The organism is Streptomyces sp. NPDC007856 (genome assembly GCF_042868225.1).
Classification (GTDB): domain Bacteria; phylum Actinomycetota; class Actinomycetes; order Streptomycetales; family Streptomycetaceae; genus Streptomyces.
The window spans coordinates 165,770-220,082 of the sequence record NZ_JBIAEC010000015.1 but is presented as its reverse complement, the minus strand read 5'-3'; the positions used below and the strand labels follow the sequence as shown (position 1 = coordinate 220,082).

Annotated in this window: 57 protein-coding genes and 2 pseudogenes (2 of these 59 cut by a window edge); 38 read left to right on the top strand and 21 right to left on the bottom strand. The window is 71.5% G+C overall.

What is annotated here, in order from left to right; all coding sequences use genetic code 11:
* On the top strand, positions 1–16 hold the 3' portion of the coding sequence (locus ACFYOH_RS32220; protein WP_388632909.1) for a hypothetical protein. The gene continues 317 nt to the left of window position 1, outside the view; only the last 16 of its 333 coding nucleotides appear in the window; its start codon lies off the left edge, out of view; its stop codon occupies positions 14–16.
* A 129-nt stretch (positions 17–145) separates the two neighbouring features.
* Positions 146–1,486, top strand: a complete 1,341-nt coding sequence (locus ACFYOH_RS32215) for an esterase-like activity of phytase family protein (protein WP_388632906.1) — start codon at positions 146–148, stop codon at positions 1,484–1,486.
* A gap of 80 nt (positions 1,487–1,566) precedes the next feature.
* Here ACFYOH_RS32215 and xylA read toward each other — a convergent pair whose 3' ends face one another.
* Positions 1,567–2,733, bottom strand: coding sequence for a xylose isomerase (gene xylA / locus ACFYOH_RS32210; RefSeq protein WP_388632903.1), 1,167 nt, complete (start codon positions 2,731–2,733; stop codon positions 1,567–1,569).
* A 153-nt stretch (positions 2,734–2,886) separates the two neighbouring features.
* Between xylA and xylB the strand changes: the two genes are divergently transcribed.
* The 8 genes from xylB (at position 2,887) to ACFYOH_RS32170 (ending at position 13,984) form a co-directional block, all read left to right on the top strand.
* Complete coding sequence (gene xylB / locus ACFYOH_RS32205; protein WP_388632900.1) at positions 2,887–4,341, top strand: xylulokinase; 1,455 nt, start codon at positions 2,887–2,889, stop codon at positions 4,339–4,341.
* Positions 4,342–4,375: 34 nt separating this feature from the next.
* The gene (locus tag ACFYOH_RS32200) at positions 4,376–5,584 is read left to right on the top strand and encodes an ROK family protein (protein ID WP_388632898.1); all 1,209 of its coding nucleotides are present in this window, start codon (positions 4,376–4,378) and stop codon (positions 5,582–5,584) included.
* A 271-nt stretch (positions 5,585–5,855) separates the two neighbouring features.
* Positions 5,856–7,340 carry an APC family permease gene (locus tag ACFYOH_RS32195; RefSeq protein ID WP_388632895.1) on the top strand — a complete coding sequence of 495 codons (1,485 nt, stop codon included), beginning with the start codon at positions 5,856–5,858 and terminating at the stop codon, positions 7,338–7,340.
* An 89-nt stretch (positions 7,341–7,429) separates the two neighbouring features.
* The gene (locus ACFYOH_RS32190; protein WP_388632892.1) at positions 7,430–8,443 is read left to right on the top strand and encodes an acetamidase/formamidase family protein; all 1,014 of its coding nucleotides are present in this window, start codon (positions 7,430–7,432) and stop codon (positions 8,441–8,443) included.
* 107 nt (positions 8,444–8,550) lie between these two features.
* The gene (locus ACFYOH_RS32185) at positions 8,551–9,195 is read left to right on the top strand and encodes an N-acetylmuramoyl-L-alanine amidase (protein ID WP_388632990.1); all 645 of its coding nucleotides are present in this window, start codon (positions 8,551–8,553) and stop codon (positions 9,193–9,195) included.
* 57 nt (positions 9,196–9,252) lie between these two features.
* Positions 9,253–10,560 (top strand): GAF domain-containing protein, encoded by a 1,308-nt coding sequence (locus ACFYOH_RS32180; RefSeq protein ID WP_388632889.1) that lies wholly within the window; start codon positions 9,253–9,255, stop codon positions 10,558–10,560.
* A gap of 57 nt (positions 10,561–10,617) precedes the next feature.
* Positions 10,618–12,141 carry an aldehyde dehydrogenase gene (gene adh, locus ACFYOH_RS32175; protein WP_388632886.1) on the top strand — a complete coding sequence of 508 codons (1,524 nt, stop codon included), beginning with the start codon at positions 10,618–10,620 and terminating at the stop codon, positions 12,139–12,141.
* 643 nt (positions 12,142–12,784) lie between these two features.
* Positions 12,785–13,984: a cysteine desulfurase-like protein gene (locus tag ACFYOH_RS32170; protein WP_388632883.1), complete on the top strand. Its 1,200-nt coding sequence runs from the start codon at positions 12,785–12,787 to the stop codon at positions 13,982–13,984.
* Between the two features lie 92 nt (positions 13,985–14,076).
* Here the strand turns inward: ACFYOH_RS32170 and ACFYOH_RS32165 are convergent, their stop codons facing one another.
* The 5 genes from ACFYOH_RS32165 to ACFYOH_RS32145 all read right to left on the bottom strand — a co-directional run bounded on the left by ACFYOH_RS32165 (position 14,077) and on the right by ACFYOH_RS32145 (position 18,435).
* On the bottom strand, positions 14,077–14,256 hold the full coding sequence (locus tag ACFYOH_RS32165) for a hypothetical protein (RefSeq protein ID WP_388632880.1): 180 nt from the start codon (positions 14,254–14,256) through the stop codon (positions 14,077–14,079).
* 311 nt (positions 14,257–14,567) lie between these two features.
* Positions 14,568–15,848, bottom strand: a complete 1,281-nt coding sequence (locus ACFYOH_RS32160) for an MDR family MFS transporter (protein WP_388632877.1) — start codon at positions 15,846–15,848, stop codon at positions 14,568–14,570.
* The gene (locus ACFYOH_RS32155) at positions 15,845–16,975 is read right to left on the bottom strand and encodes a PLP-dependent cysteine synthase family protein (protein ID WP_388632874.1); all 1,131 of its coding nucleotides are present in this window, start codon (positions 16,973–16,975) and stop codon (positions 15,845–15,847) included. Before ACFYOH_RS32155 ends, ACFYOH_RS32160 begins: the two co-directional genes overlap by 4 nt.
* 124 nt (positions 16,976–17,099) lie before the next feature.
* Positions 17,100–17,561 (bottom strand): hypothetical protein, encoded by a 462-nt coding sequence (locus ACFYOH_RS32150; protein WP_388632870.1) that lies wholly within the window; start codon positions 17,559–17,561, stop codon positions 17,100–17,102.
* A gap of 124 nt (positions 17,562–17,685) precedes the next feature.
* On the bottom strand, positions 17,686–18,435 hold the full coding sequence (locus ACFYOH_RS32145; protein ID WP_388632867.1) for a polysaccharide deacetylase family protein: 750 nt from the start codon (positions 18,433–18,435) through the stop codon (positions 17,686–17,688).
* 222 nt (positions 18,436–18,657) lie between these two features.
* Between ACFYOH_RS32145 and ACFYOH_RS32140 the strand changes: the two genes are divergently transcribed.
* Together ACFYOH_RS32140 and ACFYOH_RS32135 are read left to right on the top strand one after the other, a co-directional pair.
* Positions 18,658–19,275 (top strand): class I SAM-dependent methyltransferase, encoded by a 618-nt coding sequence (locus tag ACFYOH_RS32140; protein WP_388632864.1) that lies wholly within the window; start codon positions 18,658–18,660, stop codon positions 19,273–19,275.
* A gap of 30 nt (positions 19,276–19,305) precedes the next feature.
* Positions 19,306–19,998, top strand: coding sequence for a DUF2218 domain-containing protein (locus tag ACFYOH_RS32135; protein ID WP_388632860.1), 693 nt, complete (start codon positions 19,306–19,308; stop codon positions 19,996–19,998).
* 111 nt (positions 19,999–20,109) lie between these two features.
* On the opposite strand, the gene ACFYOH_RS32130 is transcribed toward ACFYOH_RS32135, so the two are convergent.
* Positions 20,110–20,679, bottom strand: coding sequence for a TetR/AcrR family transcriptional regulator (locus ACFYOH_RS32130; protein WP_388632857.1), 570 nt, complete (start codon positions 20,677–20,679; stop codon positions 20,110–20,112).
* Between the two features lie 181 nt (positions 20,680–20,860).
* On the opposite strand from ACFYOH_RS32130, the gene ACFYOH_RS32125 reads away from it, so the two are divergent.
* Entirely contained in the window at positions 20,861–21,496 is a 636-nt protein-coding gene (locus tag ACFYOH_RS32125; RefSeq protein WP_388632987.1) for a DedA family protein, read from the top strand.
* 19 nt (positions 21,497–21,515) lie between these two features.
* On the opposite strand, the gene ACFYOH_RS32120 is transcribed toward ACFYOH_RS32125, so the two are convergent.
* Positions 21,516–21,755, bottom strand: coding sequence for a hypothetical protein (locus tag ACFYOH_RS32120; RefSeq protein ID WP_388633002.1), 240 nt, complete (start codon positions 21,753–21,755; stop codon positions 21,516–21,518).
* On the opposite strand from ACFYOH_RS32120, the pseudogene ACFYOH_RS32115 reads away from it, so the two are divergent.
* Positions 21,718–22,814, top strand: a pseudogene (locus ACFYOH_RS32115) (cytosine permease); the annotation flags it as partial. The gene ACFYOH_RS32120 and the pseudogene ACFYOH_RS32115 overlap by 38 nt on opposite strands.
* 16 nt (positions 22,815–22,830) lie before the next feature.
* Here the strand turns inward: ACFYOH_RS32115 and ACFYOH_RS32110 are convergent.
* Complete coding sequence (locus ACFYOH_RS32110; protein WP_388632854.1) at positions 22,831–23,085, bottom strand: DUF2625 family protein; 255 nt, start codon at positions 23,083–23,085, stop codon at positions 22,831–22,833.
* A gap of 81 nt (positions 23,086–23,166) precedes the next feature.
* Between ACFYOH_RS32110 and ACFYOH_RS32105 the strand changes: the two genes are divergently transcribed.
* The 3 genes from ACFYOH_RS32105 to ACFYOH_RS32095 all read left to right on the top strand — a co-directional run bounded on the left by ACFYOH_RS32105 (position 23,167) and on the right by ACFYOH_RS32095 (position 25,305).
* Complete coding sequence (locus ACFYOH_RS32105) at positions 23,167–23,514, top strand: VOC family protein (RefSeq protein ID WP_388632851.1); 348 nt, start codon at positions 23,167–23,169, stop codon at positions 23,512–23,514.
* A gap of 105 nt (positions 23,515–23,619) precedes the next feature.
* A complete protein-coding gene (locus ACFYOH_RS32100) occupies positions 23,620–23,979 on the top strand; it encodes a DUF779 domain-containing protein (protein ID WP_388632847.1) in 360 nt (119 codons plus the stop codon).
* Between the two features lie 93 nt (positions 23,980–24,072).
* On the top strand, positions 24,073–25,305 hold the full coding sequence (locus ACFYOH_RS32095) for a phosphodiester glycosidase family protein (RefSeq protein WP_388632845.1): 1,233 nt from the start codon (positions 24,073–24,075) through the stop codon (positions 25,303–25,305).
* Between the two features lie 2 nt (positions 25,306–25,307).
* Here ACFYOH_RS32095 and ACFYOH_RS32090 read toward each other — a convergent pair whose 3' ends face one another.
* The 6 genes from ACFYOH_RS32090 to ACFYOH_RS32065 form a co-directional block, all read right to left on the bottom strand.
* Positions 25,308–25,496 (bottom strand): hypothetical protein, encoded by a 189-nt coding sequence (locus ACFYOH_RS32090; RefSeq protein WP_388632984.1) that lies wholly within the window; start codon positions 25,494–25,496, stop codon positions 25,308–25,310.
* 109 nt (positions 25,497–25,605) lie between these two features.
* Entirely contained in the window at positions 25,606–26,469 is an 864-nt protein-coding gene (locus ACFYOH_RS32085) for a phosphatidylinositol-specific phospholipase C/glycerophosphodiester phosphodiesterase family protein (RefSeq protein WP_388632842.1), read from the bottom strand.
* A gap of 161 nt (positions 26,470–26,630) precedes the next feature.
* The gene (locus ACFYOH_RS32080) at positions 26,631–27,713 is read right to left on the bottom strand and encodes an acyl-CoA dehydrogenase family protein (RefSeq protein WP_388632839.1); all 1,083 of its coding nucleotides are present in this window, start codon (positions 27,711–27,713) and stop codon (positions 26,631–26,633) included.
* The gene (locus ACFYOH_RS32075) at positions 27,710–28,891 is read right to left on the bottom strand and encodes an acyl-CoA dehydrogenase family protein (RefSeq protein WP_388632837.1); all 1,182 of its coding nucleotides are present in this window, start codon (positions 28,889–28,891) and stop codon (positions 27,710–27,712) included. Before ACFYOH_RS32075 ends, ACFYOH_RS32080 begins: the two co-directional genes overlap by 4 nt.
* On the bottom strand, positions 28,888–29,853 hold the full coding sequence (locus tag ACFYOH_RS32070) for an NADPH:quinone oxidoreductase family protein (protein WP_388632834.1): 966 nt from the start codon (positions 29,851–29,853) through the stop codon (positions 28,888–28,890). Before ACFYOH_RS32070 ends, ACFYOH_RS32075 begins: the two co-directional genes overlap by 4 nt.
* 86 nt (positions 29,854–29,939) lie before the next feature.
* A complete protein-coding gene (locus ACFYOH_RS32065; RefSeq protein WP_388632832.1) occupies positions 29,940–30,512 on the bottom strand; it encodes a helix-turn-helix domain-containing protein in 573 nt (190 codons plus the stop codon).
* Between the two features lie 65 nt (positions 30,513–30,577).
* On the opposite strand from ACFYOH_RS32065, the gene ACFYOH_RS32060 reads away from it, so the two are divergent.
* The 5 genes from ACFYOH_RS32060 (at position 30,578) to ACFYOH_RS32040 (ending at position 35,277) form a co-directional block, all read left to right on the top strand.
* The gene (locus ACFYOH_RS32060) at positions 30,578–31,519 is read left to right on the top strand and encodes an NAD(P)/FAD-dependent oxidoreductase (RefSeq protein WP_388632829.1); all 942 of its coding nucleotides are present in this window, start codon (positions 30,578–30,580) and stop codon (positions 31,517–31,519) included.
* Between the two features lie 29 nt (positions 31,520–31,548).
* A complete protein-coding gene (locus ACFYOH_RS32055) occupies positions 31,549–33,087 on the top strand; it encodes an ATP-dependent DNA ligase (protein WP_388632827.1) in 1,539 nt (512 codons plus the stop codon).
* Complete coding sequence (locus ACFYOH_RS32050) at positions 33,084–33,557, top strand: NUDIX domain-containing protein (protein ID WP_388632824.1); 474 nt, start codon at positions 33,084–33,086, stop codon at positions 33,555–33,557. The genes ACFYOH_RS32055 and ACFYOH_RS32050 overlap by 4 nt, the downstream gene beginning before the upstream one ends.
* A gap of 74 nt (positions 33,558–33,631) precedes the next feature.
* Positions 33,632–35,017: an NADP-dependent succinic semialdehyde dehydrogenase gene (locus ACFYOH_RS32045; protein ID WP_388632822.1), complete on the top strand. Its 1,386-nt coding sequence runs from the start codon at positions 33,632–33,634 to the stop codon at positions 35,015–35,017.
* Between the two features lie 26 nt (positions 35,018–35,043).
* Positions 35,044–35,277, top strand: coding sequence for a DUF6213 family protein (locus ACFYOH_RS32040; protein WP_388632819.1), 234 nt, complete (start codon positions 35,044–35,046; stop codon positions 35,275–35,277).
* 20 nt (positions 35,278–35,297) lie between these two features.
* Here ACFYOH_RS32040 and ACFYOH_RS32035 read toward each other — a convergent pair whose 3' ends face one another.
* A complete protein-coding gene (locus ACFYOH_RS32035) occupies positions 35,298–35,729 on the bottom strand; it encodes a hypothetical protein (protein ID WP_388632817.1) in 432 nt (143 codons plus the stop codon).
* A gap of 184 nt (positions 35,730–35,913) precedes the next feature.
* Here ACFYOH_RS32035 and ACFYOH_RS32030 point away from each other — a divergent pair, with 184 nt between their 5' ends.
* The 3 genes from ACFYOH_RS32030 to ACFYOH_RS32020 are packed head-to-tail and all read left to right on the top strand — an operon-like array spanning position 35,914 to position 38,730.
* On the top strand, positions 35,914–36,960 hold the full coding sequence (locus ACFYOH_RS32030) for a type III polyketide synthase (protein WP_388632814.1): 1,047 nt from the start codon (positions 35,914–35,916) through the stop codon (positions 36,958–36,960).
* A 26-nt stretch (positions 36,961–36,986) separates the two neighbouring features.
* Positions 36,987–38,201 carry a cytochrome P450 gene (locus ACFYOH_RS32025; RefSeq protein WP_388632811.1) on the top strand — a complete coding sequence of 405 codons (1,215 nt, stop codon included), beginning with the start codon at positions 36,987–36,989 and terminating at the stop codon, positions 38,199–38,201.
* Between the two features lie 7 nt (positions 38,202–38,208).
* Positions 38,209–38,730 (top strand): cupin domain-containing protein, encoded by a 522-nt coding sequence (locus ACFYOH_RS32020; RefSeq protein WP_388632809.1) that lies wholly within the window; start codon positions 38,209–38,211, stop codon positions 38,728–38,730.
* On the opposite strand, the gene ACFYOH_RS32015 is transcribed toward ACFYOH_RS32020, so the two are convergent.
* A complete protein-coding gene (locus ACFYOH_RS32015) occupies positions 38,727–39,953 on the bottom strand; it encodes an acyl-CoA dehydrogenase family protein (protein ID WP_388632806.1) in 1,227 nt (408 codons plus the stop codon). The genes ACFYOH_RS32020 and ACFYOH_RS32015 overlap by 4 nt on opposite strands.
* Positions 39,954–40,123: 170 nt before the next feature.
* Between ACFYOH_RS32015 and ACFYOH_RS32010 the strand changes: the two genes are divergently transcribed.
* Positions 40,124–40,768 (top strand): TetR family transcriptional regulator, encoded by a 645-nt coding sequence (locus ACFYOH_RS32010; RefSeq protein ID WP_388632804.1) that lies wholly within the window; start codon positions 40,124–40,126, stop codon positions 40,766–40,768.
* A gap of 32 nt (positions 40,769–40,800) precedes the next feature.
* Here ACFYOH_RS32010 and def read toward each other — a convergent pair whose 3' ends face one another.
* Positions 40,801–41,376 carry a peptide deformylase gene (gene def, locus ACFYOH_RS32005; protein ID WP_388632801.1) on the bottom strand — a complete coding sequence of 192 codons (576 nt, stop codon included), beginning with the start codon at positions 41,374–41,376 and terminating at the stop codon, positions 40,801–40,803.
* A 151-nt stretch (positions 41,377–41,527) separates the two neighbouring features.
* On the opposite strand from def, the gene ACFYOH_RS32000 reads away from it, so the two are divergent.
* The 10 genes and pseudogenes from ACFYOH_RS32000 to ACFYOH_RS31955 form a co-directional block, all read left to right on the top strand.
* Positions 41,528–42,766, top strand: a complete 1,239-nt coding sequence (locus ACFYOH_RS32000; RefSeq protein WP_388632798.1) for a MurT ligase domain-containing protein — start codon at positions 41,528–41,530, stop codon at positions 42,764–42,766.
* Between the two features lie 21 nt (positions 42,767–42,787).
* A complete protein-coding gene (locus ACFYOH_RS31995) occupies positions 42,788–43,516 on the top strand; it encodes a type 1 glutamine amidotransferase (protein ID WP_388632795.1) in 729 nt (242 codons plus the stop codon).
* A gap of 212 nt (positions 43,517–43,728) precedes the next feature.
* Positions 43,729–44,754, top strand: coding sequence for a 6-phosphofructokinase (locus ACFYOH_RS31990; protein ID WP_388632793.1), 1,026 nt, complete (start codon positions 43,729–43,731; stop codon positions 44,752–44,754).
* A 102-nt stretch (positions 44,755–44,856) separates the two neighbouring features.
* Entirely contained in the window at positions 44,857–45,807 is a 951-nt protein-coding gene (locus tag ACFYOH_RS31985; RefSeq protein ID WP_388632790.1) for a cytochrome c oxidase assembly protein, read from the top strand.
* 89 nt (positions 45,808–45,896) lie between these two features.
* Positions 45,897–46,064, top strand: a complete 168-nt coding sequence (locus ACFYOH_RS31980) for a hypothetical protein (protein ID WP_351607810.1) — start codon at positions 45,897–45,899, stop codon at positions 46,062–46,064.
* A gap of 37 nt (positions 46,065–46,101) precedes the next feature.
* Positions 46,102–46,587 (top strand): Lrp/AsnC family transcriptional regulator, encoded by a 486-nt coding sequence (locus tag ACFYOH_RS31975; RefSeq protein WP_351811575.1) that lies wholly within the window; start codon positions 46,102–46,104, stop codon positions 46,585–46,587.
* Positions 46,588–46,741: 154 nt separating this feature from the next.
* On the top strand, positions 46,742–47,551 hold the full coding sequence (gene ddaH, locus ACFYOH_RS31970) for a dimethylargininase (RefSeq protein WP_388632786.1): 810 nt from the start codon (positions 46,742–46,744) through the stop codon (positions 47,549–47,551).
* Complete coding sequence (gene rocD / locus ACFYOH_RS31965) at positions 47,551–48,771, top strand: ornithine--oxo-acid transaminase (protein ID WP_388632784.1); 1,221 nt, start codon at positions 47,551–47,553, stop codon at positions 48,769–48,771. Before ddaH ends, rocD begins: the two co-directional genes overlap by 1 nt.
* A 109-nt stretch (positions 48,772–48,880) precedes the next feature.
* Entirely contained in the window at positions 48,881–51,361 is a 2,481-nt protein-coding gene (locus ACFYOH_RS31960; protein ID WP_388632781.1) for a SpoIIE family protein phosphatase, read from the top strand.
* 118 nt (positions 51,362–51,479) lie between these two features.
* A pseudogene (locus ACFYOH_RS31955) lies at positions 51,480–51,767 on the top strand (protein phosphatase); the annotation flags it as partial.
* Here the strand turns inward: ACFYOH_RS31955 and ACFYOH_RS31950 are convergent.
* Both ACFYOH_RS31950 and ACFYOH_RS31945 read right to left on the bottom strand, forming a co-directional pair.
* Positions 51,740–52,006, bottom strand: coding sequence for a hypothetical protein (locus ACFYOH_RS31950; protein WP_388632999.1), 267 nt, complete (start codon positions 52,004–52,006; stop codon positions 51,740–51,742). The pseudogene ACFYOH_RS31955 and the gene ACFYOH_RS31950 sit on opposite strands and share 28 nt — an antisense overlap.
* Complete coding sequence (locus ACFYOH_RS31945; protein ID WP_388632779.1) at positions 52,003–52,785, bottom strand: methyltransferase domain-containing protein; 783 nt, start codon at positions 52,783–52,785, stop codon at positions 52,003–52,005. Before ACFYOH_RS31945 ends, ACFYOH_RS31950 begins: the two co-directional genes overlap by 4 nt.
* 28 nt (positions 52,786–52,813) lie before the next feature.
* Between ACFYOH_RS31945 and ACFYOH_RS31940 the strand changes: the two genes are divergently transcribed.
* Both ACFYOH_RS31940 and ACFYOH_RS31935 read left to right on the top strand, forming a co-directional pair.
* Complete coding sequence (locus tag ACFYOH_RS31940; RefSeq protein ID WP_388632776.1) at positions 52,814–53,302, top strand: MerR family transcriptional regulator; 489 nt, start codon at positions 52,814–52,816, stop codon at positions 53,300–53,302.
* Positions 53,303–53,313: 11 nt separating this feature from the next.
* Positions 53,314–54,039, top strand: a complete 726-nt coding sequence (locus tag ACFYOH_RS31935) for a lysophospholipid acyltransferase family protein (protein WP_388632773.1) — start codon at positions 53,314–53,316, stop codon at positions 54,037–54,039.
* Positions 54,040–54,088: 49 nt separating this feature from the next.
* Here the strand turns inward: ACFYOH_RS31935 and ACFYOH_RS31930 are convergent, their stop codons facing one another.
* A protein-coding gene (locus ACFYOH_RS31930; protein WP_388632770.1) for an alpha/beta hydrolase crosses the window boundary here: on the bottom strand, positions 54,089–54,313 show its 3' end. 1,374 nt of this gene lie beyond the right edge of the window; the window shows 225 of its 1,599 coding nt (coding positions 1,375–1,599); its start codon lies beyond the right edge, outside the window; it ends in the stop codon at positions 54,089–54,091.

The following is a 54,313-nucleotide window of genomic DNA, read 5'->3' as shown; positions in this document are numbered from 1 at the left end:
GCCAGACGGCCTCTGACACACCGTCATCACAATCCGCCGCCTTCCGATGAGGCGCCGACGCCGACCGTTCACCCCGCGGCCGTACAGCGTTCCTCATGGGGCCCAACTCTGGCCGCTGTCAATGAAGTTGTCCCCAGGAGGCCCGATGTCCTCACATGATGCCGGCCGGCGCCGCGTCCACCGTTCTGTCGCCATGGGCCTGCCCCTGGCCCTGGCGGCCGCTCTGCTGGCCGCGGGACCGGCCACGGCTGCGCCGTCCCCCGACGCCCGCGTCATCCGCACCGCGACGCTCGGCGAGATCCCGCTCGGCGCGTTCAGCAACGCACTGCTGCCCGGCAGCGTCGACGACGACCACGGGGTGAAGCTCGGCGGCATCGGCAGTGACATCTATCCGGCGGGCCGCAAGGGCGAGTTCTGGACGGTGACCGACCGCGGGCCCAACGGGCAGATCAAGGTGGACGGCAAGAAGCGCCGCACCTTCCCGGTGCCGGGATTCGACCCCGCGATCGTGAAGATCCGGGTCTGCGGAGACACGGTCCAGGTCATGGACGCGATCCCGCTGACCACCTCATCCGTGAAGGCCGTCACCGGGCTGCCCGATCAGCAGGGCCGCGACGAGACGCCGTACACCTACGACGCGAAGACGCCGCTCTCGTACAACCCGAACGGGCTCGACACCGAGGGCATCGTGCGCGCCGCCGACGGTACGTTCTGGCTCGTCGACGAGTACGGCCCCTCGCTGATCCACGTCTCCGCGCGCGGGGAAGTGCTCACCCGATTCGTACCCAAGGGGCTCGGCCTGACGGGCGCCGACTACCCGGTGGTGGAGGCGCTGCCGTCGATCTTCCTGCACCGCAAGATCAACCGGGGGTTCGAGGGGCTCGCGCAGCTTCCCGACGGTGATCTGGTGATGGCCCTGCAGAGCCCGCTGTCGCTGCCGGACGCAGACGCCGGAGACGCCTCGCGCACCACACGGCTGCTGCGCTTCTCGCCGCGCGAGAAGGCCGTCACCGCCGAGTACGCCTACCGGTTCGACCCGGTGAACGTGGTCGACCCGAGCGAGGACGGCACCTCCGAACTGAAGATCTCCTCCATAGTCGCCGTGGGCGGTGACCGGCTGCTCGTCGAGGAGCGCACGGACAAGGCGGCCCGGCTGCAACTGGTCCGGCTGGGGCGTAAGTCGAGCATTCTCGGCGGACCCTGGGACGCCGACACGACCTCGCCGTCCCTGGAGCAGCTGGACGATCCGGCGGCTGACGGTGTGCCGGTGCTGGACAAGCGCCTCGTGGTCGACCTGAACAAGGTCGACGGCGTGCAGCAGAAGATCGAGGGCATCGCGCGCGTGGACCACGACACGCTCGCCCTGATCAACGACAACGACTTCGGGATGGCCGACGGCCCGGGCGCTTTCGACGCGCAGGGCCGACTGGTCGACAGCGGGATCAAGACGAGCGTCGTGTACGTCCGGCTGCCCGAGGAACTGTGAGGTTCCTCGACGGGACAGTCCGGAAAGTGGACTGACGGCGGGCCGGGGTGCGGCATGTACCGCACCCCGGCCCTTCGCGTTCAGCCTCGCGCGCCCAGCAAGTGGTCCATCGCGAGCTGGTCGAGCCGCTCGAACGCCATGCCGCGCGCCGCAGCGGCCTCGACGTCGAAGTCCTCGAAGGCCGAACGGTCCGCGAGCAGCGCCTGCAGGCCGTCGGCCGCGGTCGGCTGGGCCAGCTGGTCCAGCCGCGAGGCACGCAGCGCCTCCTGGACCTCCGGGTCGGCGCGGAAGGCCGCGGCGCGCTCCTTGAGGATGAGGTAGTTGCGCATGCAGCCGGCCGCCGAGGCCCACACCCCGTCGAGGTCCTCGGTCCGCGGCGGCTTGAAGTCGAAGTGCCGCGGGCCGTCGTAGCCGGCGCTCTCCAGCAGGTCGACCAGCCAGAACGCCGCCCGCAGGTCACCGGCACCGAACCGCAGGTCCTGGTCGTACTTGATGCCGGACTGGCCGTTGAGGTCGATGTGGAACAGCTTGCCCGCCCACAACGCCTGCGCGATGCCGTGCGGGAAGTTCAGGCCCGCCATCTGCTCATGGCCCACCTCGGGGTTGACGCCGTACAGCTCGGGGCGCTCCAGGCGCTCGATGAACGCGAGCGCGTGGCCGACGGTGGGGAGCAGGATGTCGCCGCGCGGCTCGTTCGGCTTCGGCTCGATCGCGAACCTCAGGTCGTAACCATGGGCGGTGACGTACTCGCCGAGCAGGTCGAAGGCCTCCTTCATCCGGTCCAGCGCTGCGCGCACGTCCTTGGCGGCGCCCGACTCGGCTCCCTCGCGACCACCCCAGGCGACGTACGTCTTCGCGCCGAGCTCCACGGCGAGATCGATGTTGCGGATGGTCTTGCGCAGTGCGTAGCGGCGCACGTCGCGGTCGTTGGCGGTGAACGCGCCGTCCTTGAACACCGGGTGCGTGAACAGGTTGGTGGTGGCCATCGGCACGGTCATGCCAGTGGCGTCCAGGGCCTGGCGGAACCGCTTGATGTGCGACTCGCGCTCGGTCTCCGAGGACCCGAACGGGATCAGGTCGTCGTCGTGGAAGGTCACCCCGTAAGCACCCAGCTCGGCCAGGCGCTGCACCGTCTCGACAGGGTCCAGGGCGCGGCGGGTGGCGTCGCCGAACGGATCCCTTCCCTGCCAGCCGACGGTCCACAGTCCGAAGGTGAACCTGTCCTCGGGGGTGGGCTGGTAGCTCATGCCGCGGCTCCTTGCTGCGTTGCGACTATTTCGTCATGGCCGTTTACAAATTAGTATGCGCTCACGCCTCTGGGAAGAGACAAGATGTCTTTGTCCCGCAGAGTCACGGAAAGTCACGCGAATCGCGGAACGTCGCGGAAAAGGGAGAGCCCGATGTCAGCAGCCGAGGGTCCGCTCGTCGTCGGCGTGGACACATCCACCCAGTCCACGAAGGCACTGGTCGTCGACGCGGCCACCGGCCAGGTGGTGGCGAGCGGCCAGGCACCGCATACCGTGTCCGCCGGCGCGGGCCGCGAGAGCGACCCGCGGCAGTGGTGGGACGCGCTGTGCGAGGCATTGCGCCAGTGCGGTGACGCGGCGCACGAGGCGGCCGCGGTGTCCATCGGCGGCCAGCAGCACGGCCTGGTCACCCTGGACGAGCGGGGCGAACCGGTGCGTCCGGCACTGCTGTGGAACGACGTCCGCTCGGCGCCGCAGGCCCGCCGGCTGGTGGAGGAACTGGGCGGTCCGAAGGCCTGGGCGGAGCGCACCGGCAGCGTGCCCGGGGCGTCCTTCACGGTCACCAAGTGGGCATGGCTGGCCGAGCACGAGCCGGAGTCGGTCCGCGCGACCAGGGCGGTTCGGCTCCCCCACGACTACCTCACCGAGCGCCTGACCGGGCAGGGCACCACCGACCGCGGCGACGCGTCCGGCACCGGCTGGTGGGCGTCCGGCACGGAGGCGTACGACGCGGAGACCCTGGCGCACGTCGGTCTCGACCCGGCGCTGCTGCCCCGGGTGGTGCGGCCGGGCGAGGTCGCCGGCACCGTTCGCGACAGCCATGACCTGCCGTTCTCCAAGGGCACGCTGGTCGCCCCCGGAACCGGCGACAACGCGGCTGCGGCGCTCGGTCTCGGCCTGCGGCCCGGCACCCCGGTGCTCAGCCTCGGCACGTCCGGCACCGTGTACGCCGTCTCCCGGCACCGTCCGGCCGATCCGACCGGCACGGTGGCGGGGTTCGCCGACGCGCACGGGGACTGGCTGCCCCTGGCCTGCACCCTGAACTGCACGCTCGCCGTGGACCGCGTCGCGACGCTGCTGGGCCTGGACCGCGAGGCGGTGGCACCCGGCGGCGCCGTGACCCTGCTGCCGTACCTGGACGGCGAGCGCACCCCCAACCTGCCGAACGCCTCCGGTCTGCTGCACGGCCTGCGCCACGACACGGCCGCCGGGCAGCTACTACAGGCCGCGTACGACGGCGCCGTGCACGCGCTGCTGGGGGCGCTTGACCTGGTCCTGGACGAGGACGCGGACCGCAGCACCCCGCTGCTGCTGATCGGTGGCGGGGCACGCGGGACGGCCTGGCAGCAGACGGTACGGCGGCTGTCCGGGCGGCCGGTCCAGGTCCCCGAGGCCCGGGAACTGGTCGCCCTCGGAGCCGCGGCACAGGCCGCCGGCCTGCTGACCGGCGAGGACCCGGGCGCGGTGGCGCGCCGCTGGAACACGGCCGCGGGACCGGTGCTGGACGCCGTGGAGCGGGACCAGGAGACACTGGAGCGGATCACCGGGGTACTCTCCGACGCGGCCCCGCTGCTGGAGCGGGGGACCGAGACCACGCCGCGGGCATGAGCCGGGCGGCAGACACCGAGGACTGAGTTCAGGCATGACCGCACCCCTGCACGACGCCCGTCCGCCGGGCGCCGGCCGCGTCCTGCCGGACACCCAGCAGGGCATGCGCCGGCGCAACCTGGCCCGGGTGATGCACGCCGTCAGTGCGGAGGGTTCGCTGTCGCGGGCCGCGGTCGCCTCGCGCATCGGGCTGACGCGGGCGGCCGTGTCGACGCTGGTGGACGAGCTGACCCGGTGGGGTCTGCTGGAGGAACTGGGTCCGGAGCGGCCGGGCCGGGTGGGCCGGCCCGGGTCAGCGCTCGCGGTGAGCGGCCATGGTCCGGCCGGGATCGGGGCGGAGATCGGCGTCGATCACCTCGCGGTGTGCGCGGTCGATCTGCGCGGGGCGGTCCGGGCGCGGGCCCTGCGGCACGGCGCGAACCGGGGCCGGGCGCCCGGACCGGTGGTCGAGGAACTGACCGAGCTGGTGCACCGGGTCGTCGCCGAGGCAGAACGGGAGGCGCTCTGGCCCGCCGGGCTCGCGGTCGCCGTACCCGGACTCGTGGCACGGGACGGCCGTACGGTCGTACGCGCCCCGAACCTCGACTGGCACGACGCCGACCTCGGCGCCCTGCTGCCCGAGATCTGGCCGCTGGCCGTGGACAACGAGGCCAACTTCGGTGCGCTCGCCGAGTTGTGGCTCGGCGACGGCACCCCGCGTGACTTCCTGCACGTGTCGGCCGAGATCGGCATCGGCGCCGCGGTCGTCGTGGACGGCGGACTGCTGCGCGGCACCCGCGGCTTCGCGGGCGAGCTGGGTCATGTACCGGTGCGGCCGGACGGGCCGCCCTGTCCGTGCGGCGGCCGGGGCTGCCTGGAGCAGTACGCGGGCGAGGAGGCGGTGCGGCGCGCTGCGGGGCTGGAGCCGCGCGAGGACCTGGTGGGCCTGCTCGCGGGGCGCGCCGAGCAGGGCGACGCCGGCGTACGGGCGGCCCTGCGGGAGGCCGGCACGGCGCTCGGTATCGCCCTCACCGGGGCGGTGAACCTCCTCGACCCCGAGACAGTGGTCCTGGGCGGTGCCCTGGCCGGCCTCTCCCCCTGGCTGCTGCCGTCCCTGGAGACGGAGCTGACGAGCCGCACGGCAGGCCCGCCCTGCCCGGTGGCGGTCTCCCGGCTGGGCCCGGAGGGCCCCCTGCTGGGGGCGGCGCACTCGGTCGTCCGGGCTGTGCTGGACGATCCGGCAGTGGTGGCGGAACGTCCCTGACGGCTCGGACCGACTCGCCGGGGGCTCCCGCGCTGCCGGGAATCGGGGCGTCGCGGCTGCCGTGTTCACCCGCTCGGGTGGCCGGGTTTTCCACAAGTGGAGGCCTCTCCACGGATGTGGTGTGCGCTCTTCTGCCCAACCCGCCCGCGCCGTACCGTGATTCACGCGAGGCACGGCCGACGGCTCGTCAAGGTCGTCGGCGGGCCGAACGGTTCACGGTATTTCACGCGCGTTCGGGTGACAGTGGGCTGACAGGCATCGGGGGACACACATGCACGAGGAGAGGACCGGGGCGCTGCGGCGTGACGCCGTCGGGCTGCGCGAGGTGCTGTTCCAGAGCGTCACGGCGATGGCGCCGGCAGCCGCGGTGGCCGCGTCGATCCCGGCCGGTGCCGCCTTCGCGGGCGGCAGCCTGCCGCTGGCGGTGCTGATCGCCCTGGTGGCCTGTCTGTTCACCGCGTCGTGCGTGGCCGAGCTGGCCCGGGAGCTGCCGGCCGCGGGCTCGGTGGCCACCTATGCGGCGCGGGGGCTGCACCCCGCGGTCGGGTTTCTCGTCGGCTGGGGTTACGTCTTCGTGGAGATGCTGGTCCCCCCGCTGCTGTTCCTCCAACTGGGCTTCACGGCGGCGGGCACGCTGCACGAGGAGTGGTCCTCGTATCCGGCGGATTTGTGGTGGCCGTGGTCCCTGGCGGGCGCCGGCATCATCGCCGTCGCCGGTTACCTGGGCGTCCGGGCCTCGGCCCGCTTCGGCACCGTCCTCGGCGTCTTCGAGATCCTCGTCTTTCTGGTGTTCGCGGCCCTGCTCATCGGCAGGGCGGGCGACGCCAACACCCTGTCGGTGTTCGGCACTTCGCACACCGCCGACGGTTACGCGGGGATCAGTGGGGTGTTCGCCGGGTCCGTGTACACGGTGCTGGCGCTCGCGGGGTTCGAGGCGGCGGCGCCGCTCGCCGAGGAGACACGCGATCCCCGGCGGACGATGCACCGCGCGGTCCTCGGAGCGGCCCTGGGCATCGGCCTGTTCTATGTGATCACGACCTATGCGATGACCGTCTACTTCGGCCCGGACCGCTTCGCGAAGTTCGGCGCCTCCGGCGCGGCCTCCTGGGACGGCGTCGCCCGGGCCTCCTTCGGCCTCTTCTGGGTGCTGGTCTTCCTGGCGGTGATCAACTCCACGATCGCCAACGCCAACGCGTGCGCCAACGTGTCGACTCGTACGGCGTTCGCCCTGGCCCGTATCCGGGTCCTGCCCCGTCTGCTCGCCACGCTCCACCCCCGGCACCGCTCCCCCGTGGCCGGGATCGCACTGCAGACCCTCGTGGCGGTCGGGGCGGTCCTGGGACTCGGTTTCGGCTACGACCCCGTGACCGCGTTCCTGTTGCTCGCCACGGTGATCGTCACGGTCGTCGTCTGTGTCTACATCGTCGTGAACCTCTCCTGCGCCGGCTACTTCCTGCGGGCCGGCCGGGCCGCTCTCAGGCCGGTACGGCATCTGGTGTTCCCGGTGCTCGGCATCGCGGCCTTCGTCCCCGCGCTGCTGACGGCCGCTGGCCTCCCGGTCTTCGACTTCGTCACCGAACTTACGGCCCCGGTGTCCTACGCCGGCCCGATCGTCGGCGTCTGGATGGTGGCCGGCGTGGTCGTGCTGCTCCTGCTGATACGCCGGCACCCCGAGCGCATAGCCGAGGCCGCTCGGGTGCACCTCGACACGTACGACACGGCCGGTCCCCGGCAGGACGGGACCGTACCCCGCTGACCCGCCGGTGCCCTACGGAGAGCCCCCCCGCCGGCCTGCGCAAGCCCCCTTCCCCACGAACGCTCCCGTCAGAAGGGACCACCTCGACGATGACCGACCCCCGGATCCTCACCGTGCGCCCGGAACCGGACGACTACGCCTGGACGTTCGGCGGCGCACCGCCCGTGGCGCGGATCGCGCCCGGCACGGTTCTCGACCTGTACACGGAGGACTGCTTCGCCGGCCGGGTGCGCTCCGAGAAGGATCTCGTCTCCGAGGTCTGCGAGTTCCCGTTCCTGAATCCGCAGACCGGCCCCTTCCACGTCGAGGGCGCCGAGCCCGGTGACACGGTGGCCGTGCACTTCGTGTCGATCGAACCGGCCCGTGACTGGGCGGCGTCGACGACGGTCCCGCTCTTCGGCGCGCTCACCTCCACGCACACCACGGCCACCCTGCAGCCCCCGCTGCCGGAACGCGTCTGGATCTGGCAGCTGGACCGGGCGCGGCGCACCGCCCTCTTCCAGGCGCAGGACAGCGACATCGAGGTGGCGCTGCCCATGGACCCCATGCACGGCACGGTGGGCGTGGCCCCCGCCAATCTCGAGGTGCGCTCGGCCCTGGTGCCGGACGCGCACGGCGGGAACATGGACACACCCGAGATGCGGGCAGGCGTCACCTGCTATCTGGGCGTCAACGTCGAGGGTGCCCTGCTCAGCCTCGGCGACGGGCACGCCCGGCAGGGCGAGGGCGAGACCTGCGGCGTGGCCGTGGAGTGCGCGATGAACACCGTGGTGGTCGTCGAGCTTCTCAAGGATGTCGCCACGCCGTGGCCCCGGCTGGAGTCGGACACCCACATCATCTCGACCGGCTCAGCCCGGCCGCTCGAGGACGCGTTCCGGATATCGCAGCTGGACCTGGTGCAGTGGCTGGCGCGCGACTACGGGTTCAGTGAGCCGGACGCGTACCAATTCGCAACCCAGGCGGTCGAATCCCCGTTGGCCAACGTGTGCGACACGAACTACACGTGCGTGGCCAAGCTCCGCAAGGAATGGCTGCCGGCCCGCGAGACGTACCGGGGCGTGCACGCGCGCCTGCGAGAAACCGCGCGGGCCCTGCGCGGCTGACGGCGACCAGGTCCCCGAAGGCGCACCACCGGCTTGCGGCGCCCCCACTCCCCCACAACTCCTGAAACCCCCCACACCCCGAAAGGCACCCGCCGATGGACATGGACATGGACCCGGCCGGACCTGCACGGCGAAGAGAGCCGGTGCACCCGGCGAGCCAGGGCAAGCCCCGCCTGAGCAGACGACGGCTGCTGAAGGGTGCGGCGCTCGCCGCCGTCCCCTATGCGCTGCTCCCCGACCCACGCGCCGGTGCGCAGTCCGAGACCGTCGACTACCCGCCCGCCGAGTGGCAGTCGGCGAGCCCCTCCAACTACACCGCGTCCGACCGCCCCGGCAGCTACACCATCGATCGCGTGATCATCCATGTCACGCAGGAGACGTACGCCAACACGCTGGCGATCTTCGCCAACCCACAGAAGGACGTGTCCGCCCACTATCTGGTCCGCTCGGCGGACGGGCACGTCGCCCAGTGCGTGCACGAGGCCGACATCGCCTGGCACGCGGGCAACTGGGACTACAACACCCGCAGCATCGGCATCGAGCACGAAGGCTGGGTGGACCAGCCGGCCTACTTCACCAACGCCCTCTACGAGCAGTCGGCGCGGCTCACGGCGGCGATCTGCGACAAGCACGGCATCCCCAAGGACAAGGAGCACATCATCGGCCACTACCAGGTGCCCGGCACCGACCACACCGATCCGGGGCCGTACTGGGACTGGGTGCGCTACCTGAGGCTGGTCAACTTCGCCTAGCCGGAAGACGATGGTCGCGGGACCAATGTCACTGTTTCACCGTCCGGGGAGGCCGAATTGACCGATCCGTGGGTGGCCCTGGAGCCGGGGGCCGACCCCGCCGAGCGGGTCCGTGTGCTGCGCCGGGCGCACGAGACGTTCACCACGGCAGGCACGGTGCCGCGTCCGGTGCGGTCGGTGGTGGCGGAGTCGTGGCGGCGCAGCGCTCGGGCCGGTGTCGGGCCGGACGGCACCGCCAGCGTGGAGCTGACCGACGGCGACCTCGGCGCCTACCGGGCTGAGCACCCGCTGGCGAGGGTGATGCCGCTGTTCCGGGAGCTGCTCGGCACGTTCGCCGCCGACGGCGAGCATCTGCTGGCGGTGTGCGACGCGCACGGCAGGCTGCTGTGGGTCGAGGGGCACCCGGCGACCCGGCGCCGGGCGGACGGCATGAACTTCGTGCCGGGGGCACGCTGGTCGGAGAGCGCGGTCGGCACCAACGCGCCGGGGACCGCGGTCGCCGTGGACCGGCCGGTGCAGGTGTTCGCCGCGGAGCACTTCATACGGCGCGTCCAGCCGTGGACGTGCGCGGCGGCACCGGTGCACGATCCGCGTACCGGGCGGGTCCTGGGCGCCGTGGACATCACCGGCGGGGACGGGCTGGCGCATCCGCACAGCCTCGGGTTCGTGCAGGCGGTGGCGCGGGCCGCGGAGGCGCAGCTCGCGCTACTGGAACCACCGGGGAGCGCGGTGGGCACGCCGTTGCTCGGCGCGCTGGGCCGGGACGAGGCAGAGTTCGTGCTGGACGGCAGCCGGATCCGGCTCAGCCGTCGGCACAGCGAGATCCTCGTGCTGCTGGCCCGGCATCCCGAGGGGCTGAGCGGTGACGAGCTGCTGTGCGCGCTGTACGCGGACGAGTCGGTGACGCCCGTGACCCTGCGTGCCGAACTGGCCCGGCTGCGCAGGCTGTTGGGTGCCGGCCTGCTCGCCTCGCGGCCGTACCGGCTGACGGCCGCGGTCGAGTCGGACGTCACCGTGGTGGAGCGGCGGCTCAGGGCGGGCGCGGTCACGGCGGCGGCGGAGGCGTACACCGGTCCGCTGCTGCCCGGTTCGCAGGCGCCGGCGATCGTACGGCTGCGCAGCCGCCTCGCCGCCGAGCTGCGGACGGCACTCGTCGCGCACCGCGACCCGGACCTGCTGGCCGACTGGGCGCACGCGCCCTGGGGCGAGGACGACCTGGAGGTGTGGCGGGCGCTGGCCGCGCTGCGGCCCAGCGCGCCGGTGCGGTCGCGGCTCGCCGCGCTGGAGGCCGAGCTGACGGCACCGGCCGGCCGGACGCGGGGGCAGGCCCGCGGCGCAACGTGGTTGCAACGTCCGCCGGCCTAGCCTCGCGCCCGAGAGCTGCCCAACGGCGGGCAGCGCTGCACCGGGAGGCAGACCAGCATGACTCGTTACGCGGCGCCGGGCACCGAGGGCGCGATCGTCTCCTACCAGGCGCGCTACGACCACTTCATCGGCGGGCAATACGTGCCGCCGCTGCGCGGGCAGTACTTCGAGAATCCGTCGCCGGTCAACGGACAGCCGTTCACCGAGATCGCGCGCGGCACCGCGGAGGACGTCGAGCGGGCGCTGGACGCGGCGCACGAGGCCGCGCCGGCGTGGGGCCGTACGCCGGTGGCGGAGCGCAGCGACATCCTGCTGAAGATCGCCGACCGCATGGCGGCGAACCTCGAAGCCCTCGCGGTGGCGGAGAGCTGGGAGAACGGCAAGCCGGTCCGCGAGACGCTGGCGGCCGACATCCCACTGGCGATCGACCACTTCCGGTACTTCGCGGGCGCGATCCGGGCGCAGGAAGGGTCCCTGGGCGAGATCGACGACGACACGGTGGCGTACCACTTCCATGAGCCGCTCGGGGTCGTCGCGCAGATCATCCCGTGGAACTTCCCGATTCTCATGGCGGCGTGGAAACTCGCGCCGGCGCTCGCCGCGGGCAACGCGGTCGTCCTCAAGCCGGCCGAGCAGACCCCGGCCTCGATCCACTACTGGATCAGCCTGATCGCGGACCTGCTGCCGCCGGGCGTGCTGAACATCGTCAACGGCTTCGGGGTGGAGGCGGGCAAGCCGCTGGCGTCCAGCCCGCGCGTGGCGAAGGTGGCGTTCACCGGGGAGACCACGACCGGGCGGCTGATCATGCAGTACGCCTCGGAGAACATCAAGCCCGTCACCCTGGAGCTCGGCGGCAAGTCGCCCAACATCTTCTTCGACGACGTGTGGGCCCACGACGACGACTTCCGCGACAAGGCGCTCGAGGGCTTCACCATGTTCGCGCTCAACCAGGGCGAGGTCTGCACCTGCCCGTCGCGGGCGCTGATCCAGCGCGGTCACTACGCGGAGTTCCTCCAGGCGGCGGTCGAACGCACCCGGCAGATCAAGCCGGGCCACCCGCTCGACACGGACACGATGATCGGTGCCCAGGCCTCCAACGACCAGCTGGAGAAGATCCTCTCCTATCTGGACATCGGCCGGCAGGAGGGCGCGAAGGTCCTCACCGGCGGTGAGCGCATCGAGTACGACGGCGAGTTGAAGGGCGGCTACTACGTCCAGCCGACGATCTTCGAGGGCGACAACCGCATGCGGATCTTCCAGGAGGAGATCTTCGGCCCGGTAGTCTCGGTGGCCTCCTTCGACGACTTCGACGACGCCATCAAGACCGCCAACGACACGCTGTACGGCCTCGGCGCGGGCGTGTGGACCCGGGACGCCAACACCGCCTACCGCGCAGGGCGCGCGATCCAGGCGGGCCGGGTGTGGACCAACTGCTACCACGCCTACCCCGCGCACGCTGCGTTCGGCGGCTACAAGCAGTCCGGGATCGGCCGGGAGACGCACAAGATGATGCTGGAGCACTACCAGCAGACGAAGAATCTTCTGGTGTCGTATTCGCCGAAGAAGCTGGGCTTCTTCTAGGCCCAGGATATGGGCGCCTGGACCAGGGCAGATGCCTGGCAGGCGCCCCTTTCTCGCTCGCCCTGAATTGTTGCGCGGCAGGCCGTGATCAAGACGGCGGAGTTGTGCATGCGGGCCGCGGCCTGGACACGCGAGACACGGATCTTGAGACCGCGCGGATGGCCCCGGCCGGGGCCGACGAGGTCGATGCGCCCTGCTCGACGCGCACCGCGACGGTCTCCTGGCCAAGCTGATCACCGGGCCCGAGTCCCTGACGTTCGCCGTGATGGAGCGCACCCTGGTGGCGGTGGCCGAGGACGCGGAACTCAGGCGGATCGGCGCGGATCCGGGGGACCTGGGTCGATCTCGCGATTCGCGATGCCGTGGGCGGCGTGCTGGAAGCGCGCGGTCGCGTCGGAGAGCGTCTCGGTCGCCTGGGCGAGGGGGACACCGCCGAGGGCACGCAGCCGAGCCCGGCCGCGGCCTCTGCCATCGGGCCTCGGCGTACGACGGCCAGGAAGGTGGCCAGGAGCTTCAGGTCCGGCCGGGACTTCATGTTTCATGAACTCTCGCTTCGGGATCCATCGCTTTACGTGTCCCGGGAGCGCCGCCAGAGTAGAGGCACCTCGACGCCAGACACTCCGCCCGACAGAAACCAGAGAGAATGGCCATCGACCTCACCGCCCTGCGGGCCCACTTCCCCTCCCTCACCACCGGGCTCGCCTTCTTCGACGGTCCGGGCGGAACGCAGACCCCCCGCCCCGTTGCCGACGCCATCGCCGCGACGCTGACCGGCCCCCTGTCCAACCGGGGAACCGTCAGCCCGTCCGAGCTCAACGCCGAGCGCGCCGTCGCGGACTTCCGCGCCGCCTACGCCGATCTGCTGAACGTGCCCGCGAACGGCATCGTCCACGGCCGCAGCGCCACGCAACTGACGTACGACTTCTCCCGGCACCTGGCCAAGACCTGGAACGCGGGCGACGAGATCGTCCTCAGCCGCCTCGACCACGACGCCAACGTCCGCCCCTGGATCCAGGCCGCCGAGCGCGCCGGAGTGACGGTCCGCTGGATCGAGATCGCCCCGGAGACCACGGAGCTCGACCTCGACTCGTACGAGCGGGTCCTGACACCCCGGACCCGGCTGGTCGCGGTCACCGCGGCCTCGAACGTGCTGGGCACCAAGCCGCCCGTCCGCCGGATCGCCGACCGTGCCCATGAAGTCGGCGCCCTGGTGTACGTGGACGGCGTGCACTACGCCGCGCACCACCTTGTGGACGTGCCCGCGCTCGGGGTCGACGTGTTCGTCTGCTCGCCGTACAAGTTCCTCGGACCGCACTGCGGGGTGCTCGCGGCGGCACCCGGGTTCCTCGAAACCCTGCGCCCGGACAAGCTCCTGCCGTCCCCCGACACGGTGCCCGAACGTTTCGAGTTCGGCACACTGCCCTACGAGATCCTGGCGGGCGCCACCGCCGCCGTCGACTTCCTCGCCGAGCTGGACCCGGGCACGGGGATCTCGCGCAGGGAGCGCCTCACCCGCTCTTTCGAGTCCCTGCACGAGCACGAACTGACGCTGCGCGCACGGCTGCAGGAGGGTCTGGAGTCTCTGGGCGACGCCATCAGCTTGCACTCGAAGGCCGCCGACCGCACCCCGACGCTCCTGATGTCCATCGAAGGCCGCGACGCCCGCGAGGCCCAGGCACATCTGGCCGCACGCGACGTGGTGGCACCGGCAGGGTCGTTCTACGCCTACGAACCCTTCACCGCGCTCAAGCTCGAAGCCCCCGCCCTGCGCGCGGGCCTCGCCCCCTACAACACCACCGACGACGTGGCCCGACTCCTCGACGGGCTCGCCGACTTCCTCTGACCTCGCCGGAGTTCGTAACCCGATCTTGTCGGCAGGCAGCCCACATGCCGAGTACGTGGCCGCGCCTGCGCGGGACCTCGCACGCAGGCCGGCTACGCCTCGTGCTCCCCTGCGAGCCGCTCGCGCGACCTCACCACCGTCAGCACGTCGGCGTCGATCAGCGCCCGCAGTGCATCGCCCATCTCGCCCCTGGCCTCGACGTGGTCGGCGAAGCAGTCCATCCACCGCCGCAGCGCGAGGTCGGGGCGCATCCGCGCGAGCAGGGTGTCCACACTCGCGCACAGCTGCTCCACCTCCTCGCGACGGAGCGCCTGACAAGCGCGCGACAGGGGAAGTGCCGGTACAGCGCCGGCACTTCGGCGACGGCTCCGTCGAGGTCAACGACAGGCCGAAGTCCCTGGCCCGTCGGCGACATGGCCCGCCGAGCGGGCCTGCCGTTCCCCGCCGCTCGGTTGGTCATCGCGCCCGCGTCAGGAGCCCTGGCCTCGGTCGTCATCGACTTCGAACTCCTCGGCGCCGAACTCTCGGAGCTCACTGCTCCGGAAGCACGTGCCGGCCCCGCTCCCGGTGCCTGTGCCCCCTGTCACGAGGCCACCGCCAACGGTTCTGGCTCCGGCCGGGGATTCAGGCGGCCGGATCGTGCGAGCAGCGCGACACAGCCGGCACAGAGCGCACCCGTCGACGCCAGCACCCACCACGTCAACTCCGGGTGACCGAGGCGATGGGCGGCGTCCCACACCGCGCCCGTGGTCAGGTTCCCCACGGTGATGCCGAGCCCGGAGACGGTGTTGTAGAGCCCGTAGTGCGTGGCGACGAGCCGGCCGCCGGCGAGCGAGACGACGGTGTCCATCTCGAACGGGTACGCCGCGGCCGTGCCCAGCCCGAGCAGAGTCACCGCGGTGAACAGCGGCAGCAGTGCCAGGGTCCAGTCCAGGAGGCCGGACCTGCTGCCGACCACCAGGTCCGTCAGCGCCAGCGGCAAGAAGGCAGCGCCCATGAGAGCGATGCCGTAGACGATCGCACGCTGCGGGCGCCGGCGGCCCCGGGCCCATGCGGTGATCCTCAGCTGTCCGACCACGGCCACGGCGGCGGATACCGCGAACAGTGCCGTGGTCACCGCGTCGCCGCTACCCGGCGCCACCCGATGCGCCTGGAGCGGCAGCGCCAGATAGACCTGGAAGGACAGTACGTAGGAGCCGATCATGGCAAGCGAGAACAGCAGGAAGGGACGGTTGCGGACGACGGTGCGCCAGTCGGCGAGCACTCCGCCCCGTTCGTCCGACGCGGTGGCCTCATGGCCGGGCAGGAAGCGCAGCTGGACGACCGTCAGGGCGAGGAACAACGCTGCCGCCACCGAGCAGACCAGCCGGAAGTCGGTGGCCAGCAGCGCCAGCCCGGCAAGGGGGCCGACGAACATGCCGGCCTGGTAGAAGACATTGAATGCAGCGAACGCTTCCACTCGCCGCTCCCCCGCTTCCTCGGCGAGACAGGCCCGTACGGCGGGGTTGAACAGCGCCCCCGCGAATCCGGTCGCGGCCGAGGCCACCACGAGGGCGGGCAGCGCGTCGACGAAGCCGAGGAGGCCGAAGCCTGCGGTGCGCAGCAGGCATCCGGCGATGATCGTGGGCTTGTAGCCGAGTCGGTCGGCGAGTGTGCCGCCGACGAGGAACATGCCCTGCTGGGTGAAGTTGCGCACCCCCAGCACCAGGCCGACCGCCCAGGCGGCCATGCCCAGTCCGTCCGCCAGATGCACGGCCAGGTAGGGCATGAGCATGTAGAAGCCGGTGTTGATGGTGAACTGCTGGACCATCAGCAGCCGGACGCACCCGTTGAAGGAGCGGAACTGCGTGACGAGGAGCCTCATCGAACAACCCCCTCCGGCACTGTGACGTTCGTGCACCGGGTCCACCGCTCGACCACCCGTTCACCGCTGTGAGCGATCTCGTCCGGGTCGGCCGCCGGCCGGCTGCCCAGCAGGTCATGGGCGCGGCAGTACTCGTCGCTGTAGACGGTGTTCCAGTAGCGGTGCACGCCGTCGGGGAAGATCGCCACGATGCGGGTGTGCTCCGGCTGTGTACGGGCGATCCAGTTCGCCACGAGGGCGACCGCTCCCACACTCCAGCCGCCGCTGGCGTAGTGGCCGCGGGCCAACCGGCGGCAGGTCCACACTGCCTCGCCAGGGCTCACCCAGTGCGCCTCGTCGAAGGCCGCGTGGTCGACGTTCCCGGGATGGATGCTGCTGCCCAGGCCGCGCATCAGGCGCGGGCCGGCGGGCTGGCCGAAGACGGTGGAGTGCACCGAGTCGACGCCGACGAGCCTCAGCTGCGGGTTGAACGTCCGCAGCGTACGGGCGATGCCCGCCGAGTGGCCGCCGGTGCCGACGGCGGCCACCAGCACGTCGACCCGGCCGAGCTGGACGATCAGTTCGAGGGCGAGGGCGGCGTACGCGGCAACGTTGTCCGGGTTGTTGTACTGGTCGGGGCACCAGGCCGCAGGGGTGCGCGCGAGCAGCGCGCGTACCCGCTGCCGGCGCGCCTCCTGCCAGCCGCCCACCGGGTGCGGCTCGGTGACCGCCTCGACATGCGCCCCGAGTGCGCCCAGCTGGTGCACCATGAGCGGCTCCATGCCGGGGTCGGTGACGAGGGTGACCGGGTGGCCGTAGGTGATGCCGGCCAGGGCGAGGCCGAGGCCGAGCGTGCCGCTGGTGGACTCGATCACGGGTGCGCCTGCTGCGAGATCGCCGCGCTTGCGGGCGGCAGCGACCATGTTGAGGGCCGCGCGGTCCTTGAGGCCGCCGGGGTTGGCGCTCTCCAGCTTGGCCCAGAAGCCACGCCCGGGCGGATTGAAGGGCTCGCCCACCCACAGGACCGGGGTGTTGCCGACCATGCCGGCCGGCGACCGGCGCGGGGCTCCGGCCGGTTCGGGGAGTTCGTGCGCTGCGAGGAAGGAGCTGATGTCGCGCGAGGAGATGCCGCGCAGAGCTGTGCTCATGAAGTCGTCCTTCTGCGGCCCGTGGTTGCCATGGGCCGTCGTGTGTGCCGTACGGAGCATGCGCAGAGCCCGGCGGCGCGACCCTTCCGGGGATCACCCTCGGGGCACGGCCGGGGCAGCTCTGTCAGGTACGGCTGACGCAGACGAGGCGCAGCAGATGTGGTCCGCCGGAGTCCGGCGGGGGTTCCGGGCCCGACCCTCCCGGCGGTGCGCCGGGCAGCAGCAGGTCGCCCGTGCGGCTGGTCCGGGTGAGGACGAGCAGCAGCATCGCCAGGATCAGGGCCGCCGAGGATCCCCGCAGGTCGGCCGGCCGGTCGGCCGGGTCGCAGCACGCGGTGCCGTGGCCGGGGTGGTCACCGGCGTCGTGGTCCGCGGAACAGGCCGCGGCGTCGGATCCGAGCGGCGGGGCGCCGACGCTCGGGGCCGCACTCGTCATCACCATGCTCTCCGCCACGGTGTGCGAGTGGGCGTCGGCATGGTGCAGGGCGCAGGCGACGACGTGGGCCATGAGCATCAGCGCCAGGCCCACGAGGAGAGCAAGGGCCGGCGTACGCCTCTCCGGGCGGCCGGCCGATTCCTGCGGCATGCGAAAGATCGTATGCAGTTCGACACGGTATGGCAGCTTTCAGGCTCGTTCGGGTGAATTATCAGAGCTCCTTGTGAGGCGGAACGCGAACCGGCGACCGCACTGTGCCGGCTTCCGAGCCTGACTAGGGCCGGTAGACCATCCCCGGCTGGGCCTTGGCCGGGGCGAGGAGCTGCGACACCGTGACAATCGTGTAGCCGCGCTGTTCGAGCGCCTTGAGGATCCCCGGGACGGCGGGCACGGTGCCCTTGTGCAGGTCGTGCAGCAGGATGATGCCGTCGCGGTGAGTCTGGTCGAGCACCCGCCTGGTGATCAGGGCCGAGTCGGTCGTCTCGTAGTCCTTGGCCGTGACGCTCCACAGCACCTGTGCCAGGCCCAACTCCTTGCAGATCTTGGCCACGTCACGGTTGGTGCGGCCCTGCGGCGGACGCATCAGGACGGGCCTGGTGCCGGTGATCTTCTCGATGGCGTCCTGCGTGCGGGTCAGTTCCTGACGGGCATCGGCCGTGTCGATCTGCGTCAGGATCTTGTGGTTCCAGGTGTGGTTGCCGATTTCATGCCCCTCGTCCGAGATGCGACGGAGGATCTCGGGGTACTTCCCGATGTGCCCCTCGCCCTGCACGAAGAACGTCGCGTGCAGATGCTCGCGTTTCAGGATGTCCAGCAGCCCGGGCGTCGTCGGACTGGGGCCGCCGTCGAAGGTGAGTGCCACGCACTTCGCCTTGCGGCAGTCGACCGCTCCGGCAGCCACCGTTCCCGATGCCTTGTCCCGGGCGGCGCGCGGCGACGTGTGGTCGTACGTCGTGACCCTCAGGGCGATCGTCACCGCGACGATCACGACGACGGTCACGGCCGTCACGAGAGCGATGAGCATGCGCGGCCGTCGTCTTCGGTACCAGGGCACGGGAAGCCTTTCACTGGATCAGGGGATTGCCGACGTGTCTATTGACGGCTCTTCCGTCCCTTGGGTTCATCCGCTCCACGGGTACCGTTTTCGCGACACACCGGCTTGACGTAGACAGTGTGTCTCGATAAAGCTTGCTCCGCAGAGACCGGAACACGCTCCGGACCATCAACCGCGACGGAGGACAGCCACGTGTCCAGCCCGTACTCCCATGCCGGTTCCGGCACGCCATGGGCGCGTCCCGACGACATGTACGCCAGCACACCACCGTGGGACATCGGCCGGCCTCAGCCCGCGTTCCTCTCACTCGCCGACGCCGGGGCGATCCGGGGCCGGGTGCTGGACGTCGGCTGCGGAACCGGGGAGCACGTACTCATGTGCGCCGCCCGGGGTCTGGACGCCACCGGCGTCGATCTCGCGTCCCGGGCCCTTCGGGCCGCGGAGGACAAGGCGCGCCGACGGGGCCTCGCCGCCCGCTTCCTCCACCACGACGCCCGCAGGCTGAGCGATCTCGGGGAGTTGTTCGACACCGTGCTCGACTGCGGACTGTTCCACATCTTCGACGACGAGGACCGGACCGCCTTCGCCGGCAGCCTGGGCACCGCGGTACGGCCGGGTGGCCGCTACTTCATGCTCTGCTTCAGCGACCGGCAGCCCGGCGACCAAGGGCCGCGGCGGGTATCGAGGGACGAGATCACCTCCACGTTCGCCCAGGGTTGGCGGGTCGACTCGATCGAACCGGCCACGATCGACATCACCACCGATCCCACCGGCGTTCGGGCCTGGCTGGCCGCCCTCACCAGGATCTGACATCCGCAGGGTGTCCGAGAAGGGAATCCCATGCCGACCGCCGAAGCCCGGATCGCGACGGACCGCGCGAGCCGGTACCTCGTCCAACTCTGCCGCCACACCGCCATGATGCGCCGGATGCGGCATCAGTCACCGGCCGGGCATGGCGGCGGCCGGATGCCGGACGTTCGCCACGTCGAGTGGTCCGACATCCACGGAACCGTGCGCTTCGGCGAGGGCGCGTGGCATCTGGAAGCGGGACCCGACGTGCTGACGCTGCGCGTCGAGGCCGCCGACGAGCAGGCCCTGCGACGACTCCGGACCGGGATCACCATGCGCCTCGAAAAGATCGGCCGGCGCGACGGTCTGACGGTCACCTGGCAGCGCGCGTCGGCTCCCCCGGCGCCCGCCACCGATGAGGCGTCCGGTGCGGCCCGGCCGGCCGAGGACGGGAAGCGGCGGCTTCGTGGGCCCGCCCGGGTGGCCGGCCTCCTGGCGGTCGGCGCCCTCGTCATCGCCCTGCACCTCGGCGTGGCCGGGGCCGCGCTGACCGCCCCGTCGTGGACGGGCTGGGCCGCGGGCGGCGTCCTGGCCCTCATCGCGCTGAAGGTCCTTTTCATAGGCGGCCACGTCGTCCTGGGGCGCGCGGGCATCCGGCGGAGCAGGTCCCTCCTGACCCACCGCGTGTCTCGGCTCGGTTCGTCCCGGGATCGACACACGGGACGTCCACGGCGGTTCACGTGACCGCCACCCGTCCCCATCGATGAAGGCGCCGCCCCGGTCAGTGAGTGTGTTCCGCACGGCGCCACGGCCTGGAAGCCGGACAGGCCCTGGCAGTCCCCCGCGCCGGTCGGCCTACGGCCGCAGGCCCGCCAGGGTGACGGCCACGAGCCGCCGCACCGCTGCCCTGGACGGCAGGTCACCGGCCCCTGCGAGGGCATGCAGACAGAATCCGGCCAGTTCGTCCGTACTGACGTCGCCCCGAACCTCGCCCGCTTCCGCCGCCTCGGCCAACAGGCCCCGTACGAAGCGACGGAGATGCTGCTCGGCATGTGCCACATGGTCGCCTCGGTGCAGGAGCGCAGAGAACTCCGCTCCGTGGCCGTGCCGCTGTTGCTGAATGAGCGCGTAGGCCTCCAGGACCGCGGCGAGCCGTTCGCCAGGCGTGCCGGCGCGGTCACGCAGTTCAGCGAGTTGATCGAGGTGCCCGGCGATCTGGCGCTCGTGCCAGGCCATCATGATCGACTCGACGTCCGGGAAGTACTTGTACAGCGTGGCCCGGCCGATGCCGCTCTGCTCGGCGATCCGGGACATCGTCACCCCGCGCAGACCCTGCTCGGCCACGAGTGCGGCCGTGGTCTCCAGCACCGCTTCCCGGACGGCGCGGCGATGCTCTTCGATCGTCTCGTTCCACAGCTTCGGCACGACGTCAGTGTACGCGGCGACGATATCGATACATTCCGCTTCCACCCAGACATCGTGTCTCGATAACTGCCGCACCCACGTGCAGGACGCCCGGGTGCGGCGCCGGGGCGGGCGCTTTCGCGGTGGCCGGGCGATGCTTAGGAGCGAGGAGCCCTGCGAGCAGGCCGGGAGGCGCGGCCAGGTGATAGCCGTCAATCCGCTGAACAGCGCCTCGGTGCTGGCCGCCTTCGGCGCGATCGGCGTCCTGGTGGTGATCTTCGCGGAGTCCGGTCTGCTGGTCGTCGGCTTCTTCCTGCCCGGTGACACCCTGCTGTTCCCGGCCGGTGTGCTGTGCGCCGGAAGTGCGCAGCAGCCGCCCCGGCTGGCGTTGTGGCAGGTGCTGCTGTGCGCGGCGGTCGGGGCGGTGGTGGGCGGGCAGGTCGGGTATCTGATCGGGCGGCACGGCGGACGGGCGCTGCTGGCCCGCACCTCCAGCAGCCGGGTGAAGGCGGCGGCCGCCCGGGCCGAGGAGCTGCTGGCCCGCTACGGCCACGGGAAGGCGCTGGTCATCGGCCGGTTCGTGCCGTTGCTGCGGACGGTGCTGCACCCCGTGGCCGGTGTCCTCGGGGTGCCCGTTCGGACCTTCACGCTCTGGCAGACCGTGGGCGGGGTGCTGTGGTCGCAACTGCTCGTTCTCGCCGGTTACAGCCTCGGTACGTCGGTCCCGCATCTCGAGGACTATCTGCTGCCGCTGGTCGCCGTGGTCGTCGCCCTGTCGATGCTGCCCCTCCTGTTCGAGGCCCGCCGCGCCCGCCGCGACAGCCGCGGCAGCCGTTGAGAGTGCCACGCTGTGGCACTCAGCCCACCGCCCCCCGGTACGTGACCCGGCCCCCGACGAGCGTGAGCAGTACCGGCAGTTCCGCCAGGTCGGTGTCGGCCACCTTCAGCGGGTCGTCGGCCAGCACCGTCAGGTCGCCCGGTGACCGATGGCGAGCCTGCCCGCCCGGCCCTCCTCCCCCGCGGCCCAAGCGGGGTTCCAGGTACGGCGTACGCGGCAACCGCGGCAACCGCGGCAACCGGGTCAACAACGCGGTCACCGGCTGGATGATCTCCGTCAGCTACTTCGCGCTGAACCCGGCCGCGGCGGCGACGGCGGCCTTCTCGCTGGTCGCCCGGACCGGTCTGCCGGTGAACACCGCGGTGAAGGCCGTCGTCGTGGTGCTGATCGCGGCGATCACCCTCGCCATCAGCGTCTGGGGCCATGCCGCGATCATCCGGCTCCATGTGCCGATCGCCCTCGCCATGACCGCCGTCTTCGCCGTGGTCGGCTTCGTGGTGGTGCGGCACACCGACTTCGGTTACGTCCCGGACCGGCCGCTGACCGGCACCGCCCTGTGGGCGACCCTGCCGGCCGGTGTCGCCCTCATCGCCTCGGGGCCGCTGTCGTACACCACCAGCGCGGACTTCTCCCCGTACCTGCCCCGCACCGTGTCCGCCAAGGCGGTGGCCGGCTGGACGGCGTTCGGCGGCTTTCTGTCCAGCGTCCTGGTCTGCGGCATCGGCGCGCTCGCCGCGACCGCCGTGGACATGAACGACCCGGAGTCCTCGCTCCAGCGGCTGTTCCCCGGCTGGTTCCGCCCACTGTTCCTGCTCGCGCTGGTCCTCGGCACCGGCGCCCTCAACGCGCTGACCGCCTACAGCGCCGGTCTCGTCCTCCAGGCCGTCGGCCTGCGCATCCGGCGCTCCCGCAGTGTGCTCGTCGACGGCACCGTCTCCGTCGCCCTGACCCGGTACGCGCTGCTCGTCTCGGACTTCCTCGACGCCGTCGGCAATGTGCTGCAGCTGACCGTGGTCCTGCTCGGCCCGAGCACGGCCGGCTACGCCACCGACATCCTGCTGCGCCGCAACCGCTAGACGGCCTCGCCCTCGGCGACGAGTCCCGCACCGGGCCCTTCTGGTACTCGGGCGGGTTCAACTGGGCGGGAGCGCTGGCACTCGGGGCGGGCGTGGCCGCCTCCGCGGTGTGCGTCGACACCGCCTGCACGGGGCCCGTGGCCGCCGCCCTGGGCGGCATCGACCTGGCCCTGCCGGCGGGCCTGATCGTGTCCTCGGCCGTGTACGCGCTGCTGGCGCGCAGGCTCCGCGTCACCGGGTGAGACACCGCCCGCGGGCTTACACCTCGCCGAGGAAGCCGCGGTCGGCCGGGCCCAGCTGCCGGGCAGAGTCGGCGGCCACGCCGAGGACCTCCCGCATCGCCACCGCCCGCCGGCTGGTCGCGGCGAGATCCCGGTGCGCCTCCTCGGTCCACGGGGGCGGAAAGACGGTGATGCCCTGCCCGAGGTCGAGGGCCGCCGCCTCCTCGCGCCGGCCCGGCCGGCGCAGGCCGTCGTAGCACGTCTCCAGCCGGTCGAAGGGCGGGGGATGCATGGGCTTGGCTCATCCTCTCAGCCGGCCGCAGGGCTACTCTGGCGTCTCCCGCACCAGCCGATCGACCAGTGGAGCCGCGAGATGCCTGTACGCCGTGTCGTGCCCGTCCTCCAGTCGGCCGCGCTGCCGCAGAGCGCCGAGTTCTATGGGGCGCTGGGGTTGCAGGAGGTCATGAACCACGGCTGGATCATGACGCTGGCCTCCGCGGAGAACCCTGCCGTGCAGCTCAGCCTGATGACCGAGGACCGCACCGCGCCCGTCGCCCCGGACCTGAGCATCGAGGTCGAGGACGTCGACGCGGCGTACGCCGCGATGCGGGACCGCGGCGCGGAGATCGTGCACCCGCTGACGGACGAGGAGTGGGGCGTACGACGGTTCTTCGTGCGGGATCCGGGCGGCCGGGTGGTGAACGTGCTCAGCCATCGCTGACCCCGGTCGGCCGGGCCGACGAGGCGTTCTGGACGGCCCGGTGACGATCCGTGAGACTGGGCCGGGTCCGACCTCCCGCGCACCGGCCCTTCAGGAGGGTGACCCATGGCTGAGGAAGCCCCGCGCGTCGAACTCACTCCCGAGGCCGCGGACCTGGTGCGGCGGCTGCACGCCGAGCACGGTCCGCTGATGTTCCACCAGTCCGGCGGCTGCTGCGACGGCAGCGCGCCCATGTGCTACCCGGACGGCGAGTTCCGCACCGGCGGCTCGGACGTGCTGCTGGCGGAGCTGACGGTGGACGGTGTGGCCGAGCCCGTCACCTTCTGGATGTCCCGGAGCCAGTACCTGGCCTGGAGCCACACCCGGCTGATCGTGGACGTGGTACCCGGACGGGGCAGCGGTTTCTCGCTGGAGGCACCCGAGGGGGTGCGTTTTCTCACTCGTTCTCGCGTAGTCGACGCCTAGTCGGCCCGCCGCTCGCCGCCCTCTGGTCCACTGCCCCGTACGACCCGTACGACAACCCGTACGGCAGGGGCAGTTGACGAGACATCAGGGGGCATGGTGATCAGACGTCACAGGCGTTCGGCAGCGGGCAGAACGGTTGTCACGGCGTTCGGTGTACTGGCCGGTGCGGCCCTGGCGGGAGCGGCACCGGCCGGCGCCGTCCCGGACGGCAAGCGGATCGCGCCCGGCATCACCTACCGGCAGTTCGACGTCAAGGCGGCCGCGGGCCCGGCACACGCCCATCTGCTCACGGTCGACCTGGCCGATCCGCATGTCCGCGTGGACCTGCTGTACCCGGGCGCGGTGGCGGCCCGGGCCACCGTCTCCCGGATGGCGGACTCGGCCGGGGCGGTCGCGGGGGTCAACGGTGACTTCTTCGACATCACGGAGACCCAGCATCCGGGCGTGGCGGCCACCGGCGCGAGCGTGGGACCGGCGATCGCGGACGGGCACGTGCTCAAGGCGGCGGTGCCGAACGGCCAGCGCTTCGGGCCCGCGCTGCCGCCGGACACCAGCACGCGGGACGTCTTCGGTGTGGGCACCGACCGGCGGGCCCGGCTGGACCGCCTCTCCCTCTCCGGCAGCGTGCACACACCGGACGGCACGATCCCGCTGAAGGGCCTCAACCAGTACGCGCTCCCGGAGAACTCCGTCGGCGCCTTCACCGCACGCTGGGGCAGCGTCTCCCGGATGCGCGCCGTGTGCGGCACCGACGCCCAGCGGTCGGCGCCATGCAGCAAGGACACCTACGAGGTGAGGGTGCGGGGCGGCCGGGTGGTCTCCGCCTCCGACATCCCGGGCAGCGGCCCGATCCCGGCGGGCACCACGGTCCTGTTGGGCCGCGAGGAGGGTGCGCAGCGGCTGCGCAAGCTCTCCGTCGGGGATGCGGTGAGCGTGACGCACCGGCTGGTGGCGGCCTCGTCCGGGGTGCCGTACGCCTTCGCGATCGGCGGCTTCCCGGTCCTTGAGCACGGCCAGGCGCTGTCCGGCCTGGACGACCGCACCTCGGCGGTGCGCACGGTCGTGGGCTTCAAGGGCGGCGGACGGCAACTGCTGATCCTGGCGCTCGACGGAGCCGCCGAGTACCGGACCGGTATGACGGTCGCGGAGGAGGCCGACACCATGCGCTCGCTGGGCGCGTCCGCCGCGTTCAACCTCGACGGCGGCGGCTCGACGGAGCTGGTCACCCGCGACGACGGGGCGAGCGCCGTGACGGTCCGCAACCATCCGAGCGGTGGCGCCGAGCGTGCGGTCGCGAACGGCATCGGGGTCTTCTCGGCCGGCTGATCTCAGGGCCGCAGACCGCTCACCAGGTCGGCGGTCGTCATGAGCCCGCTGTGGATGGTGGGCGCCATGCTCGTGCCGGCCAGGAAGAAGCCGAGCAGCATGCAGACCAGGGCGTGGGAGATCTTCAGCGAGCAGTTGCGGATGAAGATCACGGCCAGGATCAGGAGCAGCACGACCGCAGAGACGGGAATGATCACCAGGAACCTCCTCCGCCACGCCCCTTGGGTGGCGTTTCGGCCGCAAGTGTGGCGTAGCGGAGGGTTCGTCCGGGCGGCTGACGTGTCCCCCGAACGTGTGGTGTTACGCGGCGGGGCGGGCGTCGAGGAAGTTCTCCAGGCCGGCCAGGTCGTCGGTGTTGAGGTAGTCGACGCCGGCGGCGAGCAGTTCCGTCCACAGGGCGTCGCGGGCCGGGCCCGCGGCGTCCGGGGTGGCCCAGAACCGCACCTGCTGCCCGCGCGCGTGCGCGGCGGCGGTGATGTTCCGCAGCCTCTGCCGCTCGGCGTCGGGGAACGCGCCCTCGCCCGACCAGGTGAAGTTCTGCGTCCAGTTGTCGCTGATCAGCGAGATGAAGGTGGCCGGGGCGGTGCTGCCGAGGTCGGTGAGCCGGCCGTCGTAGAAGGCGCGCCGCTCGTCCTGCGCCTCCATGGGGATACGGGCGGCGCGGTCACCGGAGATGACGGCGGTGACCGGCCCGGGGTGCACCCGGCCGTGCGCGTACCGGGTGAACAGGTGCGGGTAGCGGCGCAGATGGCGGTCGAGTTCGAGGTAGGTCGACGAGCCCTCGGTCTTGATGTCGATCAGGAGCTGCAGCGGCCTGCGCCATCCCCGGTACACCGAACCGTGCTCGGCCCGGACCCGGGCGGCGAGCGGGCCGAGGTAGAGGGATTCGAGGGTGCGGGACGGGTCCAGCTCGGAGCTGTCGTGCCCGATGAGGAGCTGGTCGCCGACGAGGAAGATGTCGGCCTCGACACTGTTGAAGCGGTGGTCGAGCGCGTCGAACAGCGGCCGGGGATGCTCGTAGTCGTTGTGGGCGTGGGCGTTCCACAGCGGGTGCGGACCGCGCTGTGCGGTGCCCGCCCTGGCCTGCGACGCGGGCAGGGCGACCGCGCCGGCGAGGGCGGCGCCGAGGGTGGTGAGGGCTCTGCGACGGGTGGTGAGGGCCATGCTCTGCCTCCCTTGAGGTGCCGGATGGGACCGAAGGGAGTATGCGAGGCCTCACCGCCGAAGAGGCCTTCTCTCGCTGGGAGTTGGTGCGCTGTTCACTTCTGCGGAGCACGCACACGGAATAGCCCGCCCCAGGTGGGGCGGGCTTCACCCGGGTTGGGTCAGGGTGCCTGGAGGTCGACCAGTCCGGCCAGCGCCTCGCGGTGGGCACCGGCCGTGCCGTAGGCGATCGAGTCCGCCTTGGCCCGCTTCAGATACAGGTGGATCGGGTGTTCCCAGGTCATCCCGATGCCGCCGTGCAGCTGCAGCGCCTCCTCGGCGGCGTGGACGGCGACCGGGGCGGCATAGGCCTGGGCAACGGCGACCGAGACATCCGTGTCCGCGCCGGAGGCCAGCGCGTCGGCCGCGGCACGGGCGGCCGCCCGCAGGTTGACGACCTCCAGCCACAGCTGCGCGAGCCGGTGCTTGAGCGCCTGGAAGCCACCGACCGGCCGGTTGAACTGCTTGCGCTCCTTGAGATAGCGCACGGTCTCGGTCAACGCCCAGTCGGCGACACCGAGTTGCTCGGAGGCGAGCAGTCCGGCGGCGGCGCGCAGGGCGCGGCGTACGGCGGGTTCGGCGGCGCCGATACGCCGGCCGGGCGCGCCGTCCAGCCGTACCGTCGCCAGCGGCCGGGTCAGGTCGAGGGAGATCTGCGGGGTGACGGTCGCGGCGTCCGCGGCCACGGCGTACAGGCCGCCGTCCTCGGCCGGGACGAGCAGGACGTCGGCCACGGCCGCGTCGGCGATGCCCGCCAACTCCCCGTGCAGAGTGCCGCTCTCCAGTCGTACGGCCTTGAAGTCGGCGCCCGGAGCCGAGTGCAGGCCGACCGCGAGGGCGCCGATGGTGCGCCCGGAGGCCAGCCGTCCCAGCAGCTCCTCGTCACCGCAGGCCAGCAGGGCCTCGGTGGCGACGACGGCGCTGGTGAGGTACGGGACGGGAGCGACCGCTCGCCCCAACTCCTCCAGGACGACGGCGACTTCGCGGGCGGAGGCGCCCTGCCCGCCCTGCTCCTCGGGCACCAGGAGCCCGGCCAGGCCCATGCCCTCGGCGAGGGACTTCCACAGGGCGAGGTCGTGCGGAGTGCCCGACTCGACGCGGGCGATGACGTCCGCGGGCGGGCAGTGGTCCGTGAGGAGGTCGCGGACGGCGGCGCGCAGCGCCTCTTCCTCCTCGGAGTACAGCAGGTCCGGCGCTTTTGTCATCGGGCCAGGTCCTTCCAGGCGACGTCCTTGTCGGTGCGCGGCTCGGCGGGCAGGCCGAGGACCCGCTCAGCGACGATGTTCAGCAGGACCTCGCTGGTCCCGCCCTCGATGCTGTTGCCCTTGGAACGCAGGTAGCGGTAGCCGGCGTCACGGCCGGTGAAGTCGACCAGCTCGGGGCGGCGCATGGTCCAGTCGTCGTACAACAGACCTTCCTCGCCGCGGAGTTCGACCTCCAGGCCGCTGATCTCCTGGTTGAGGCGGGCGAAGGCGAGCTTCATGCCGGAGCCCTCGTACCCGGGCTGGCCGGCGACGAGCTGCTGGCGCAGGCGTTCGGCGGTGAGGCGGGAGACCTCGGCCTCGACCCACAGCTTCAGCAGGCGCTGGTGCAGTTCGTGGGTGCGCAGCTCGGGGCGTTCGCGCCAGGTCCTGGCGACCGGGCCGATCATGCCGCCCTCGCGGGGCAGCCGCATGCCGCCGATGGCCACGCGTTCGTTGTTGAGCGTGGTCTGGGCGACCCGCCAGCCGTTGCCGACCTCGCCGAGGCGGCGGGAGTCGGGGATGCGGACGTCGGTGAGGAAGACCTCGTTGAACTCGGCCTCGCCGGTGATCTGGCGCAGCGGCCGGACCTCGACGCCGGGGTCGGTCATGTCGCAGAGGAAGTAGGTGATGCCGGCGTGCTTGGGCACGCTCGGGTCGGTGCGGGCGATGAGGATGGCCCAGCGGGCGTTGTGCGCGCCGGACGTCCACACCTTCTGCCCGTTGACGACCCAGGTGTCGCCTTCCCGCACGGCCCGGGTGCCGAGGGCGGCCAGGTCGGAGCCGGCGCCGGGCTCGCTGAACAGCTGGCACCAGACCTCCTCCCCCGTCCACAGCGGCCGCAGATAGCGCTGCTTCTGCTCCTCCGTGCCGTACTTCAGGATGGTCGGCGCTGCCATGCCGAGCCCGATGCCGTTGCGGCGTGAGTCGTTGTCGGGGGCACCCGCGGCCTCCAGCTCGGCGTCCACGACGGCCTGGAGGTGACGGGGCGCGCCCAGTCCCCCGAGGCCCTCCGGGTAGTGCACCCAGGCGAGGCCGGCGTCGAAGCGGGCCCTGAGGAAGTCGAGGCGGTCGGTGCTCGCCGGGGGATGCTGGGTCAGCAACTCTCGTGTGCGGCGGCGCAGTTCTTCGGCGTCGGTCATGCTGCTCCCTCCATCACGACGGCGATCCGGCCGGTGGAGCGGCCGTCCGCCACCTTCTGCACGGCCGCGGCCGCCCCGCTCAGCGGCACCCGCTCGCTCACCAGCGGCTTGATCGCGCCCCGGGCGGCCAGCTCGGTCAGCTCCTCGTGGCAGCGCAGGATGAGCTTCGGGTTCTTGGTGGCGTACAGGCCCCAGTGCAGGCCGAGGATCGAGTAGTTCTTCACCAGCGCGTGGTTGAGGGCCGGGCTGGGGATGGTGCCGCTCGCGAAGCCGACCACGACGATCCGGCCCTCGAAGGCGACGAGCTTGGCGGACTGGGTGTAGGCCTCGCCGCCCACCGGGTCGTAGATCACGTCCGCGCCCCGGCCGCCGGTGGCCTCCTTCACGGCCGCGATCACGTCCTCGGAGCGGCGGTCGACCACCACGTCACAGCCCAGCTCGCGGGCCACGGCGGCCTTGTCCGCGCCGCCGACGACACCGATCACGGTGGCCCCGGCCGCCTTGCCGAGCTGGACGGCCGCGCTGCCGACACCGCCGGCGGCGGCGTGCACCAGCAGGGTCTCGCCCGCCTCCAGGTGGGCCCGGCGGTGCAGGCCGAACCAGCCGGTCTGGTAGCCGATGTGCAGCGCGGCGGCCTCGGCGTCGTCCAGCGCCTCGGGGGCCGGCAGCAGGGCGCGGGCGTCGGCGAGGGCGTACTCGGCGAAACCGCCGTACGGCAGCGCGGGGTTGGCGATCACCCGGCGGCCGTCCTCGGTCTCGCCGCAGATCTCCACGCCGGGCGTGAACGGCAGCGGCGGGCGCACCTGGTACTGGCCCCGGCACAGCAGCGCGTCCGGGAAGTTGATGTTGGCAGCGCGCACACGCAGCAGCACCTGGCCGTCTGCGGGCACGGGCCGCTCCACCTCCGCCAGGCGCATCACCTCGCTCGGCTCGCCGTTCTCGTGCACTTGCCATGCCTGCATGCGGGGCCTCCACGGGACTGCTTCGTCTGACCGGGTCCGATCGCATACTAAGCGGTCGCTTGCCGATCAGGGAACAGTCAGCCGTATCACTTCCGCCTGGGCCGTGCCCGTACGTGCATCCGCTCGCCCTGCGGCCCGAACAGACTGAGGAACTCCACCGGCCCCTCCCCCGTCGACCCGAACCAGTGCGGCACGCGCGTGTCGAACTCGGCGGCCTCCCCCGCCGACAGCACCACGTCGTGTTCCCCGAGGACCAGCCGCAGCCGGCCGGAGAGCACATACAGCCACTCGTAGCCCTCGTGGGTGCGCGGGTCAGGATCCTGCTTCCGCTGCGGTTCGAGCACCTTGAAGGCCTGCAGGCCGCCGGGCTGGCGGGTCAGCGGCCAGTGGGTGCGCCCGCCCCGCACGATCGGCTCGGACCGCACCCGCGGGTCCCCCACCGGCGGCGCGCCGACCAGCTCGTCCAGCGGCACCTGGTGGGCCTGCGCGATCGGCAGCAGCAGTTCGAGACTGGGCTTGCGCAGGCCGGACTCCAGCCGGGAGAGGGTGCTGACCGAGATGCCGGTGGCCTCGGAGAGCGTGGCCAGGGTCACCTCCCGTTCCTTGCGGATGCGGCGCAGCCGGGCGCCCACTTCGGCCAGTACGTCGTCCGTGCTCATGACGACCATTGCAGGAACGGCAAATACGTTTGTCAATGCCGCAGCCGCCGAGCGACCGTCGCGGCATGACCCGGAACACCGAGAACAACAGGTACGAAGCAGTCGTCGTCGGTGGTGGGGCCGCCGGGCTGTCCGCCGCGCTGGTCCTCGGCCGCGCCCGGCGCCGCACGCTGGTCGTGGACGCGGGCGAGCCGCGCAACACGCCGTCCGCGCACATGCAGGGCTATCTCTCCCGGGACGGCATGTCCCCGGCCGAGTTCCTGGCGATCGGCCGCGAGGAGATCGCCCGTTACGGGGTGGAGCTGGTGCGGGACCGGGTCGTGGACGCGGCCAGGAACGAGGACTTCACCGTCGTCCTCGCGAGCGGAGGGACGGTCCGCGCCCGGCAGCTGGTGATCGCCACGGGCCTGAAGGACGAGCTGCCGGACGTCCCCGGACTGGCCGAGCGGTTCGGCCGGGACGTGGTGCACTGCCCGTACTGCCACGGCTGGGAGGCCCGCGACCTGCCGACCGGGGTGCTCGCGGCCTCGCCGCTGAGCGTGCACCAGGCGCTGATGGTCACCCAGTGGTCCAAGGACGTGCGGTTCTTCCTGCACGGGGTGGGCGAGTCGGAGCTGACGGACGAAGACCTGCGCCGGCTGGCCGCCGCCGGGGTCACGGTCGTACCCGGGAGGGTCGCGGGACTCCTCGTCGCCGAGGACCGGCTCACCGGGATCCGGCTCGAGGACGGCACGGTCCACGACCGGGAGGTCCTGTACGCCGCCCCGCGCGCCGTACCGAACAACCACCTGCTGGTTCGGCTGGGCGCCGAGCTGCGCGAGACGCCGTTCGGTGCCTACCCGGTGATCGACGAGCGGGGCCTGACGACCGTGCCCGGCCTGTGGGCGGCGGGCAACGCGAGCGGCTTCGCCGAGCAGGTGATCAACGCGGCGAGCCGGGGATACCGGGCGGGGGCCGCGATCAACGGGGAGCTGCTGATGGCCGACCTCGACTCCGTCCGGGTGTAACCGCCGCTCCCCCGGTGCACGATGACTGCATGCTGCTGACCCGGCTCGCCCAGGTGTCCCGGGAGGTCGCCGCGACGGCGGCCCGGTCCCGCAAGACTGCGCTGCTCGCCGAGTTGTTCCGGGAGGCGGAGGCGGACGACGTGCCGATCGTCATCCCGTACCTGGCCGGACGGCTGCCGCAGGGCCGGCTCGGCGTCGGCTGGAAGGTGCTGAGCCGGCCCGTGCCGCCGGCCGACGAGCCCAGTCTCACGGTGCGCGAGGTCGACGTCCTGCTCAGCGAGCTGGGCGAGGTGTCGGGGCCGGGCTCGCAGGCACAGCGGGTCCGGCTCGTCGGCGAGCTGATGGGCGCGGCCACCGAGGAGGAGCAGCGTTTCCTGCTCGGCCTGCTCACCGGCGAGGTGCGGCAGGGCGCGCTGGACGCGGTCGCCGTGGAAGGCCTCGCCCAGGCGACCGGCGCCGACCCGGCCGCCGTCCGCCGCGCGGTGATGCTCGCCGGGTCGCTCCAGACGGTCGCCCAGGCCCTGCTCGCCGAGGGGTCCGGGGCACTGGAGAGGTTCCGGCTCACCGTGGGGCGCCCGGTGCTGCCGATGCTGGCGCACAGCGCGTCCTCCGTGGCCGAGGCCGTGGAGAAGCTCGGCGCCTGCGCGGTGGAGGAGAAGCTGGACGGCATCCGGGTGCAGGTCCACCGGGACGGTGAGACGGTCCGGGTGCACACCCGCACCCTGGACGACATCACCGACCGGCTGCCCGAAGTGACCGCCGCCGCACGGGAGTTGCCAGGCGAGCGGTTCATCCTGGACGGCGAGGTGATCTCCTTCGACGCGGCCGGACGGCCCCGGTCCTTCCAGGAGACGGCGGGCCGGGTCGGCTCCCGGACGGACGTGACGAGGGCGGCCGGGGAGACCCCGGTCTCCCCCGTCTTCTTCGACGTCCTGTCGGTCGACGGCACCGATCTGCTGGACCTGCCCTTCGCCGAGCGGCACGTGGAGCTGGCCCGGCTGGTGCCCGAGCCGATGCGGGTGCGCCGGACGGTCGCCTCCGGGCCGGGGGACATCGCGGAGGCGGAACGCTTCCTCGCCGATACCCTGGCCCGCGGCCACGAGGGCGTGGTGGTGAAGGCGCTGGACGCTCCGTACAGCGCGGGCCGGCGTGGCGCCGCCTGGCTGAAGGTCAAGCCCGTGCACACCCTCGACCTGGTGGTGCTGGCCGCCGAGTGGGGCCACGGCCGGCGCACGGGCAGGCTCTCCAACCTCCACCTCGGCGCCCGCAACCCCGACGGCGGCTTCGCCATGCTCGGCAAGACCTTCAAGGGCATGACCGACGCGATGCTCGCCTGGCAGACCGAGCGGCTGCAGCAGCTCGCCGTGGAGGACAACGGCTGGGTGGTCCGGGTCCGCCCCGAACTCGTCGTGGAGATCGCCTACGACGGCCTCCAGCGCTCCTCCCGCTACCCGGCCGGCGTCACCCTGCGCTTCGCCCGCGTGGTCCGCTACCGCGAGGACAAACGGCCCGAGGAGGCCGATACCGTGGAGGCCCTGCTGGCGGCCCACCCGGAGGTCAAGCCGTGACGGTGCGTGCGACGAAGCGCAGCGCGGGACTGCTGTTGTTCCGGCATACCGATGAGGGACTGGAGGTATTGCTGGGCCATATGGGTGGTCCGCTCTGGGCGAAGAAGGACGCCGGTGCGTGGACCGTCCCCAAGGGCGAGTACGAACCCGACGAGCCCGCCTGGGAGGCCGCCCGGCGCGAGTTCCAGGAGGAGCTGGGAGTGGCGCCGCCCGACGGGAAGGCCGTACCGCTGGGCGAGGTGGCGCAGAAGAACGGCAAGGTCGTCACGGCCTGGGCCGTCGAGGCGGACCCGGACCTGAGCGGCTTCAGCCCCGGCACCTTCACCATGGAGTGGCCGCCGCGCTCCGGCCGGGTGCGGGAGTTCCCGGAACTGGACCGCGTGGCGTGGCTCGGCCTGGACCGGGCCCGGGAGCTGATCATCACGGCGCAGACCGCGTTTCTCGACCGGCTGGCGGAGCACTCGGCCTGAAGGGACGCCACGCGTTGCGTACGGCCGTACTGCGCGCGAAGGTCTAAGCAAGCCCGCTCCCAGGGAGGTCAGCCATGCCCATCGCGACGGTGAACCCGGCGAACGGCGAGACGCTCAAGACGTACGAGCCCATGGGCGAGGAAGAGCTGGAACGCCGGCTCCAGCTCGCCGAGGCCACGTTCCGCACCTACCGGACGATGTCGTTCGTCGACCGTGGCCGGCTGCTGCTGCAGGCCGCCGATCTGCTGGACGAGGATCAGCAGGAGGTCGCCAGGGTGATGACCACCGAGATGGGCAAGCCGATCAGGCAGGCCCGTGCGGAGGCCGCGAAGTGCGCCAAGGCGATGCGCTGGTACGCCGAACGCGCCGAGGGACTGCTGGCCGACGAGGAGCCCGCCGAGTCGGACGTGAAGGACTCCGGCGCCTCCCGGGTCCGGGTGCGGTACCGGCCGATGGGGCCCGTCCTCGCGGTGATGCCCTGGAACTTCCCGCTCTGGCAGGTGATCCGGTTCGCCGCGCCCGCGCTCATGGCGGGCAACGTGGGTCTGCTCAAGCACGCCTCCAACGTCCCCCAGACGGCGCTGTACCTGGAGGACCTGTTCCACCGGGCGGGCTTCACGGAGGGCTGCTTCCAGACGCTGCTGATCGGCTCGGGGGCGGTCGACGACATCCTCCGGGACGAACGGGTGAAGGCCGCGACGCTGACCGGCAGCGAGCCGGCGGGCCGGGCGGTGGCCTCCACCTGCGGGGAGATGATCAAGAAGACGGTGTTGGAGCTGGGCGGCAGCGACCCGTACGTCGTGATGCCCTCCGCCGACCTGGACCGGGCGGCCGAGGTGGCGGTCACCGCTCGCGTGCAGAACAACGGGCAGTCCTGCATCGCCGCCAAGCGGTTCATCGTGCACACGGACGTCTACGACGCCTTCGCCGAGAAGTTCGTCGCGGGCATGAAGGCGCTCAAGGTCGGTGACCCGCTGGAGGAGGACACCGAGGTCGGGCCGCTCTCCAGCGAGCAGGGGCGGAAGGATCTGGAGGAGCTGGTCGACGACGCCAGGCGCACCGGGGCCGAGGTGCTGTGCGGCGGCGAGCGGCCGGACGGGCCGGGTTGGTACTACCCGCCGACCGTGCTGGCCGGGATCACCCGCGAGATGCGCATCCACCGGGAGGAGGCGTTCGGACCGGTCGCCACGCTGTACCGGGCCGGCGACCTGGACGAGGCGCTGCTCATCGCCAACGACTCGCTGTTCGGGCTGAGTTCCAATGTGTGGACGCGGGACGAGAGCGAGGTGGAGCGGTTCACGCGCGACCTGGAGGCCGGTTCGGTGTACGTCAACGGGATGACGGCCTCCCATCCGGCGTTCCCGTTCGGCGGGGTCAAGCGGTCCGGGTACGGGCGTGAGCTGTCCGGGCACGGAATCCGCGAGTTCTGCAACATCACCACGGTTTGGCAGGGTGCGTGAGCGCTGCGCGGCTACCATCCCCTTTTGTGACCCGCGAAGTGACCCTGCCTCTGATCGTCGACGACCGCGGTACCTTGCAGGTGTCTGCGGCCGACGTGAGTAAGTTGCTGCGGACCGTGGGCGGGCGATGGCTGCGGCTCGTCGAGGCGGGGGAGCCGGGGTTGGACGAGGACACGGTTGCTGCGCTGACCATCGAGCTGGCCAAGCTGGCCGATCGCATTGACGTGGCGTGCATCGCGCACAGCAGTGGAGCGCCTTAGGCCGGCGAAGTCCGGAACATTCACTGGAAGCCCGCTTCAGGCATTCGTCCGAGGAAACCGTAGTGCGTGCGCCGGCCCGCCGCGATGCGGGCGCGATGACCGCCCCAGGCGGAGAAGTTCGCCGTGAGGGCCAGAACGGCGTCCGCCGGGGAGGGGTTGAGGGCCGGCCAGGAGACGTGGGCGGGGTAGGCCTGGCAGCCCGCCAGGGGGACGTATGTCCGGGAGCGGTCCTCGGTGACGCCGCAGGCCCGGGCGAAGGCGGACAGGTGCTGTGCGGCCGGTTCCTGGCCCGTCGCGAGCGTGGTGAAGAAGGCCCCCGAGCCGGGGTCGGCGCGCTGGGCCGGATGCGCGAAGGAGCGGCGGTCGACGGGGATCACCCACCGCTGTGCCAGGGCCAGGCGGGCGAGCGTCCTGGTGGTCGTCTCCGGCGGATCCCCGGCCGATGCCGTCATGGTGTGCCCCCTCCCGCGGACGTGCGGTTTCCTACCGACCCTGACTCGGGTGTCCCCGGTCTGGAGTAGTTCGGCGCGAGATCGCCGCCGGGTCGAGTGATCGTGGGTGGACCACCTCCTGAGGTGAACGACCCTCTGACCGGCGGGCGCAGGCCTTCCGGAAGGCTGAAAGCAGGCACGGTTCATGGCGACTTTGTGCAGACCAACGGTGTCGGTGCCGGAGCACGTGATCACGATGGAGGAGACGCTGGAACTGGCGCGGTCGCGTCACTCGGACCACCCCCAACTGCCGCTCGCACTGCGGTTGATCGAGAACACGGGGGTGAAGACGCGGCACATAGTGCAGCCCATCGAGGAGACCCTCAAGCACCCCGGGTTCGAGGAGCGCAACAAGCTCTACGAGGCCGAGGCCAAGGCCCGGGTCCCCGCGGTGATCCAGCGCGCACTCGACGACGCGGAACTCCTGACCTCCGACATCGACGTGATCGTCTACGTCTCGTGCACGGGCTTCATGATGCCCTCGCTCACGGCGTGGCTGATCAACGAGATGGACTTCGACTCGACCACCCGACAGCTCCCCATAGCCCAGCTGGGCTGTGCGGCCGGCGGCGCGGCGATCAACCGCGCGCACGACTTCTGCACGGCCTACCCCGACGCCAACGCGCTGATAGTGGCCTGCGAGTTCTGCTCGCTGTGCTACCAGCCCACCGACCTGGGCGTGGGCTCGCTGCTCTCCAACGGCCTGTTCGGTGACGGCATAGCCGCCGCCGTGGTCCGCGGCAAGGGCGGCACCGGTGTCGAGCTGGAACGCAACGGCTCGTACCTGATCCCGAAGACCGAAGAGTGGATCATGTACGACGTCCGGGCGACCGGATTCCACTTCCTGCTCGACAAACGGGTGCCCGCCACCATGGAGCCGCTGGCCCCGGCGCTGCAGGACCTCGCGGGCATGCACGGCTGGGACGCGTCCGACCTGGACTTCTACATCGTCCACGCCGGCGGCCCGCGCATCCTCGACGACCTCAGCAAGTTCCTCCAGGTCGACCCGCACGCCTTCCGGTTCAGCCGGGCCACCCTCACCGAGTACGGCAACATCGCCTCCGGCGTCGTGCTGGACGCGCTGCGCCGGATGTTCGACGAGGGCGGCGCCGAGCACCGGGCGCGCGGGCTCCTCGCCGGGTTCGGACCCGGCATCACCGCGGAAATGACGCTGGGCCGCTGGCGCAGCTGAAGACCGAGAGACGGCTTGAGTACGGCATGACCGAAGAGACACTCACCGAGACCCTGCCCCCGATCCGGCACTGGCCGGCGCTCGACCTGACCGGGACGGACTTCGACCCGGTGCTGAGAGAGCTCATGCGCGAAGGACCGGTCACCCGCATCCAGCTGCCCAACGGCGAGGGCTGGGCCTGGCTGGTGACCCGGATGGACGACGTGCGCATGGTGACCAACGACCCCCGTTTCAGCCGCGAGGAGGTCATGAAGAAGCCGGTCACCCGGCTGGCCCCGCACTTCATCCCCGACCCGGGCGCGGTCGGCTTCCTCGACCCGCCCGACCACACCCGGCTGCGCCGCTCGGTGGCGGCCGCCTTCACCGCGAAGGGCGTGGAGCGGGTACGGGAGAAGGCCCGCGCCATGCTGGACGAACTGGTCGACGAACTCCTCCAGGACGGACCGCCCGCCGATCTCACGGCGACGATCCTCAGCCCCTTCCCGATCGCGGTGATCTGCGAAATGATGGGCGTCCCGGCCGCCGACCGGCACACCATGCACACCTGGACCCAGCTCATCCTGTCCTCCTCCAACGGCAAGGAGATCAGCGAGAAGGCCAAACGGGAGATGGCCGCCTACTTCTCGGACCTGATCGGGCTGCGCGAGAACAGCACGGCCGAGGACGTCGCCTCACTGCTCGGCGCCGCGGTGGGTCGGGGCGAGGTCACCCTGGAGGAGGCCGTCGGACTGGCCGGTCTCCTCCAGATCGGTGGCGAGGCGGTCACCAACAACAGCGGGCAGATGTTCTATCTGCTGCTGACCCGCCCCGACCTGGTGGAGCTGCTGCGCGCGCAGCCGGAGATCCGCCCCAGGGCGATCGACGAGCTCCTGCGCTGGATTCCGCACCGCAACGCGGTCGGCCTGTCCCGGATCGCCCTGGAGGACGTGGAGATCCGGGGTGTGCGGATCCGCGCGGGCGACGCGGTGTACAACTCCTACCTGGCCGCCAACCGCGACCCGGAGGTGTTCCCCGACCCGGACACCATCGACTTCTCCCGCAGCCCGAACCCGCACGTCTCGTTCGGCTTCGGCCCGCACTTCTGCCCCGGCAACATGCTGGCCCGGCTGGAGGAGGAACTCATGGTGGACGCCCTGCTGGACCGGATTCCGGGCCTGCGGCTGGCCGTGGCGCCGGAGAAGGTGCCCTTCAAGAAGGGCGCGCTGATCCGGGGTCCCGAGGCCCTTCCGGTGACCTGGTGAGTGGGCGATGACGGAGACCGAGGGACTGTACGTACCGCCGGGCCACGGCCGTGTCGTCGAGACACCGGCCCAGCGGGTGACGTTCAAGGTCACCGGCATGCACTCGCGGATGGCCTCCACCTTCGAGGTGGAGGTCCCGCCGGGCTTCGACGTGGGCGCGCATGTGCACACGCGCAGCGAGGAGCTGTTCTACGTCCTGGAGGGCGAACTGGACGTCCTCGCCTTCGAGCCACGCATCCGCACCCCCGACAACTGGCAGAGGTGGGAGTCGAGTTCGGGCAGCCGCGTGGTGCGGGCGACTCCGGGTACGGTCATCGTCGTACCACCGGGGTGCCCGCACGCGTTCGCCAATCCGACGGACACCCCGGCGAAGATGTTCTTCCAGGCCGCTCCCCCACCGGATCACGAGCGCTACTTCGAGGAACTGCTGGAGATCCTGGGGAACGGGGGGCCGCCGGACCAGGAGGCGATCGAGGCCCTGCGGGCCAAGTACGACATCGAGCAGCTGACGCCGCTCAGGCATCGCTAGCGGATGGGCATGCCGGAGAGGGTGCGGGCGATCACCAGCCGCTGGATCTCGCTCGTGCCCTCGAAGATCGTGTAGATCGCGCTGTCCCGGTGCATGCGCTCCACCGGGTACTCCCTGGTGTAGCCGTTGCCGCCGAGGATCTGGATGGCCTGGGCGGTGACCTTCTTCGCCGTCTCGCTGGCGAACAGCTTGGACATGGAACCCTCGGCCGCGGTGAACGGCTTGCCGTTGACCGCCATCCAGGACGCACGCCAGACCAGCAGCCGCGCCGCGTCGATCTGCGTGCGCATGTCCGCCAGCTGGAAGGCCACGCCCTGGTTGTCGATGATCGGCCGGCCGAACTGCTCGCGGGTCGTGGCGTAGTCGAGGGCGACCTCGTACGCGGCCCGGGCGGTGCCGACCGCCATGGCGCCGACCGCCGGGCGGGACGCCTCGAACGTGGCCATCGCCGCGTTCTTGACGCGCTCCCCGCCCTTCGCCGCCTTCTCCCGCGCCCGGGCGAGCCGCTCGTCCAGCTTCTCCTTGCCGCCGAGCAGGCAGGAGCCGGGAACGCGGACGTTGTCGAGGACCACCTCGGCGGTGTGCGAGGCGCGAATGCCGTGCTTCTTGAACTTCTGGCCCTGGGCCAGGCCCGGCGTGCCCGGCGGGACGATGAAGGAGGCGTGGCCCTTGGAACCCAGTTCCGGGTCGACGCTGGCGACGACGACGTGGACGTTGGCAATGCCGCCGTTGGTCGCCCAGGTCTTCGTGCCGTTGATCACCCACTCGTCCTTGGCCTCGTCGTACACGGCGCGCGTGCGCATGGAGGCGACGTCGGAGCCGGCGTCGGGCTCCGAGGAGCAGAACGCGGCCACCTTGACGTCGTGGACGTCGCCGTACATCTGCGGGATCCAGGTGCCGATCTGTTCCTCGGTTCCGTTGGCGAGAACGCCCACGGCGGCCAGGCCGGTGCCCACAATGGACAGGGCGATGCCCGCGTCGCCCCAGAACAGCTCCTCCATGGCCATCGGGATGCCGAGGCCGGTGGGGTCGAAGTACTGCTGCGCGTAGAAGTCGAGGGAGTAGATGCCGACCTTCGCCGCCTCCTGGATGACCGGCCAGGGAGTCTCCTCGCGCTCGTCCCACTCGGCGGCCGCGGGGCGGATCACGTCGGCGGCGAAGCCATGGAGCCAGTCCCGGACTTCCTTCTGTTCGTCGTTGAGCTCCATGGTGAACTCGGCCATGTCCCCTCCAGCGGCGGCGGTGCGATGTTACTAGCGGTAACCCGAGTCTGTTACCGGCGGGTAGGAAAAGTCAACCGGTGATGACGTCTCGGCATCCCGTTCGATGTCAGGGGCACAGTCAGTGTTAGTTTGCGCAGGCGTCACCGAATCAGCACGGGTGGGGAGAGCTCATGGACACCACACAGCGGACCGATCAGCAGCGGTCCGCCGACCGCCGACGGCGCGAGCTGCTGGAGGCCGCCGACCGGGTGGTGCTGCGCGACGGTCCACAGGCGTCGATGAACGCGATCGCCGCGGAAGCCGGCATCACGAAGCCGATCCTTTACCGTCACTTCGGCGACAAGGGGGGCCTTTACGCCGCCTTGGCCAAGCGGCACACGGATGCGCTGCTCGATTCGCTCCGGGCGGCGCTGGACGCTCCGGCCGAGCGGCGGGAGCGGGTGGAGTCGACGCTGGACACGTATCTCGCCGCCATTGAGGCACGGCCTCAGGTGTACCGGTTTCTGATGCATCCGGCGGAGGGGAGCGCGGGTGCCGAGCAGGGCTTCGACGTCGGCAAGCATTCGGCGCCGTTGCTCCGCAGGATGGGCGAGGAGCTGGCTCAGGTCATCGAGGAGCGGGTGGATCTCGGGCCGGAGAGTCAGCAGCTCGCCCGGGTGTGGGGACATGGGATCGTCGGGATGATGCATGCGGCCGGGGACTGGTGGCTGGGTGAACGCCCCTGTTCCCGGAGCGAGTTGGTGCGGTCTCTGGCTGATCTGCTGTGGGGTCGCCTTGCGGCGGCGGGGGACAGAATAGGAGGTCCGGGATTCTGACGGCCGTTCCCCGTGTGCGGCTGCGCGGGGGCTCAGCGCGTTCCCCGCACCCCTTGAGCCGGACCACTCGCCCGGTGCCATGAAGCCCGCCTGATCCGCCTCGCCAATCCGCGCTTGCGCCAACCCGTGAGGTGGTCGGCGTACACCCGGCCCTGCAGATGGTCGCACTCGTGCTGCAGACACCGCGCGAAGAACCCCGTGCCATGCACGGTCACCGGCTCCCCCGTCACCGTGAGACCCTCGACCACCGCATGGTCGTACCGCTCGGTCCCCGCCTCCAGACCCGGCAGGGACAGGCACCCCTCGGGTCCCCGGATCACCACCCCGTCCGTCTCCACCAGACGCGGGTTCACCACATGTCCCAGATGCCGGACATCGTCGTCGTCCGGGCAGTCGTACACGAACACCCGCAGCGGCACCCCCACCTGATTCGCCGCCAGTCCGACCCCCTGCGCCGCGTACATCGTCGCGAACAGGTCCTCCACGAGGACCGCCAGTTCGGGGCCGAATTCGGTGACTTCCCGGCATTGTTCGCGCAAAGCCGCGTCGCCGAGCAGGGTGAGAGGCCGGACGCGCCCGTGGGCGCCCGGAATGGAACCGTGTCGCATGGCGGCAAGGGTACGGTTCGTTCAGCCCATGCCCGCCGCTCAAGGCGTGGGCCGGGATTCGGGTGTGGATACGGATCTCGATAGGCTGAGGTCACACCACGCTGCCGGATGGCCCCAGGCGCGGCGCGTACGCAAGGAGGATCGAGAACTGATGGCAGGCAACTCGGACCCGCTCACGCCGCGGGCCAAGCTGGCCGTGACGGCGGGCAAGGCGGTCGCTGCGGCATCGCGCGCCGCGGGGCGCGGCAGCGGATCGGTGATCGGTGGCCGGGTCGCGCTGAAACTCGACCCCGACCTGCTCGCACGGCTCGCGCAGAACCTGGACGTCGTCCTGGTGTCCGCCACCAACGGCAAGACGACCACCACCCGGCTGATCGCCGAGGCGCTGCGCGCCGCGGGCCCCGTCGTGTCGAACGCGCTGGGCGCCAACATGCCGGCCGGTATCACCTCCGCGCTCGCGGGCGGCTCGGACGCGAAGTTCGGTGTCATAGAGGTCGACGAGAAGTACCTGGCCGGAGTGGCCCGGGACACCGACCCGAAGTGCATCGCCCTGCTCAACCTCTCCCGCGACCAGCTCGACCGTGCCGCCGAGACCCGGATGCTCGCCGAGAACTGGCGCGAGGGCCTGGCCGGGTCCAAGGCCGTGGTCGTCGCCAACTGCGACGACCCGCTGGTGGTGTGGGCCGCCTCCTCGTCCCCGAATGTGATCTGGGTCGCGGCCGGGCAGATGTGGAAGGACGACGCCTGGTCCTGCCCGTCCTGCGGTGGCGTGATGCAGCGCCCCGGCGACGACTGGTTCTGCGGCGAGTGCGGGTTCCGGCGGCCGACGCCGACCTGGGCGCTGTCCGGGGACCACGTACTGGATCCGCACGGGTCCGCCTGGCCCATCCATCTGCAGCTGCCGGGCCGCGCCAACAAGGCGAACGCCGCCTCCTCCGCGGCCGTCGCCGCCGTCTTCGGTGTGCCGCCGCAGGTCGCCCTGGAGCGGATGTACCAGGTGCAGGCCGTCGCGGGCCGCTATGACGTCGTGCAGTTCCAGAACCGCGATCTGCGGCTGCTGCTGGCCAAGAACCCCGCCGGCTGGCTGGAGACGTTCTCCCTGATCGACCCGCCGCCTGCCCCGGTGATCCTGTCCGTGAACGCACGCGGCGCCGACGGCACCGACACCTCCTGGCTGTGGGACGTCGACTACACCCGGCTGACCGGCCACCCGATCTTCGTCATCGGCGACCGGAAGCTGGACCTCGCCGTCCGCCTGGAGGTCGCCAATCAGCACTTCCAGGTCTGCGAGAACCTCGACCAGGCCGTGCAGATGTGCCCGCCGGGCCGGATCGAGGTCATCGCGAACTACACCGCGTTCCAGGACCTGCGCCGCCGCGTCGGCAACTGATCTTCGAAGGGCGATCACCTCATGAGCGACAACCAACTGCGGCTGGTGTGGATCTACCCGGACCTGCTGAGCACCTACGGCGACCAGGGCAACGCCCTCGTCGTGGAGCGCCGGGCCCGGCAGCGCGGCCTGGACGTGGCCCGGCTCGACGTGCGCAGCGACCAGCCGATCCCGACCTCCGGCGACATCTACCTGATCGGCGGCGGCGAGGACCGTCCGCAGCGGCTCGCGGCCGAGCGGCTGCGCCGGGACGGGCATCTGAACCGCGCGGTGGAGAACGGCGCGATCGTCTTCTCCGTCTGCGCCGGCTACCAGATCCTCGGCCACGAGTTCATCAACGACCTCGGCCAGCGCGAGCCGGGTCTCGGGCTGCTCGACGTGGTGTCCGTACGCGGCGAGGGCGAGCGGTGCGTCGGTGACGTGCTCGGCGACATCGACCCGCGACTGGGCCTGCCGCAGCTGACCGGCTTCGAGAACCACCAGGGCGTCACCCACCTCGGCCCCACCGCCCGCCCCTTCGCGCAGGTGAAGATCGGCAACGGCAACGGCACCGGGGACGGCACGGAGGGCGCATACAACGGGACCGTCTTCGGCACGTACATGCACGGCCCGGTGCTCGCCCGCAACCCGCTGATCGCCGACCTGCTGCTGAAGCTGGCACTCGACGTCAACGCACTGCCGCCGACCGACGACCGCTGGTACGAGGCGCTCCGCAACGAGCGCATCGCGGCCGCGCAGCAGCCCGCGTAAGCGGCGCGACAGCAAGACTTCAGCAACATCTCAGCGCGGTCCGGCAGCCTGGTAGCGGGCCCGCCTGACGGCCCGTCCGCTCACATGTGCGGGCGCGTCCAGCAGGCGGACGCCCGCTACGGAGCCACCCCCTCACGCCGGTAGGGTGGCCGGGAATCCGCCGGACAACGTGGTCCGGTTACCCGGCCCACGTTGAGAAGGTATTTCGGGCTATGCGCATTGGTGTCCTCACGTCCGGCGGCGACTGCCCCGGCCTGAACGCCGTCATCCGGTCCGTCGTGCACCGTGCCGTCGCCGACCACGGCGACGAGGTCATCGGTTTCCGGGACGGCTGGAAGGGCCTCCTGGAGTGCGACTACCTCAAGCTCGACCTCGATGCCGTGGGCGGCATCCTGGCACGCGGCGGCACCATCCTCGGCTCCTCCCGGGTCCGCCCGGAGCATCTGCGGGACGGTGTCGAGCGGGCCAAGGGGCATGTCGCAGAGCTCGGCCTCGACGCGATCATCCCGATCGGCGGTGAGGGCACCCTGAAGGCGGCCCGGCTGCTGTCGGACAACGGGCTGCCGATCGTGGGCGTGCCCAAGACCATCGACAACGACATCGCTGTCACGGACGTCACCTTCGGCTTCGACACGGCCGTCACCGTGGCGACGGAGGCCCTGGACCGGCTGAAGACCACCGCCGAGTCCCACCAGCGCGTGCTGATCGTGGAGGTCATGGGCCGGCACACCGGCTGGATCGCGCTGCACTCCGGCATGGCGGCCGGCGCCCACGCCATCGTCGTCCCGGAACGGCCCTTCGACATCGAGGAGTTGACCAGGCAGGTCGGCGAGCGGTTCGAGGCGGGCAAGCGGTTCGCCATCGTCGTCGCGGCCGAGGGCGCCAAGCCGAAGGCCGGCACCATGGACTTCGACGAGGGCGGCAAGGACATCTACGGGCACGAGCGCTTCGCCGGGATCGCCCGGCAGCTGTCGGTCGAGCTGGAACAGCGGCTCGGCAAGGAGGCGCGGCCGGTGATCCTCGGTCATGTGCAGCGGGGTGGCACGCCGACGGCGTACGACCGGGTGCTGGCGACCCGTTTCGGCTGGCACGCGGTGGAGGCCGTGCACCGGGGTGAGTTCGGGCGGATGACGGCTCTGCGCGGGACCGACATCGTGATGGTCTCCCTCGCGGAGGCCGTCGAGACCCTGAAGACCGTTCCGGTGGAGCGGTACGACGAGGCGGAGTGCGTGCTGTAGTTCGGTGGCGCACAAACCGCCCCCGGTCACGACCATGACCGGGGGCGGTCCTACTCTTGGGGCGGACAACTCGCACAACCCCCACGAATCAGGAGCCGCCGGATGGATCACAGCGGGCACGGCATGATGATGGATCTGCCGCCGTTCACGCTGGGGCGGGGGCTGGAGTGGTCCACTGACCCGTTCTTCCTCGTCGCCTGTCTGCTCGGACTCGCCCTGTACGGCTGGGGTGTCGTACGGCTGCGGCGGCGCGGGGACGCCTGGCCGGCCGGGCGTACCGTGGCGTACGTCGCGGGTGTGCTGACCGTCGCCCTGGTGATGTGCACCAAGCTGAACGACTACGGCATGGTGATGTTCAGCGTGCACATGGTGCAGCACATGGTGATCAGCATGCTGTCGCCGATCCTGATCCTGCTCGGCGCCCCGGTCACACTGGCGCTGCGCGCGCTGCCGACCGCCGGCCGGGGCCGCAAGGGCCCGCGCGAGCTGTTGCTGGCGCTGCTGCACAGCCGCTACACACGGATCGTCACGCACCCGGCGTTCACGATCCCGATGTTCATCGCGAGCCTGTACGTCCTGTACTTCACCCCCTTGTTCGACTTCCTGATGGGGTCGAAGGCCGGGCACATCGCGATGATGGTGCACTTCTTCGCCGTCGGCATGGTGTTCTTCTGGCCGATCATGGGCGTCGACCCGGGTCCGTACCGACCCGGATACGTGATGCGGATGCTGGAGCTGTTCGCGGGCATGCCGTTCCACGCGTTCTTCGGTATCGCGCTGATGATGGCCACGGCGCCGATGGTGGACACCTTCAAGCACCCGTCGGCCTCGCTCGGCATCGACGCGCTGTCCGACCAGAACGCGGCCGGCGGCATCGCCTGGGCGTTCAGCGAGATCCCGTCCGTGCTGGTGCTGATCGCGCTGCTGTTCCAGTGGTACGGCTCCGAGCAGCGGCAGGCCAGGCGCAAGGACCGGGCCGCGGACCGGGACGGTGACAAGGAGCTGGAGGCGTACAACGCCTATCTGGCCTCGCTGAACGCGCGCGAGAGCTGAGTCGCGCGCGAGAGCCGGGGCGGAGCCGTCCCGTCCGGGCCGGAACCGGGGCACCATGGTCATGGACGGACCAAGAGAAGGGTGTCGCGATGCCCGGTTCCACGAACGGTTCCACCAAGGCGATGGGGGCTCTCACGGTCGGCGGGCTCGTCGTGGTGACCGCCTACACGGTCGCGCTCGGCAGCAACGGCTGGCTGTGGTTCGGATGGGTGGTGCTGGGGCTGCTGACGCTCGCCATGATCGTCACCCAGTCGTGAGGGGAACTGTTCGGCGGGGCTGACCTACAGTGCCCGCATGAACAGCAGGACGCCCTCGTTCGACGACCTCGACCGCAAGATCATCACCGCGCTGATGGCGAACGCCCGGACCAGCTTCGCCGAGATCGGCGCGGGCATCGGGCTGTCCGCGACCGCGGTCAAGCGGCGCGTGGACCGGCTCCGGGAGACCGGGGTGATCACCGGGTTCACGGCGACGGTGAAGCCCTCGGCGCTCGGCTGGCGCACCGAGGCGTACGTCGAGGTGTACTGCGAGGGCGCGGCCCCGCCCCGGCGGCTGGCCGAGGTCGTGCGTAACCATCCCGAGATCACCGCGGCCATGACGGTCACCGGCGGCGCCGACGCGCTGCTGCACGTGCGGGCCCGGGACGTGGAGCACTTCGAGGAGGTGCTGGAGCGGATCCGGGTCGAGCCGTTCATCCGGAAGACGATCAGCGTGATGGTGCTGTCCCACCTGCTCCCGGAAAGCCCGGAAGCGGGCGCGACCCACGCCGCACCGGAATGAGGCGAGGCATGCGCAGGAATCATGCGCATCGACCTCGAACAACGCAGCGATGCTGCGCATCTAAGCAGCTTTCCTCGCTTGTCGGCCGTCTGCCTCCCTTTCTACCGTGGTGTGCACCCCCAAGTGACACACAGCAAAGCGGAGGAAACCCTCTGTGTCCGAAAGCCGTGTACAGCGTCCTCGGCGCTTTCTCGTCTGCGAACCCAGACACTTCGCCGTGCAGTACGCGATCAATCCCTGGATGCACCCCGACAAGCCGGTCGACGTGGACCTCGCCCGGGAACAGTGGCAGACGCTCATCCGCGCCTACCGCGCCCACGGTCACACCGTCGAGTCGGTCGAGCCCGTCCCCGGCCTGCCCGACATGGTCTTCGCCGCCAACGCGGCGTTCGTGGTCGGCGGCCGGGTCTTCGGCTCCCTGTTCCACGCGCCGGAACGACGCCCGGAGTCGCTGCACTACGACACCTGGTTCAAGGCCGCGGGCTATGACGTGTACCGCCCGGAGTCGGTGACCGAGGGCGAGGGCGACCTGGTGTGGACGGGCCGGTACGTACTCGCCGGCACCGGGTTCCGCACCACCCGTGAGGCGCACCGGGAGGCGCAGGAGTTCCTCGGCCACCCGGTGATCGGCCTGACCCTGGTGGACCCGTACTTCTACCACCTGGACACGGCGTTGTTCGTCCTCGACGACGACAACATCTGTTACTACCCCGAGGCGTTCTCGGCGGGCAGCCGCGAGGTGCTTCGCCGGCTGTACCCGGACGCGGTGCTCGCCACCCGCGAGGACGCGATGGCGTTCGGCCTGAACTCCGTCTCCGACGGCCGGAACGTCTTCATCGCCCCCCAGGCCGAGGCGCTCGCCGAGCGCCTGGCCGACCACGGTTACGCCCCCGCCCCCGTCGACCTGTCCGAGTTCCACAAGGCCGGCGGCGGCATCAAGTGCTGCACCCAGGAGATCCGCTGATGACCGCACCCGCGCGCACGCGTACGTCCGACGACCTGATCCGAGCGGAGGAGCCGGTCCTCGCGCACAACTACCACCCGCTCCCGGTCGTGGTCGCCCGCGCCGAGGGCACCTGGGTGGAGGACGTCGAGGGCAACCGCTACCTGGACATGCTCGCCGGGTACTCGGCGCTGAACTTCGGCCATCGGCACCCGGCGCTGATCGAGGCCGCGCACCGCCAGCTCGACCAGCTGACGCTGACCTCCCGCGCCTTCCACAACGACCGGCTCGCCCACTTCGCGGAGCAGCTCGCGGAGCTGACCGGCCTCGACATGGTGCTGCCGATGAACACCGGCGCCGAGGCGGTGGAGAGCGGCATCAAGGTGGCCCGCAAGTGGGCGTACGACGTGAAGGGCGTCCCCGCCGACCGGGCGACGATCGTGGTCGCGGCGGAGAACTTCCACGGCCGTACGACGACCATCGTCAGCTTCTCCACCGACGAGACGGCCCGGGCCGGCTTCGGCCCCTTCACGCCCGGTTTCAGGATCGTGCCGTACGACGACCTGGCCGCGCTGGAGGAGGCCGTCGACGAGACCACGGCGGCCGTGCTGATCGAGCCCATCCAGGGCGAGGCGGGCGTGGTCATACCGAGCGAGGGCTATCTCGCCGGAGTGCGGGAGCTGACCCGCCGCAAGGGCTGCCTGTTCATCGCGGACGAGATCCAGTCGGGCCTCGGCCGCACCGGCCGCACGTTCGCCGTCGAGCACGAGGACGTCGTGCCGGACATGCTGCTGCTCGGCAAGGCGCTGGGTGGCGGGATCGTGCCGGTGTCGGCGGTGGTGGCCCGGCGTGAGGTGCTGGGTGTGCTGCACCCGGGCGAGCACGGCTCCACGTTCGGCGGCAACCCGCTCGCGGCGGCGGTCGGCTCGGCCGTGGTCGAGCTGCTTCGAACGGGCGAGTTCCAGCGCCGGGCCACCGAGCTGGGCGTGCTCCTGCGGGACGGGCTGACCGAGCTGGCCGGCCGGGGTGTGGTCGGCTTCCGCTCGCGTGGCCTGTGGGCGGGCGTCGACATCGACCCGGCGATCGGCACCGGCCGCGAGGTCAGCGAGCGGCTGATGCGGGAGGGAATCCTGGTGAAGGACACCCACGGTTCCACGATCCGGCTGGCACCGCCGCTGACCATCACGGCGGAGGAGCTGCGGTCCGCGCTGGCGGCACTGGAGAAGGTGCTGGGTTCGTGACGGCGGTGTGGGGCGGCCGAGGCCGTCCCACACCCTTCGCTCGTCCGCCCGAAGCGTGAAGATTGAGCCAGGAGGGGGTAGACCACTCTCAGCTACAGAGAGGTCGGCCGTGAGCACTCACGAGGAGCAGGACGTTGCCGGGCGCCGGTTCGACGTGGCCGACGCAGCGCCCCTGCTGCTCGACGCGCGGGGCGTGGTGACGCTCTGGACGCAGGGCGCCCAGAGCCTGCTGGAGTACACGGCCGCCGAGGTGGTGGGCACCAGGGTGACCGGCCTGCTGTCCGCCGAGGACGCCGCGCGGGTGCCCGAACTGGCCGAGCGGTGCCGCAGGGACGGCGGTTGGGCGGGACTGCTGACCGCACGGCGCAAGGACGGGCAGCCGATACGGGTGATGGTGCGGATCACCCCGGCGATGGAACCCGGCGGGGCACCGCACTGGCTGGTTCTGGTCTCCGACGTGGCAGGGGAACGCGGCTGGGACATGAGCCGTGGGGTGCTGGAGCAGATGGTGACCGACTCCGCCGTCGGGATGGCGATCGTGGACACCGATCTGCGGTGCGTGTGGTCGAACGAGGCCCTGGAGCGGTTCGGCGGCGGCTCCCCGGCCGAGCGGCTGGGCCGGCGGCTGGCGGAGATCCAGCCGGGCATCGACTCCGCCGACATCGAGACGCAGATGCGGCGTGTGCTGGAGACCGGCCTGCCGGTGGTCGGGTACGAGCATGTCGGCCATGTGCGGTCCGCGCCGCACCGGGAGACGGCGCACATGATGTCGTTCACCCGCCTCGACGACGACCGGGGACACCCGATGGGCGTGTACTACACGGTCGTCGACATCACCGACCGGCACCGGGCCCGGCAGCGGCTGGCCCTGCTGGACCGGGCCGGCGAGCAGATCGGCCGCACCCTGGACATCGTGCGTACGGCACAGGAACTGGCCGACGTGGCCGTGCAGGACTTCGCCGACTTCGTCAGTGTGGACCTGCTGGATTCCGTGTTGCGGGGTGCGGAGCCCGAGCCGCCGAGCGAGATGGACCGGGTGCCGCTGCGGCGGGCCGGGCACCAGTCGGTGAACCCCGGGGTCCCGGAGGCCGTCGTCAAGATCGGCGCGGTGGCCACCTATCTCGCCGGATCGCCCCCGATCCGCAGTCTGACCACGGGTCGGCCCTGGCACGCGGCACGGCTGGACCCGCTGGCCAAGGAATGGGCGACGGACATCCCTGGCGGCCGGATGGCGACCTTCCTGGAGCTCGGTGTGCACAGCGTGATGATCGTGCCCATCCGTGCGCGGGGCGTCACGATGGGCGTCACCACCTTCTTCCGGCGCCACCGTCAGGAGCCGTTCGACGAGGACGACCTGAGTCTCGCCGAGGACCTGGTGTCCCGGGCGGCGGTGTGCGTGGACAACGCCCGCCGCTACACCCGCGAGCGGGAAGCGGCCCTGGTCCTGCAGCGCAGTCTGCTGCCGCGCCGGCTGCCCGAGCAGGACGCGGTGGAGGTGGCCGCCTGCTACCGGCCGGCCGACGAGCTGACCGGCCTGGGCGGCGACTGGTACGACATCATCCCGCTGTCCGCCGCACGCGTGGCCCTCGTCGTGGGCGAGGTGCCGGGACACGGGATCGACGCCGCGGCGGCCATGGGACGGCTGCGCACCGCCGTGCACACCCTCGCGGCGCTCGATCTGCCGCCCGAGGAGGTCCTCGCGCACCTCGACGACCTGGTGGCGCGGATGGCCCGGGAGGAGGGCGTCCGGCCCGAGGACCCGGAGGCCGCCGGTATCCAGGCGGTGGGATCGGGGTGCGTGTACGTCGTCTACGACCCGGTCAAAGGGCAGTGCACGATGGCCGCCGCGGGCCACCCCGCGCCGGCCGTGGTCCTGCCCGACGGCGCCGTCAGCTTCGTCGACCTCCCGCAGGGGCCGCCGCTCGGGGCCGGCGGGCCGCCCTTCGAGGCGGTGGAGCTGACCCTGGCCGAGGGCAGCACCCTGGCCCTGCACACCGACGGCCTGCTGGTCCACGGTGACGGCGACGGGGGCGACCGGGACGACGGCGGGATCGTCGCCGCGGACCGCGACCGGCTGCGCCGCGCCCTGGAACAGCGCGCAGCCACGCTCGACATGAGCTGCCGGTCCGTGGTCGACGCGCTGGTGCCCGCCCGGCCGTACGACGACGTGGCCCTGCTGATGGCCCGCACCAGGCTGCTCGGCGCCGACCAGGTCGCCGACTGGGATCTGCCCGCCGACCCGGCCGTGGTCGCCGAGGCCCGCAAGGAGACCACCCGGCAGCTGGGCGAGTGGGGGCTGGATGAGCTGGCGTTCACCGCCGAACTGGTCGTGAGCGAGCTGGTCACCAACGCCATCCGGCACGCGGAGGGCCCCGTTCGGCTCCGGCTGATCAGAGACCGGGCCGCCCTGATCTGCGAGGTCTCCGACGGCAGCGCCACCGCGCCCCATCTGCGCCATCCGCGCACCACGGACGAGGGCGGCCGCGGACTGCTGCTGGTCTCCCAGTTCGCCGAGCGGTGGGGAACCCGCTTCGTCCCCGGCGGGAAGATCATCTGGGCCGAGCAGTCCACGACGGGCCTGCCGGACTGACCTGCGCGGACCACGCGTACATCGCATGACGGGGGAAAACGGCGTCACTTCGGCGGATGGGCGGTAGCCATGAACGACGGGGCCACCGACTACGCGGGGGTTCCAGGCACTGCCGGGCATGGTGGCGCTGCTGACGCCCGACCTGCTCTTCGCGGACGCCAACGAGGAGTTCCTGCGGCAGTCCGGGCGCACCGCGAGCAGGTGGTGGGGCGCTACCTCTTCGACGTCTTCCCGGAGACCCCAACGACCCGGCGCCTCGGGCATGCGCAACCTGGCCGCCTCCCTGACCCGGGTCGTGGCCACCGGCGAGCGCGACGCCATGGCCCTGCAGCGGTACGACGTCGAGAACTCCGACCGGCCCGGGGAGTGGGAGGAGCGCTACTGGAGCCCGGTCAACGCGCCGGTGTTCGGTCCGGACGGCGAGGTGGTCCTGCTGGTGCACCGGGTCGAGGAGGTGACCGAGCTGATCCGGGCCCGCGGCGGCCCCAGCGGCGGCCCCGCCGACTCCTCGCCCGCCATCGCGAGGAGGACCCCGAGAGCCTCGCGGACGCCGTCCTGCTGGAACTGCTGCCTCCCGGCGGCGCCACCGACGACACGGCGCTGGTCATCGTGCGGCTGTGACCCATGGCCGGACAGGGGCGTCATGGACGGTCCGGCGCCGAGGCCGAGGCCACGAACACCGGCAGGGCCACGAAGAGGCGGTCGCGGGCGGCGCGGGTCCGTTGTTCGGCGAACCACGCCTCCGCCCGGTCCGGGGTCACCGGGCTCTCCCCCGGCGCCCCGGCGCCCGCCACCAGCCCGGCCGGCACAGTGAGGCCGAGCTCATCGGTGAAGACGGCGGTGCGGACCTCGATCGCCACGTCGGTGAACCCGGCGTCCAGCAGGAGCGAGCGGTAGCGGCGCGCGGACCGGGGCGCGGTGACCCGGTCGGCGCGGGCCTGGACGAGGGTGCGGGTCAGCGCGGGGTCGTCGGAGTCGATGACGACCGTGTCCCAGTCCTGGCCGAGGAGCACGATCCGGCCGCCCGGGGAGAGCACCCGGCGCGCCTCCCCCAACGCCCGCTCGGGCTCGGCCAGTTCATGGAACAGCTTGTCCGCGCGGTATCCGCACATCGAGCCGTCCGCCAGCGGCAGCGCGTAGGCGTCCGCCTTCCGCAGATCCGCGTCGGGCCACCGTCGGCGGGCGATCGCGAGCATCGGCTCGGCCGGGTCGATCCCGACGGCCCGCGCACCGCGCGCGGCCAGTTCCGCCACGGCCCGGCCGGTGCCGCAGCCGACGTCCACGACCGGCGCGCCGGGGCGCAGGCGCAGCAGGTCGTAGGAGTGCCGGCGGAGTTGCACGGCGGCAGGGCGCCGTTCCATGGAGTCGAGTACGGCGGCGAGTTCCGCGCCGGAGCGCGGCAGTTGTTCTGTCGGCCTGGTCATGCCGGCCAGAGTGCGACTTAATGTCGGCATGAGGTCAACCGGCGGCTCACCGCCCCTGAGCATCGGCGCGCTGGCGGAGCGTTTCGCACTGGCCCCGCATGTGCTGCGGCACTGGGAGGCGATGGACCTCCTCGCGCCCGCGCGCGACCCGGCGGGACGGCGGCGGTACGGCCCCGCCGACGTCACGCGCGTCGCCGTGATCCTGCGGGCGAAGGAGGCCGGCCTGTCCCTGGACGCCATCCGCTCGCTCACCGCGACGGCGGATCCTGCGGCCAGGCGGACGCTGCTGGAGGGCGAGGCCGAGGCGCTGCGCCGGCGGATCGCGGCGGCGCAGGCCTCGCTGGACCTGATCGAGTGCGCGCTCGGCTGCGCCCACGAGGACATCACCGCCTGTCCGCACTACCGTCAGGCTGTCGGGGCCCGCGTCACCGCGGAGGGGCTCGACGAACGGCATGGGCATGGCCAGTTGCGGTTACAGATGACGACAGGCGCACGCGGCGTGGGCTGGACGAGGTAAGGGGCGAGCCGTTGTTCTACTACCTGCTCAAGTACGTGCTGCTGGGCCCCCTGCTGAGACTGGTCTTCCGGCCCCGGATCGAGGGCCTGGAGAACGTGCCGGACTCCGGTCCCGCGATCGTCGCCGGGAACCATCTGTCCTTCTCCGACCACTTCCTGATGCCGGCGATGCTGCGCCGCCGGATCACCTTCCTCGCCAAGGCGGAGTACTTCACCGGTCCGGGACTCAAGGGCCGGCTCACCGCGTTCTTCTTCCGCAGCGCCGGGCAGATCCCGGTGGACCGCTCGGGCAAGGAGGCGGGGCAGGCGGCGATCCGCGAGGGCCTGAAGGTGCTGCGCCGAGGCGAGCTGCTGGGGATCTATCCGGAGGGCACCCGTTCGCACGACGGCAGGCTCTACAAGGGCAAGGTCGGCGTCGCGGTGATGGCGCTGAAGGCCGGCGTGCCGGTCGTACCGTGCGCGATGATCGGCACGTTCGAGGCCCAGCCGCCCGGGAAGGTCATCCCGAACGTCCGTCCGGTCACCATTCGCTTCGGCAGGCCGCTCGACTTCTCCCGCTACGCCGGCATGGAGCAGCAGAAGGCGATCCTGCGGGCCGTCACCGACGAGATCATGTACGCCATCCTTGCGCTGTCGGAGCAGGAGTACGTCGACGAGTACGCGGCCGTCGTCAAGGAACGGTCGGCCGCGGAGCAGGGCGCCAGGGAGCGCAGGTTCCCGCGGGCGCCGCTCAGCTGACAGGGGCGGCCGGAGAGCCCGGCCGCCCCTCGTCACCGTACGATCCGGATCACGGCTTGGGCGTGGCGTGCGGGCCGCAGGTCACGTCCGCGCCGTCCAGCTTGCCATCGACCAGGTAGGCGTCGACGCGCTGGTTGATGCAGGGGTTGACCAGGCCGGTCACACCGTGGGAGCCCGCGTCCTTCTCGGTGATCAGACGCGAGCCCTGGAACCGCTTGTGCAGCTCGACGGCACCCTCGTAAGGGGTGGCCGCGTCCCGCGTGGACTGCACGAT

What these genes read in the sequence shown, in the direction of transcription:
- ACFYOH_RS32215 (WP_388632906.1), top strand. Translation starts at nt 146, where the DNA reads ATGTCCTCACATGATGCCGGCCGGCGCCGCGTCCACCGTTCTGTCGCC.
- xylA (WP_388632903.1), bottom strand. Translation starts at nt 2,733, where the DNA reads ATGAGCTACCAGCCCACCCCCGAGGACAGGTTCACCTTCGGACTGTGG.
- xylB (WP_388632900.1), top strand. Translation starts at nt 2,887, where the DNA reads ATGTCAGCAGCCGAGGGTCCGCTCGTCGTCGGCGTGGACACATCCACC.
- ACFYOH_RS32200 (WP_388632898.1), top strand. Translation starts at nt 4,376, where the DNA reads ATGACCGCACCCCTGCACGACGCCCGTCCGCCGGGCGCCGGCCGCGTC.
- ACFYOH_RS32195 (WP_388632895.1), top strand. Translation starts at nt 5,856, where the DNA reads ATGCACGAGGAGAGGACCGGGGCGCTGCGGCGTGACGCCGTCGGGCTG.
- ACFYOH_RS32190 (WP_388632892.1), top strand. Translation starts at nt 7,430, where the DNA reads ATGACCGACCCCCGGATCCTCACCGTGCGCCCGGAACCGGACGACTAC.
- ACFYOH_RS32185 (WP_388632990.1), top strand. Translation starts at nt 8,551, where the DNA reads ATGGACCCGGCCGGACCTGCACGGCGAAGAGAGCCGGTGCACCCGGCG.
- adh (WP_388632886.1), top strand. Translation starts at nt 10,618, where the DNA reads ATGACTCGTTACGCGGCGCCGGGCACCGAGGGCGCGATCGTCTCCTAC.
- ACFYOH_RS32170 (WP_388632883.1), top strand. Translation starts at nt 12,785, where the DNA reads ATGGCCATCGACCTCACCGCCCTGCGGGCCCACTTCCCCTCCCTCACC.
- ACFYOH_RS32160 (WP_388632877.1), bottom strand. Translation starts at nt 15,848, where the DNA reads ATGAGGCTCCTCGTCACGCAGTTCCGCTCCTTCAACGGGTGCGTCCGG.
- ACFYOH_RS32155 (WP_388632874.1), bottom strand. Translation starts at nt 16,975, where the DNA reads ATGAGCACAGCTCTGCGCGGCATCTCCTCGCGCGACATCAGCTCCTTC.
- ACFYOH_RS32150 (WP_388632870.1), bottom strand. Translation starts at nt 17,561, where the DNA reads ATGCCGCAGGAATCGGCCGGCCGCCCGGAGAGGCGTACGCCGGCCCTT.
- ACFYOH_RS32145 (WP_388632867.1), bottom strand. Translation starts at nt 18,435, where the DNA reads ATGCTCATCGCTCTCGTGACGGCCGTGACCGTCGTCGTGATCGTCGCG.
- ACFYOH_RS32135 (WP_388632860.1), top strand. Translation starts at nt 19,306, where the DNA reads ATGCCGACCGCCGAAGCCCGGATCGCGACGGACCGCGCGAGCCGGTAC.
- ACFYOH_RS32110 (WP_388632854.1), bottom strand. Translation starts at nt 23,085, where the DNA reads ATGCATCCCCCGCCCTTCGACCGGCTGGAGACGTGCTACGACGGCCTG.
- ACFYOH_RS32105 (WP_388632851.1), top strand. Translation starts at nt 23,167, where the DNA reads ATGCCTGTACGCCGTGTCGTGCCCGTCCTCCAGTCGGCCGCGCTGCCG.
- ACFYOH_RS32100 (WP_388632847.1), top strand. Translation starts at nt 23,620, where the DNA reads ATGGCTGAGGAAGCCCCGCGCGTCGAACTCACTCCCGAGGCCGCGGAC.
- ACFYOH_RS32095 (WP_388632845.1), top strand. Translation starts at nt 24,073, where the DNA reads ATGGTGATCAGACGTCACAGGCGTTCGGCAGCGGGCAGAACGGTTGTC.
- ACFYOH_RS32085 (WP_388632842.1), bottom strand. Translation starts at nt 26,469, where the DNA reads ATGGCCCTCACCACCCGTCGCAGAGCCCTCACCACCCTCGGCGCCGCC.
- ACFYOH_RS32080 (WP_388632839.1), bottom strand. Translation starts at nt 27,713, where the DNA reads ATGACAAAAGCGCCGGACCTGCTGTACTCCGAGGAGGAAGAGGCGCTG.
- ACFYOH_RS32075 (WP_388632837.1), bottom strand. Translation starts at nt 28,891, where the DNA reads ATGACCGACGCCGAAGAACTGCGCCGCCGCACACGAGAGTTGCTGACC.
- ACFYOH_RS32070 (WP_388632834.1), bottom strand. Translation starts at nt 29,853, where the DNA reads ATGCAGGCATGGCAAGTGCACGAGAACGGCGAGCCGAGCGAGGTGATG.
- ACFYOH_RS32065 (WP_388632832.1), bottom strand. Translation starts at nt 30,512, where the DNA reads ATGAGCACGGACGACGTACTGGCCGAAGTGGGCGCCCGGCTGCGCCGC.
- ACFYOH_RS32060 (WP_388632829.1), top strand. Translation starts at nt 30,578, where the DNA reads ATGACCCGGAACACCGAGAACAACAGGTACGAAGCAGTCGTCGTCGGT.
- ACFYOH_RS32055 (WP_388632827.1), top strand. Translation starts at nt 31,549, where the DNA reads ATGCTGCTGACCCGGCTCGCCCAGGTGTCCCGGGAGGTCGCCGCGACG.
- ACFYOH_RS32045 (WP_388632822.1), top strand. Translation starts at nt 33,632, where the DNA reads ATGCCCATCGCGACGGTGAACCCGGCGAACGGCGAGACGCTCAAGACG.
- ACFYOH_RS32035 (WP_388632817.1), bottom strand. Translation starts at nt 35,729, where the DNA reads ATGACGGCATCGGCCGGGGATCCGCCGGAGACGACCACCAGGACGCTC.
- ACFYOH_RS32030 (WP_388632814.1), top strand. Translation starts at nt 35,914, where the DNA reads ATGGCGACTTTGTGCAGACCAACGGTGTCGGTGCCGGAGCACGTGATC.
- ACFYOH_RS32025 (WP_388632811.1), top strand. Translation starts at nt 36,987, where the DNA reads ATGACCGAAGAGACACTCACCGAGACCCTGCCCCCGATCCGGCACTGG.
- ACFYOH_RS32020 (WP_388632809.1), top strand. Translation starts at nt 38,209, where the DNA reads ATGACGGAGACCGAGGGACTGTACGTACCGCCGGGCCACGGCCGTGTC.
- ACFYOH_RS32015 (WP_388632806.1), bottom strand. Translation starts at nt 39,953, where the DNA reads ATGGCCGAGTTCACCATGGAGCTCAACGACGAACAGAAGGAAGTCCGG.
- ACFYOH_RS32010 (WP_388632804.1), top strand. Translation starts at nt 40,124, where the DNA reads ATGGACACCACACAGCGGACCGATCAGCAGCGGTCCGCCGACCGCCGA.
- def (WP_388632801.1), bottom strand. Translation starts at nt 41,376, where the DNA reads ATGCGACACGGTTCCATTCCGGGCGCCCACGGGCGCGTCCGGCCTCTC.
- ACFYOH_RS32000 (WP_388632798.1), top strand. Translation starts at nt 41,528, where the DNA reads ATGGCAGGCAACTCGGACCCGCTCACGCCGCGGGCCAAGCTGGCCGTG.
- ACFYOH_RS31995 (WP_388632795.1), top strand. Translation starts at nt 42,788, where the DNA reads ATGAGCGACAACCAACTGCGGCTGGTGTGGATCTACCCGGACCTGCTG.
- ACFYOH_RS31990 (WP_388632793.1), top strand. Translation starts at nt 43,729, where the DNA reads ATGCGCATTGGTGTCCTCACGTCCGGCGGCGACTGCCCCGGCCTGAAC.
- ACFYOH_RS31985 (WP_388632790.1), top strand. Translation starts at nt 44,857, where the DNA reads ATGGATCACAGCGGGCACGGCATGATGATGGATCTGCCGCCGTTCACG.
- ACFYOH_RS31980 (WP_351607810.1), top strand. Translation starts at nt 45,897, where the DNA reads ATGCCCGGTTCCACGAACGGTTCCACCAAGGCGATGGGGGCTCTCACG.
- ACFYOH_RS31975 (WP_351811575.1), top strand. Translation starts at nt 46,102, where the DNA reads ATGAACAGCAGGACGCCCTCGTTCGACGACCTCGACCGCAAGATCATC.
- rocD (WP_388632784.1), top strand. Translation starts at nt 47,551, where the DNA reads ATGACCGCACCCGCGCGCACGCGTACGTCCGACGACCTGATCCGAGCG.
- ACFYOH_RS31950 (WP_388632999.1), bottom strand. Translation starts at nt 52,006, where the DNA reads ATGACGCCCCTGTCCGGCCATGGGTCACAGCCGCACGATGACCAGCGC.
- ACFYOH_RS31945 (WP_388632779.1), bottom strand. Translation starts at nt 52,785, where the DNA reads ATGACCAGGCCGACAGAACAACTGCCGCGCTCCGGCGCGGAACTCGCC.
- ACFYOH_RS31940 (WP_388632776.1), top strand. Translation starts at nt 52,814, where the DNA reads ATGAGGTCAACCGGCGGCTCACCGCCCCTGAGCATCGGCGCGCTGGCG.